At 41.1% G+C, this 57,671-nt stretch carries 46 protein-coding genes, 1 tRNA gene and 2 pseudogenes (1 of these 49 running past the window's edge); 29 read left to right on the top strand and 20 right to left on the bottom strand.

The window, feature by feature from the left end:
* Positions 1 to 104 carry the end of a CCA tRNA nucleotidyltransferase gene (locus tag ABF638_RS09660; RefSeq protein WP_435022324.1) on the top strand. The gene continues 1,186 nt to the left of window position 1, outside the view, so the window shows 104 of its 1,290 coding nt (coding positions 1,187-1,290); its start codon lies off the left edge, out of view; its stop codon occupies positions 102 to 104.
* Between the two features lie 446 nt (positions 105 to 550).
* On the top strand, positions 551 to 979 hold the full coding sequence (locus ABF638_RS09655) for a response regulator (RefSeq protein WP_435022322.1): 429 nt from the start codon (positions 551 to 553) through the stop codon (positions 977 to 979).
* Here the strand turns inward: ABF638_RS09655 and ABF638_RS09650 are convergent.
* The gene (locus tag ABF638_RS09650; protein ID WP_435022320.1) at positions 932 to 1,321 is read right to left on the bottom strand and encodes a DUF2294 domain-containing protein; all 390 of its coding nucleotides are present in this window, start codon (positions 1,319 to 1,321) and stop codon (positions 932 to 934) included. The genes ABF638_RS09655 and ABF638_RS09650 overlap by 48 nt on opposite strands.
* Before the next feature lie 251 nt (positions 1,322 to 1,572).
* Positions 1,573 to 2,208 carry a uracil phosphoribosyltransferase gene (upp, locus tag ABF638_RS09645; RefSeq protein WP_069074642.1) on the bottom strand — a complete coding sequence of 212 codons (636 nt, stop codon included), beginning with the start codon at positions 2,206 to 2,208 and terminating at the stop codon, positions 1,573 to 1,575.
* Positions 2,209 to 2,732: 524 nt separating this feature from the next.
* On the opposite strand from upp, the gene ABF638_RS09640 reads away from it, so the two are divergent.
* Entirely contained in the window at positions 2,733 to 3,374 is a 642-nt protein-coding gene (locus ABF638_RS09640; RefSeq protein ID WP_435022318.1) for a hypothetical protein, read from the top strand.
* 131 nt (positions 3,375 to 3,505) lie between these two features.
* Here the strand turns inward: ABF638_RS09640 and ABF638_RS09635 are convergent, their stop codons facing one another.
* Positions 3,506 to 4,723: a URC4/urg3 family protein gene (locus ABF638_RS09635; RefSeq protein ID WP_435022316.1), complete on the bottom strand. Its 1,218-nt coding sequence runs from the start codon at positions 4,721 to 4,723 to the stop codon at positions 3,506 to 3,508.
* An 85-nt stretch (positions 4,724 to 4,808) separates the two neighbouring features.
* Between ABF638_RS09635 and ABF638_RS09630 the strand changes: the two genes are divergently transcribed.
* Both ABF638_RS09630 and ABF638_RS09625 read left to right on the top strand, forming a co-directional pair.
* A complete protein-coding gene (locus ABF638_RS09630; RefSeq protein ID WP_435022314.1) occupies positions 4,809 to 5,063 on the top strand; it encodes a UPF0175 family protein in 255 nt (84 codons plus the stop codon).
* Positions 5,056 to 5,541 (top strand): DUF3368 domain-containing protein, encoded by a 486-nt coding sequence (locus ABF638_RS09625; RefSeq protein WP_435022312.1) that lies wholly within the window; start codon positions 5,056 to 5,058, stop codon positions 5,539 to 5,541. Before ABF638_RS09630 ends, ABF638_RS09625 begins: the two co-directional genes overlap by 8 nt.
* Before the next feature lie 189 nt (positions 5,542 to 5,730).
* On the opposite strand, the gene ABF638_RS09620 is transcribed toward ABF638_RS09625, so the two are convergent.
* Positions 5,731 to 6,990 (bottom strand): GTP cyclohydrolase II, encoded by a 1,260-nt coding sequence (locus ABF638_RS09620; RefSeq protein ID WP_435022310.1) that lies wholly within the window; start codon positions 6,988 to 6,990, stop codon positions 5,731 to 5,733.
* 255 nt (positions 6,991 to 7,245) lie between these two features.
* Between ABF638_RS09620 and ABF638_RS09615 the strand changes: the two genes are divergently transcribed.
* Entirely contained in the window at positions 7,246 to 7,728 is a 483-nt protein-coding gene (locus tag ABF638_RS09615; protein ID WP_435022308.1) for a tetratricopeptide repeat protein, read from the top strand.
* Between the two features lie 21 nt (positions 7,729 to 7,749).
* A complete protein-coding gene (locus ABF638_RS09610; RefSeq protein WP_435022306.1) occupies positions 7,750 to 8,247 on the top strand; it encodes an ABC transporter substrate-binding protein in 498 nt (165 codons plus the stop codon).
* A 71-nt stretch (positions 8,248 to 8,318) separates the two neighbouring features.
* Here the strand turns inward: ABF638_RS09610 and ABF638_RS09605 are convergent, their stop codons facing one another.
* The gene (locus ABF638_RS09605) at positions 8,319 to 9,539 is read right to left on the bottom strand and encodes an ABC transporter substrate-binding protein (RefSeq protein WP_435022304.1); all 1,221 of its coding nucleotides are present in this window, start codon (positions 9,537 to 9,539) and stop codon (positions 8,319 to 8,321) included.
* Between the two features lie 333 nt (positions 9,540 to 9,872).
* On the opposite strand from ABF638_RS09605, the gene ABF638_RS09600 reads away from it, so the two are divergent.
* The 5 genes from ABF638_RS09600 (at position 9,873) to ABF638_RS09580 (ending at position 15,808) form a co-directional block, all read left to right on the top strand.
* The gene (locus ABF638_RS09600; RefSeq protein WP_435022302.1) at positions 9,873 to 10,148 is read left to right on the top strand and encodes an ABC transporter permease subunit; all 276 of its coding nucleotides are present in this window, start codon (positions 9,873 to 9,875) and stop codon (positions 10,146 to 10,148) included.
* Between the two features lie 149 nt (positions 10,149 to 10,297).
* Entirely contained in the window at positions 10,298 to 11,644 is a 1,347-nt protein-coding gene (locus ABF638_RS09595) for an FAD-binding oxidoreductase (protein WP_435022300.1), read from the top strand.
* 237 nt (positions 11,645 to 11,881) lie between these two features.
* Positions 11,882 to 12,928 carry an RNA 3'-terminal phosphate cyclase gene (rtcA, locus tag ABF638_RS09590; RefSeq protein WP_435022298.1) on the top strand — a complete coding sequence of 349 codons (1,047 nt, stop codon included), beginning with the start codon at positions 11,882 to 11,884 and terminating at the stop codon, positions 12,926 to 12,928.
* A 525-nt stretch (positions 12,929 to 13,453) separates the two neighbouring features.
* Positions 13,454 to 15,061: an ATP-binding protein gene (locus tag ABF638_RS09585; protein ID WP_435022296.1), complete on the top strand. Its 1,608-nt coding sequence runs from the start codon at positions 13,454 to 13,456 to the stop codon at positions 15,059 to 15,061.
* Positions 15,062 to 15,430: 369 nt separating this feature from the next.
* Positions 15,431 to 15,808, top strand: a complete 378-nt coding sequence (locus ABF638_RS09580) for a hypothetical protein (RefSeq protein WP_435022294.1) — start codon at positions 15,431 to 15,433, stop codon at positions 15,806 to 15,808.
* A gap of 306 nt (positions 15,809 to 16,114) precedes the next feature.
* Here ABF638_RS09580 and ABF638_RS09575 read toward each other — a convergent pair whose 3' ends face one another.
* Positions 16,115 to 17,563, bottom strand: a complete 1,449-nt coding sequence (locus ABF638_RS09575; protein ID WP_435022292.1) for an AAA-like domain-containing protein — start codon at positions 17,561 to 17,563, stop codon at positions 16,115 to 16,117.
* A gap of 1,184 nt (positions 17,564 to 18,747) precedes the next feature.
* Positions 18,748 to 19,143 carry a hypothetical protein gene (locus tag ABF638_RS09570; protein ID WP_181930996.1) on the bottom strand — a complete coding sequence of 132 codons (396 nt, stop codon included), beginning with the start codon at positions 19,141 to 19,143 and terminating at the stop codon, positions 18,748 to 18,750.
* A 163-nt stretch (positions 19,144 to 19,306) separates the two neighbouring features.
* On the opposite strand from ABF638_RS09570, the gene ABF638_RS09565 reads away from it, so the two are divergent.
* Positions 19,307 to 19,906 (top strand): Coq4 family protein, encoded by a 600-nt coding sequence (locus tag ABF638_RS09565; protein WP_435022290.1) that lies wholly within the window; start codon positions 19,307 to 19,309, stop codon positions 19,904 to 19,906.
* Between the two features lie 499 nt (positions 19,907 to 20,405).
* Entirely contained in the window at positions 20,406 to 23,213 is a 2,808-nt protein-coding gene (locus tag ABF638_RS09560) for a zinc-dependent metalloprotease (RefSeq protein ID WP_435022288.1), read from the top strand.
* Positions 23,214 to 23,297: 84 nt separating this feature from the next.
* On the opposite strand, the gene ABF638_RS09555 is transcribed toward ABF638_RS09560, so the two are convergent.
* The 3 genes from ABF638_RS09555 to ABF638_RS09545 all read right to left on the bottom strand — a co-directional run bounded on the left by ABF638_RS09555 (position 23,298) and on the right by ABF638_RS09545 (position 25,724).
* The gene (locus tag ABF638_RS09555) at positions 23,298 to 24,185 is read right to left on the bottom strand and encodes an alpha/beta fold hydrolase (protein ID WP_435022286.1); all 888 of its coding nucleotides are present in this window, start codon (positions 24,183 to 24,185) and stop codon (positions 23,298 to 23,300) included.
* 216 nt (positions 24,186 to 24,401) lie between these two features.
* Positions 24,402 to 24,905, bottom strand: a complete 504-nt coding sequence (locus ABF638_RS09550; RefSeq protein WP_435022284.1) for a HugZ family protein — start codon at positions 24,903 to 24,905, stop codon at positions 24,402 to 24,404.
* Between the two features lie 162 nt (positions 24,906 to 25,067).
* Positions 25,068 to 25,724: a DUF3386 domain-containing protein gene (locus ABF638_RS09545; protein ID WP_435022282.1), complete on the bottom strand. Its 657-nt coding sequence runs from the start codon at positions 25,722 to 25,724 to the stop codon at positions 25,068 to 25,070.
* Between the two features lie 100 nt (positions 25,725 to 25,824).
* On the opposite strand from ABF638_RS09545, the gene ABF638_RS09540 reads away from it, so the two are divergent.
* The 3 genes and pseudogenes from ABF638_RS09540 to ABF638_RS09530 form a co-directional block, all read left to right on the top strand.
* Complete coding sequence (locus ABF638_RS09540) at positions 25,825 to 26,496, top strand: LuxR C-terminal-related transcriptional regulator (protein ID WP_435022280.1); 672 nt, start codon at positions 25,825 to 25,827, stop codon at positions 26,494 to 26,496.
* Positions 26,497 to 26,840: 344 nt separating this feature from the next.
* Positions 26,841 to 27,545, top strand: coding sequence for a hypothetical protein (locus ABF638_RS09535; RefSeq protein ID WP_435022278.1), 705 nt, complete (start codon positions 26,841 to 26,843; stop codon positions 27,543 to 27,545).
* 48 nt (positions 27,546 to 27,593) lie between these two features.
* Positions 27,594 to 27,704 (top strand): annotated as a pseudogene (locus ABF638_RS09530) (Uma2 family endonuclease); the annotation flags it as partial.
* Positions 27,705 to 27,730: 26 nt separating this feature from the next.
* Here the strand turns inward: ABF638_RS09530 and ABF638_RS09525 are convergent.
* Positions 27,731 to 28,011 (bottom strand): annotated as a pseudogene (locus ABF638_RS09525) (hypothetical protein); the annotation flags it as partial.
* Positions 28,012 to 28,174: 163 nt separating this feature from the next.
* Here ABF638_RS09525 and ABF638_RS09520 point away from each other — a divergent pair.
* Positions 28,175 to 28,516, top strand: a complete 342-nt coding sequence (locus ABF638_RS09520; RefSeq protein ID WP_435022276.1) for a hypothetical protein — start codon at positions 28,175 to 28,177, stop codon at positions 28,514 to 28,516.
* Positions 28,517 to 28,764: 248 nt separating this feature from the next.
* Here the strand turns inward: ABF638_RS09520 and ABF638_RS09515 are convergent.
* The 4 genes from ABF638_RS09515 to ruvC all read right to left on the bottom strand — a co-directional run bounded on the left by ABF638_RS09515 (position 28,765) and on the right by ruvC (position 31,681).
* Positions 28,765 to 28,834: transfer RNA gene (locus ABF638_RS09515), tRNA-Phe, on the bottom strand.
* Between the two features lie 32 nt (positions 28,835 to 28,866).
* Entirely contained in the window at positions 28,867 to 29,592 is a 726-nt protein-coding gene (locus tag ABF638_RS09510; RefSeq protein WP_435022274.1) for a hypothetical protein, read from the bottom strand.
* A 569-nt stretch (positions 29,593 to 30,161) separates the two neighbouring features.
* Complete coding sequence (locus ABF638_RS09505) at positions 30,162 to 30,440, bottom strand: hypothetical protein (RefSeq protein ID WP_181931005.1); 279 nt, start codon at positions 30,438 to 30,440, stop codon at positions 30,162 to 30,164.
* Between the two features lie 749 nt (positions 30,441 to 31,189).
* Entirely contained in the window at positions 31,190 to 31,681 is a 492-nt protein-coding gene (ruvC, locus tag ABF638_RS09500; RefSeq protein WP_435022272.1) for a crossover junction endodeoxyribonuclease RuvC, read from the bottom strand.
* A 175-nt stretch (positions 31,682 to 31,856) separates the two neighbouring features.
* Between ruvC and ABF638_RS09495 the strand changes: the two genes are divergently transcribed.
* The gene (locus tag ABF638_RS09495; protein WP_435022270.1) at positions 31,857 to 33,227 is read left to right on the top strand and encodes a gluconeogenesis factor YvcK family protein; all 1,371 of its coding nucleotides are present in this window, start codon (positions 31,857 to 31,859) and stop codon (positions 33,225 to 33,227) included.
* Positions 33,228 to 33,283: 56 nt separating this feature from the next.
* On the top strand, positions 33,284 to 33,739 hold the full coding sequence (tsaE, locus tag ABF638_RS09490) for a tRNA (adenosine(37)-N6)-threonylcarbamoyltransferase complex ATPase subunit type 1 TsaE (protein ID WP_181931013.1): 456 nt from the start codon (positions 33,284 to 33,286) through the stop codon (positions 33,737 to 33,739).
* Positions 33,740 to 34,569: 830 nt separating this feature from the next.
* Here the strand turns inward: tsaE and ABF638_RS09485 are convergent.
* Positions 34,570 to 35,745 (bottom strand): patatin-like phospholipase family protein, encoded by a 1,176-nt coding sequence (locus ABF638_RS09485; RefSeq protein ID WP_435022268.1) that lies wholly within the window; start codon positions 35,743 to 35,745, stop codon positions 34,570 to 34,572.
* A 265-nt stretch (positions 35,746 to 36,010) separates the two neighbouring features.
* Complete coding sequence (locus tag ABF638_RS09480) at positions 36,011 to 37,330, bottom strand: dihydroorotase (protein ID WP_435022266.1); 1,320 nt, start codon at positions 37,328 to 37,330, stop codon at positions 36,011 to 36,013.
* Between the two features lie 392 nt (positions 37,331 to 37,722).
* Between ABF638_RS09480 and lepB the strand changes: the two genes are divergently transcribed.
* From lepB to ABF638_RS09455, 5 genes are all read left to right on the top strand, one after another.
* Positions 37,723 to 38,364 carry a signal peptidase I gene (lepB, locus tag ABF638_RS09475; protein ID WP_181931016.1) on the top strand — a complete coding sequence of 214 codons (642 nt, stop codon included), beginning with the start codon at positions 37,723 to 37,725 and terminating at the stop codon, positions 38,362 to 38,364.
* 193 nt (positions 38,365 to 38,557) lie between these two features.
* A complete protein-coding gene (locus ABF638_RS09470) occupies positions 38,558 to 39,343 on the top strand; it encodes an MOSC domain-containing protein (protein ID WP_435022264.1) in 786 nt (261 codons plus the stop codon).
* Between the two features lie 539 nt (positions 39,344 to 39,882).
* A complete protein-coding gene (locus tag ABF638_RS09465) occupies positions 39,883 to 43,539 on the top strand; it encodes an ATP-binding protein (RefSeq protein ID WP_435022262.1) in 3,657 nt (1,218 codons plus the stop codon).
* A complete protein-coding gene (locus ABF638_RS09460) occupies positions 43,536 to 45,371 on the top strand; it encodes a GGDEF/EAL domain-containing response regulator (RefSeq protein WP_435022260.1) in 1,836 nt (611 codons plus the stop codon). The genes ABF638_RS09465 and ABF638_RS09460 overlap by 4 nt, the downstream gene beginning before the upstream one ends.
* Before the next feature lie 268 nt (positions 45,372 to 45,639).
* Positions 45,640 to 47,013 (top strand): hybrid sensor histidine kinase/response regulator, encoded by a 1,374-nt coding sequence (locus ABF638_RS09455; RefSeq protein WP_435022258.1) that lies wholly within the window; start codon positions 45,640 to 45,642, stop codon positions 47,011 to 47,013.
* A 132-nt stretch (positions 47,014 to 47,145) separates the two neighbouring features.
* Here the strand turns inward: ABF638_RS09455 and ABF638_RS09450 are convergent, their stop codons facing one another.
* A complete protein-coding gene (locus ABF638_RS09450; protein ID WP_420758913.1) occupies positions 47,146 to 47,820 on the bottom strand; it encodes a response regulator in 675 nt (224 codons plus the stop codon).
* Between the two features lie 215 nt (positions 47,821 to 48,035).
* Complete coding sequence (locus ABF638_RS09445) at positions 48,036 to 49,133, bottom strand: sensor histidine kinase (protein ID WP_435022342.1); 1,098 nt, start codon at positions 49,131 to 49,133, stop codon at positions 48,036 to 48,038.
* 464 nt (positions 49,134 to 49,597) lie between these two features.
* Between ABF638_RS09445 and kdpA the strand changes: the two genes are divergently transcribed.
* The 4 genes from kdpA to ABF638_RS09425 all read left to right on the top strand — a co-directional run bounded on the left by kdpA (position 49,598) and on the right by ABF638_RS09425 (position 56,068).
* Positions 49,598 to 51,283: a potassium-transporting ATPase subunit KdpA gene (gene kdpA / locus ABF638_RS09440; RefSeq protein ID WP_435022255.1), complete on the top strand. Its 1,686-nt coding sequence runs from the start codon at positions 49,598 to 49,600 to the stop codon at positions 51,281 to 51,283.
* A gap of 449 nt (positions 51,284 to 51,732) precedes the next feature.
* Positions 51,733 to 53,838: a potassium-transporting ATPase subunit KdpB gene (kdpB, locus tag ABF638_RS09435; RefSeq protein WP_435022340.1), complete on the top strand. Its 2,106-nt coding sequence runs from the start codon at positions 51,733 to 51,735 to the stop codon at positions 53,836 to 53,838.
* Between the two features lie 336 nt (positions 53,839 to 54,174).
* Positions 54,175 to 54,774, top strand: coding sequence for a K(+)-transporting ATPase subunit C (kdpC, locus tag ABF638_RS09430; protein ID WP_435022253.1), 600 nt, complete (start codon positions 54,175 to 54,177; stop codon positions 54,772 to 54,774).
* A gap of 145 nt (positions 54,775 to 54,919) precedes the next feature.
* A complete protein-coding gene (locus tag ABF638_RS09425; RefSeq protein ID WP_435022338.1) occupies positions 54,920 to 56,068 on the top strand; it encodes a universal stress protein in 1,149 nt (382 codons plus the stop codon).
* A gap of 4 nt (positions 56,069 to 56,072) precedes the next feature.
* On the opposite strand, the gene ABF638_RS09420 is transcribed toward ABF638_RS09425, so the two are convergent.
* Positions 56,073 to 57,572, bottom strand: a complete 1,500-nt coding sequence (locus ABF638_RS09420; RefSeq protein ID WP_435022251.1) for a carotenoid oxygenase family protein — start codon at positions 57,570 to 57,572, stop codon at positions 56,073 to 56,075.
* Positions 57,573 to 57,671 lie beyond the last annotated feature (99 nt).

Here is a 57,671-nt window from a genome sequence, read left to right as displayed (position 1 = left end):
TTATCGGTCAACTGCTGACAGAAATAGCCGTAGCACAAGCCGAGGGGAAAGTTTCAACACCAACAGAAGCGATCGCTCTTGCACGTCAGTTACTTGATGGTTAAATATACTTAAGTAATTTCTAATTATGCAACAGAGGCGATGCCTGTGGTGGGTAAGACTAGTAAAACATTGTAAGTACATACATCATATATGCTACTATTTGCTTGATATTATGACCACCTTGCAATGTTTTCTCTAAAATTCAGTCCAGATGGATAACTCAATGAATCATACACCATCTAGTTCATTTCATACCCTAGTTAGTCACCTGAAGACATATCCGTACATTAGACATCTTGCAAAAGTGACAAATGCCAAGATGTCGGGGAAAGGTCAAAGGTTAAAGGGTAAGGGGAAATTCCATCCCTTTCCCCTTTACCCCTTCCCCTTTCCCCCACTTCTGCAAGAAGTCTATTTATTTAAGCACTTACCATGAAAAAAGACCTCTAGGTTTTCCTGATGGGTGGAGTCTTTATGCCTAGCCTTTTTTGGACAAGATTAACTGCTTATGAATGGACAACCTTTAATTTTGGTTGTAGAACAGAATCTACATGATTTAGAGCTGCTTAATTCTCATCTAGGAATATTAAATTTTTCATGCATTTGTACTAAACAAGGAGTGAGAGCTGTGATGTTGGCACAAACTCATCAACCAGATTTAATCATGCTAGATATGATGCTATCTAATTTGAGTGCCAAACGAGTCATAGATCACCTCAAACACGACTCAAAAACTGCTACTATCCCGATCATTGCAGTAACACCTCTAACAACGGCACAAGATGATGACTCCACGATGCTCACAGGATTTGATGATTGCATTACTAAACCATTCGATTTTCATCAATTAGAAGTGGTAATCAATCGCCATATCAGTCAGCTAAATTCTTTACATTTCCCTTGTTGGAATAGATTCGGCATTCCGAACATCAGGTAATTGATTTAAAACCACAATAATCCCAGTACGACCTGTTGCTAAATTTGTGTTTGTCATCAGGTCGAGTATAGGCTTACCAATAAGTTCTTCAATCAAACTTTTCAATTCTGATTTAATTATTTTTTCTAAATATAATCGTACTTGTTCAGCTAAAGTATCATAACCTCCCTTCAATAGAGTTTGTTCAACTTGAGTAACAGAGTCTTCTAGAGAAATTACAATTTCAGTATCAAAAAAATGGCAAATGATTTGGCTAGGAGGCTTACCTAACCTATCATGATATAATTTTATGATGCGCTGTGATATTTCTATTTCTAATTGTCCAATATTAGCTTGTACCATTAGTAGTTACGATGTAATATTTATCGTTGAAGTATCGGCGGCGAAGTATCCAAGATTATAGTAGATGATCGGGAAATAGTCTGAGAAAATTAATCAATCTTGTATATGAAATTGATATATTAACCTGATGTATTTGCTATGGATTTGTCTCTGAAAAATTCCCCAATTTGACGAAGGTGAAAGTTGTTAATCAATGATTCGGATAATGTTGGAATCACTACATTGTTCATCATTTACTTATAGTAATCAGCCTATTTTGTGCCAAATAAGCGATCGCCTGCATCCCCCAATCCAGGAATAATATAGCCATGTTCATCCAAATGGTCATCAATGGCAGCGGTATACAGCGGCACATCAGGATGTACATGACAAAAACGCTCTATACCTTCCGGCGCAGCGAGTAAGCAGACAAACTTAATTGATAAGGGATTAGTTGATTTCAGTCGTTCCACAGCTGCCACAGCTGAATTACCAGTAGCTAGCATTGGATCTACCACGAGCATATCTCGCTGCTCAACATCATGGGGAACTTTGAAATAATACTCAACAGGAATCAGGGTTTTCGGGTCACGGTATAAACCAATATGCCCCACCCGTGCTGATGGCATTAACTCCAACATCCCATCCAAAATTCCCTGTCCTGCCCGCATCACAGAAACTAGCACCAACTTTTTCTCAGGAGCAAGCATTGGCGCACTCATCGGGGCTAGTGGTGTTTTAATCTGTTCATATTTCAGTGGTAAATCCCGTGTGACTTCATAAGCCAACAATAGGCTAATTTCTTTAAGGAGAGTACGGAATTTTGTTGTACTAGTTTCAGCTTTACGCATCAGCGTTAGTTTATGCTGAATCAATGGATGTTCAATTAGTGTTACTTGGTTATGCATATTTTAGGCAAAACTGGTTGAAATAAGAATTTTAGAAATCGTGTTGCATAAGACTTGGACTTACTCTTAATAGATGGTATACCTGTAATGAGATCATGGGTTTGGTAATGCACCTTATATAGGAATCCGCTTTGATTTCTGAACGAATTTGCGTAGGCAGGCAATAGGCAATAGGCAATAGGCAACAGTCAAGAAGGCTTCTTAGTTGTACTGAGTTTTTTCAGAAATCAAATATGAGTCCTATATTTGACTGCATTTTGGGAATAGATTCTCCAAAACGTGCAGCTTTTAGAGTTGTGTATTACATGGCAAGTGCAAACAGCTTAATCAGAACATGGGCTGGGGGATAGAACCCCACATCGGGCAATCATACTACACCAATAGTCATATATCAGAATATTCTCTAAACTTAGCGATCGCTAAGTTTTTGTAGTCTAAAAAGGGCGACGGCTAATCTCGGCTGGAAAAACAAATTGTAAGCTACAAAACCATCTTCAAGAATTAATTAATTCTGTGAAAAAATTATGGCAGCTTTTTTGTATCCAGTCTATACGATAGCCACTTTGGGGTTGGCAATCTGGGGAATTAGTTTATTTCAACAATCACACAGAATTACCACAATTCTGCTGATTGTCGTCCTATCTGGAATGTTCTACGACAATTTGATTGTTTCAGTGGGTAGCCTAATTAATGAGGGCACTTTATTGAAATTACTTAACCGCCTGCGCTTTCTATTCCACAATTTATTTGTGCCATTATTAGTGGTGATCGCTGTCAACCTAGCATACATTGCAGGTGTAGCATGGGCGAATAATCCAATTGTATACAAAGGTTGCTGGGCGATCGCTATAGGGCTGATTGTACTTGGCTTGGTAACTGACTTTCGACAACTAGAGCTAATACCGACAACTTTTGCTGGCACATTGCGTTACAAACCTAAAAGTTGTAGTGTGCCAGTTTTGACAATTTTCACAGCCTTGCTGGTAGCTGTGATAGGGTTCTACATCTGGTGCCAAACACAATGGCTGTGGATGTTTATGGGAACGTTGATCATGCTCTTTGGAAATGTTTTGCCAAAGAGTATTTTTGGTCCTCTGATTGGTTCAGCGGTTGATTGCGTATTTATTCTGGCTATGTTGACAACGGAGTTAATAATGCCAAACTAATTCGTAATTTTTGGGGAAATACTTGGTGGTCTAAAACGAGTTAGTAATTACAGGAGTTTGCTTTTTAAGTAAGGTATAAAATGCAGGAATTGAAATCAGAGATAAAGAGTTTCTGAATACTGCCTTCTGCCTTAAAATACTGTGCCATCACTATCTATTTGGATAGGGGATGTACCAGCTATTCTGAGTTCAGCAGCAATTTTACGCCCTGCTGTCCAGGTTCCCCCTTGGAGGATTTTTACTAGTGGCAGTTCTTCGGGACTCATACCCAACTTTTCGCGGACTGTGGCGGCAATTTTATCTAAGAGAATTACGGTCAAAGCACGCCATTCAACTATAACTTCTGATGCTACTGAGTGGGATGAATGTAAAATATCTGGATGTTTTGCATTAATAAGTCCCAAATCAATACACAATCCCCCATTACGATATTCTGGTAATCCGGTGAGGACATCTAAACCAGTAATTACTAAACCGAGTTCCTGTAGTGGTTCTAATAAGGAGTATGTCAACCACTGTGATAATTTGTGAAATGGCACTAAACCATCATCCCTAACAGATGGATGTTGCCAAACATCTCCCAAATTTATCCCAGCAACTTCTAATCGGCTAGGCCAAATTTCACTCAGTCCTTCCAGAACGGCACTGAAAACAGTTGCAGTTGCTAACTGCCCGTTTTGAGATTTGCCCAAAAGATAATTTACCAAATTCCCTGGACGGGGATTTTCATTGCCAAATAAATTAGGTGAAGAGACTAAAACTTGACCTAATTTTTGTAATAATCTCAACCGTCCAGAAATTCCCACCAAAGGATTTTCTGTATTTACCTGAAACCCAGTTTTGAGTTCTGCTTCTGTGAATTCTTGTAATCTTTGAGCATCTATTTGAGGCAACCTATGACTTGAAAAAGCCCCTTCACAAAACATTCGGAAACTGGCTACAGCCAACCCTTCCGATCGCACCAAATTTAACCCGGTTTCCTGCTCATTATAGCTCCAATTATTCCCTGCACCCGCATCTAACAAGACACTGACGATTGCCAAATCAAACTTAGCAGCAGCTTTTTCCAGAGGCGTTAGTCCCGCTAACTGGCTATCTAACTGGGCTAAACGCGGTACACCCCCAACCTCAAAATGTCGCCAACGACTGTGAAACGGAATTTCGAGATCCGGATACTCGCAGCGCATGACCTCAGCTACATAATCTGCTACTTTTGTCAACTGCGTTAAATCGCAAGTAAAATAATGCGACTGTCCTTCAGTTACCAATGTAAACAATTGCCGACATCGTTCCCGAATTGCGACTGGGGAGCGAAGATATGCAATCAATTCTCGTTTGTCATTAGTCATTAGTAATTTGGTATTTGTTATTAACCAAAGTTTCTATAGTAAACTAATGTTAGCCTAAGAATAACCTGTAAAACCAACTTAATTTATGACAATAAACATTAATATTGAACTTCCAAATGATGTTTTTTCAGCACTCCGTAGTAACCCAGAAACCTTTGTTCAAGAAATGCGTTTAGCAGCTGCTGTCAAATGGTATGAAGTCGGTATGGTTTCCCAATCTAAGGGTTCTGAAATCGCAGGAGTCAGTCGTCACCAATTTCTAGAAGCACTCAATCGTTATAATGTTTCACCTTTCCAGGTGACTCCAGAAGAATTAGCAGAGGAGTTAGGACGTGACTAGACGATGGGTTGTGAACGCTTCTCCATTGATTGTACTGACTAAGATTAATCAGGTTCATCTGCTTTTTGAACTTTGTGATGAAGTTATTATTCCTAGTGGTGTGGTTCGGGAAATCTCCGTTGCACCGGATGATGATCCTGCAAAGCTCTGGATTTTGAATGAAGGATCTAGCTATGTTCGAGATGTAGAACAAATTGATTCAATGATTGCAGCGTGGGATCTTGGTTTAGGAGAAAGTCAAGTTCTTACCTGGATACATAACAACCTAGGGTATGAAGCAATTTTGGATGATCGGGCGGCAAAAATCGCCGCACTTGCTTTAGGGATGCTTACCAGGGGAACTTTAGGTGTGATTTTACTAGCAAAACAAGAAGGTAAGATAGAAGCTGCTAAACCGATTTTTGCACAACTGATTCAGATTGGATTCAGAGTTAGTACACAAGTTTTGGAGTCAGCACTTGGACTTGTTGGTGAATAGTGCGATCTCGTAGCTTACCGCAAATATCGCTCTCATCAATCACATCCTGAAAGTGAGATCGCACTACTTCATTCATCAGGCTAAACCTTTCTTTTGCTGCCACATTGCGATCGTGCCATTCTCATAACCACTTACTAAAACTTCTCCATTACCATTGAGATTAAGGGGAATAATCATCCCCTCTATCCCCTACTCTACCAAGCCTCGTCCCTTCACCTCAGCCAAACCACCTGTATCTAGTACATCCCCTGTCGTGTAATATCCAGCAGCTTTTTTAGCCTCCATTTCTACCCGTGCATCTTGGGGAATCAAATCCTCTGGGATGGGTATTCTTTCCAAAATCTCAATTCCCGCCTGAATGATGGCGTTGTACTTCATATTACTCATCGACACCATCCGATCAATGCGAGTAATGCCCAACCAATGCAATACATCCGGCATTAATTCTTGAAACCGCATATCTTCGACTCCGGCGACACATTCTGTACGGGCAAAGTAGGCATCAGCGCGATCGCCTCCTTCTTGACGCTTCCGGGCATTGTAAACTAAGAATTTCGTCACCTCTCCTAAAGCGCGGCCTTCTTTGCGGCAATAGACAATTATGCCCACACCGCCTTCCTGCGCCGTTTGGACACACACTTCAATCCCATGTGCCAGATAGGGGCGACAGGTGCAAATATCTGAGCCAAACACGTCAGAACCGTTGCATTCATCATGAACCCGCACAGCTACCGGTTTATTGGGATCAGCGATCGCAGCCAAATCACCGATAATATACACCGTCACGCCCCCAATTGGCGGCAAAAATACCTCCAAATCCGATCGCGTCACCAATTCTGGAAACATCCCGCCAGTTTGTTCAAATAAAGCGCGACGCAACTGTGATTCGGCAATGCCAAAACGCTTGGCAATTCCTGGTAAATACCAAACAGGTTCAACTGCGGCTTTGGTGACAACCAAATCACCACCTGGTTTCATAATCTTGCCATCTACCTGCAAACGACCTTTGTCTATGGCATCTTGCAATTCTGGCATATTGATGTGAGCTTGAGTAATTGCGATCGTGGGACGAATATCATATCCCTGTTGGCAATAGGATGCGAACACTTCAGATGCGATCGCCCCGTAAGGGTCGAGAGATACTATCTTATCAGGGTCAGCCCAACTAGGATGAGGCCCAATATGCTCCACCGGGGATGTATTTGTCAGATCCGCCCGATGATCAGACTGCAAAGCACCGCTAGCCACAGCTAGAGCACGATAAATCGCATAACTGCCAGAGTGAGTGCCAATCACGTTGCGATGTGCTTGCTTAGTTAGCGTAGCAATAATCGGCCCGCGTTCCTTATGGTTGGCTGCTCCCCATTTAATGGGGATTGGTTTAGGGCCAAAGCTACTAGGATGAGAAGTAAGAACAATATGCCTGGAAACGTCGTTTTGCTTTGGCATAGTCATTATTTTTTAGGGATGTTTTTATCAGCTATTACTCACTAGGGATCTGTCAACTACCTCTAGTAAGTTTTTCTTTTTATGACTCTAAATGTCTAGTGTGGTATTAGTCGTATTGCTGAATCCAATAAATAACACAGAAAATTCATAATTAGCAATTAATCAGCGCAAATTTAAAGATGACTTTAAAAATGAATTAATAGATATATTTTGTGAGAAAGTTAATACAAAGGTATATTCACTGATCTCAAATTCATGGATTCTTTATTTATCAATTCCTTACTTGAAGAGTTGAAAAACCCCGATGCCACAGTCCGGGACAAGGCAACCAGAAAAATCTGGCGGATCTGGTTTCAGCAAAAGGGAATCTATGGGCTGGAAATAATTGACCGCAGTCAAAAGTTACTGGATGCAGGTGAAATTGCTGAAGCCGAAACAGCACTGACAGCACTTATAAAAGATCAGCCAGATTTTGCCGAAGCTTGGAATCGCCGGGCTTTCCTTTATTACAGTATTGGTGATTACCAAAAATCTCTGGCAGATTGTCAGATGGTTGTGCAGATAAATCCAATACATTTTGGGGCACTTCACGGTATGGGCTTATGCTATGCGGCACTAGGACAGTATGGACAAGCGATCCGAGCTTTTCAACGTGCTTTAGAAATTCAGCCCTATTCGCTAGTGAATCAAAAGTTGATTCTAGAATGTACATTTAGATTCAGCTACAACGGGAGATAGGAGAGAGCATCATACTGTTTTATGAATCCGTCATCACCCTCATCAAGAGCAATTCATCGCCTTAATCGCCGCAATTTTATTCAATACAGTTCTGTCTGGATTGGTAGCAGCATTCTTGCTGCTTGTACTAACAGCAACCAACCGTCAACTAGCAATTCTCGGTTAGATAAAGTTACCTTTGGTACAAACTGGATAGCACAAGCAGAACACGGCGGATTTTACCAGGCGATAGCCACTGATATTTACAAAGACTACGGTTTAGATGTAACCATCAAAATGGGTGGGCCGCAGGTTCCTAGTGGTACTCAATTGTTGATGGGGGATGCGGTAGATTTCTTTACGGGTTATGGCATGGATGCCGTAAATGCCATAGCACAAGATATTCCCAAAATCACAGTCGCAGCAATTTTCCAGAAAGACCCTTGGTGTCTCATTGCACATCCCAACCCAGCAATTAAAACCCTTGCCGACCTTAAAAGCAAACCAATTTATGTTTCTACTTCTGCTAACATTACCTAGTGCCTTTTACTCGAAGCAAAGTATGGTTTTGCCGAAGATCAAAAACGCCCCTACAACTTTAATTCTTGCAACTATTTTATGCTTAAAAAAGAAAATTTACCCTTGACACCGTTTGGTTCCATCTTGAGTTGTGCAACGTAAAACTCTTTTTGAATTACATCACCTACTGGTGTAAAAGCAATTTCACCGAGAGGAGTTTGAAACTTTTTTGTTAGTAACTCCTTATTCAATGCTGTACGCAATTGTGGCAATTTCAATTTATTAATGTTGCTTTTTTTATCTAAAGATTGAAGCGCTTCTACATATACCTGTAAAGCAGTAAAAGCTTGAGCACTTACTTGGGGTGGTTCTCTCTGATATTGTTCAAGGTAGGCTTTGCGAAATGCAGTGTTAATTTCACTGGTATATATAGGACTATAAGCTTGAGCCACAATCACGCCATCACAAAGCGCTCTGCACACAGAAAAGATATGGGATGTGTTAAAACCATTGCCACCAACAATTATTCCTTTATAACCAAGTTCTCGTAATTGTTTAACTAAATTACCTCCATCTACAGCCAACCCGGATATAATCACTAAATCTGGTTTTAAATTAATAGCATCGCTGGCTTGAGCTTGAAAGTCGGTATCTGTAGTTTGAAACTTTTGGACTGTGACTAAATCCAATCCTAAATTTGTAACTGTTTTCTGAAATATTTCTGTTTCCGACTTATTGAAAGCATCATTTTGAGCGTAGAATACAGCTACTCTTTTGATTTGAGGATTTTGTTTGAGCGCAGCTTTCACCGAATAAGGAGCGACAACAGCAACAGATGAAGAAACACGAGCCACATAATCACCAATTTCGGGAATACCTTTAGCAGTATTTGATGCTCCAATAACTGGGACTTGATTGCGTTCTGCTAGGGGATTAGCGCTAAAAGCTTGTTGTGATAGGGTAGGGCCAACAATGCCAACAACTTTATCTTTACTAATTAAAGTTTGAAAAGCATTAATGGCTCCAACTTCATCGCCACCAGTATCTTGATAGACTAATTTAATTGGTCTACCATTGATACCTCCTTTGTTATTAAAATATTTCTCAGCAATTTTTACTCCATCTGTTCCCTCTTGACCAAGTAATGCTACATTGCTTGTTTGTGCAAAGGCGATACCAATAGGAATAGCATTAGCTACATCTGTTGTCGCTGTTGGATTATTTGCATCATTACTGCCACTTCTAGCACAAGCTACCAGCAGCATAGAACATGTAAATAGTAAAGCAGTTTGATGTGTGAGCGCTTTTTTCATAGATGCGTGACCATGATGTTTGTTAGAATAATACTGGATTGTAGTTTATTACATCCAATAGTAATATCGCTGGATTTTAATATTTAACTATAATTTTATATGCTATTTCTCCGTCGCACTCAATCAGAAAAAACACTAAAGAAGTTTTTTTATGCTGACGTTTGGGCATCAATTATAGTTGGGATGACAGCATTATTCTTATGGAATATATTTGTGCTGATAACACATCTACCTGCTTATATCCTTCCCAGCCCTTTATTAGTATTTAAAACTTTAATTACTGATTGGAATGAGCTTTCCCATCACTATTAATTACACTACCAATCACAGTCTTTGCTTTTCTTGCTGCGGCTATTTCTGGTTTACTTATGGCGCATTTTGTTCACCCAAAGTAAATGGATTGAACGCAGGTTATTTCCCTATGCAGTCATTTTACAAACAACTCCCATATTTGCGATCGCACCCTTAATAATTCTCTGGCTAAAAAATAACACCTTCGCCGCTTTAGTAGTTTGTGCCTGGATTGTCGCCTTTTTCCCCATCGTATCTAACACTACACTCAGACTCAACAGCCTTGACCGGAATCTGCTCAACCTATTTCAACTTTAGTGCCCTATCTGACTTTATATTAAGTAAGTGGCATGAATAGTGCTGTGAAACATGAGAATTAAGATTTTACAACCCAGAGAGAGGAGCGCAGAGAATAAACTCCTCAGCGAACCTTGACGTTCCTCTGCGTTAAAAAAAGGATATAAGCTATGACAATAAAATTGGATGCCCTGATTAATTCTCTAGAAGGGATAGAAACCATCACCGATTCCGCCCAAGTCGCAAAATTATCCCAGGATTACCACACCTTTAGTCCAGTGCTAGTGCCGAAACTAGAGGGAAAAGTGGGGGATATCGTAGTGCGTCCCGCCAATGAAGCAGAGGTTTTAAAAGTCGCAGCCGCCTGCGCGAAACACCGTGTACCTGTAACTGTGCGGGGTGCGGGAACTGGGAATTATGGGCAATGTGTACCGTTGCATGGTGGCGTAATTTTAGACATGACGCGGATGCAAGAGATTCCTTGGGTAAAACCGGGGGTGGCGCGGGTAGAAGCTGGGGTGAAGTTGGCGGCTTTGGATAAAAAAACCAGAGAAATCGGCTGGGAAATCCGTATGGCCCCCTCCACGTACCGCACAGCGACAATTGGCGGGTTTATTGCTGGGGGAAGTGGGGGCATTGGCTCGATCCAATATGGGTTACTAGGCGATCGCGGTAATATCTTAGCATTGCGAGTAATAACTGTAGAAGATGAACCCCGTGCGATCGAATTACGCGGCGACGATGTGCAAAAGGTGAATCATGCTTGGGGAATTAACGGCATCATCACCGAAGTCGAAATCCCCTTAGCACCAGCTTATCCTTGGGCAGAAGTCATTGTGACATTTGACGAGTTTATGACAGCCGCAAAGTTTGGTCAGGCTCTTGGTAATGCTGATGGCATGATTAAAAAGTTGATTTCTGTCTTTGCATCTCAAATTCCCCAATATTTTCACGCCCTAAAAGAGTACATTCCTGAAGGGACTCACCCAGTATTTTTGATAATTTCCGAACCGAGTTTGGAATTTTTACCAGGTTTGGTGCAGCAATATGGCGGCAAAATCACATATAAAAAACCAGCCGAAGAAGCAGCCAAAGGTATACATTTAGCAGAATTTACTTGGAACCACACTACCTTACACGCTCGGAGTGTAGATACTGCAATTACCTACTTACAAAGTATGTTTCCTAGCGATCGCAGTTTAAAACTAGTAGAGCAGATGTATCATCACTTCGGCGATGAAGTCATGATGCATTTGGAATTTTTTCGGGTAAACGGTGCCGTAGTTCCTGGTGCTTTGCAACTTGTGCGCTACACCACCGAAGAACGCCTCAATGAAATTATCCACTATCACGAAGAACAGGGTGTGAGTATTGCCAATCCCCACACGTATATTATTGAAGAGGGAGGCAGAAAAGTAATTGCTCCTGAGCAATTAAAATTTAAAGAAATAGTTGATCCTTATGGGTTGATGAACCCCGGTAAAAGCAAGGTTCTTCAATTCAAAGTTCAAAATTAACGCCATCTGCAACTTTTACTCAAACCCAACCCCCTTTTATACTAGGGAATAGAAGTGAGGCTAAAATATTAAGTTGCACATCGCGTAAATTAGCAAACTACAGAAACATATATCAGAACTTTCTCTGTATATTTGTGTAACCTCCCTCCAAAAAGCTAGTTGTTGGGCGTTTATAATTTGTGGTTTGATTTTAAGAGCCGTGGGGAGAACCCAAAATCCAACATCCCAAAATCGCCCATGATTGAAATTGACGGTTCCTACGGAGAGGGAGGCGGACAAGTTCTTCGCACTTCCTTAAGTCTAGCCGCCATCACTGGCGAACCCATACGAATTACAGGCATTCGCGCTGGACGCAAAAAGCCAGGATTAGCAGCACAACACTTAACCGCAGTTCGGGCTGCGGGTAGAATTTGTAATGCCCAACTACGGGGTGATGCCTTGGGTTCAATGCTGCTGGAATTCATCCCAGGTAGTGCCGTGCAAGCTGGAATTTATACCTTTGATGTTAGTAAAGCACAACAAGGTGGTTCTGCGGGTGCGATCGCTCTAGTTTTACAGACAATTCTCTTACCTTTAGCACTAGCATCTGGTAATTCCCAGGTAACACTAAAGGGTGGAACTCACGTTAACTTTAGCCCGACAGTGACGTACATTGAGCAAGTTTATCTGCCCATACTGCAACGCATGGGAGTAGAAGCCCAAGTCAAGCTAGGCGCTTGGGGTTGGTATCCCCAAGGTGGGGGTGAGGTACAGTTGCAGGTTGATGGCGGTGGTAAACTCGGTGGGATCAACTTGTTGGAACGGGGAGAGTTACAACGGGTGCGAGGACTAGCAGTGGTGACAGAATTGCCCTCCCATATTCCCCAACGGATGGCAAATCGTGCCGAAAATTTGTTACGGGAAGCCAATTTGAAAGTTACTGTACAGACTTTGCGAGAAAGAGGTGTGGCACCAGGGGCAGGTATTTTCCTAACTGCTGAATATCAGAACAGCTTGACTGGCTTTGGTGGATTTGGGCGATTACGGTTGTCGGCAGAAACAGTTGCAGAGATTGCTTGTCATCAGCTGCTTGAGTTTCATCACACCGGCGCAGCAGTAGATGAACATTTAGCAGATCAGTTATTATTACCAGCTGCTTTAGCATCACAGGAAAGTCAGTATCGGGTGGCTGAGGTAAGTAGACATTTGACGACGAATGCAGCGGTAATTGAACAATTTGGGCTGGCACAAATCACGGTAGACGAAGCTGAGAAAATCGTGTCTGTGATGTCTTTAAATAGATGAAATGATGAAAACATTTTGCTTTCAGTTGACACCCATAAACAATTTTCTCTACAACAGATGTGGTTTACTATTGTAGTTTACCAACTTATACAACTTCCCCCAACTTAGTTGTTACCAATTTATACCAATTCAATTAATGATTGCAACACATCCTTGGGTAAAGACGCGATTCATCGCGTCTCTACAGATGGTCTATTTTTCGCATTCTTTTTTCAAAATCGCACCAACTTTAAATCACACTTTGCCATTCTAATATGCTCAGGTGTTTAGCTAGTTCATCCCGTAGAGTTTCGTCTTTGTGAGAGTAAGAAAAGAAAAGCTTTAACGATTCCTCTGGCATTTTTGGTCTAAGAGGTTGTTTGAAAAGTCCTCTTGTCGGTATCAAAAGTTTTAGATCCCCCTAAATCCCCCTTAAAAAGGGGGACTTTGACTCCAGTTCCCCCTTTTTTAAGGGGGGTTAGGGGGGATCAAAAGTGCCTAAAGTTACAGAGAGAAACTTTTCAAACATCCTCTAAGCCGTCCAAAATGTTGGATGATTTCTACAACATGTTGCGTAATCCTCAAAAAATTAATTACCCAATTTGTAACGCACAGGATGCACGGATTGAGACTTTAGATGGGAAGAAAATACTTGTAATCCGTGTCCCAGAAGCGCCACGTCAAGAACGCCCTGTCTATATCAATGGCAACCCATATAACGGTACTTATGTGAGACGCCACACTGGCGATCATCACTGCACTAAGCCAGAAGTAGACCGGATGATGCGTGAAGCGTCAGATGTCGGTGCAGACTCGGCAATTTTGCCCGGATTTAACTTAAATGATATAGACCAAGATGCATTAACACGATATAGGCGATTAGATCAAACCCTTCACCCTGGCGAACCGCGTAATACCTATGATGATCTCCACTTTCTGACAGCAATAGGCGGTTATGGTCGTGAAAGAGGAACTACAAAGGAGGGCTTGACTGTCGCAGGATTGCTCTTACTGGGAAAGAATGAAGGTATTCGGGAGTGGCGATCACGTCACCTTATCGACTATAGAATGGTACTAACTGAAGATGATCCCGATAAGCGCTGGGATGATCGCGTTCCGTGGGAAGGACATTTGTTTGGTGCTTTTGAGAATATTTATCTCCGGCTAACAACAGGTCTAGCTACGGCCTTTCAGTTGCAGGGAACAACACGAATTGAGGAAAGCCCTGTCCATATTGTGCTACGTGAGGCACTTGTAAACCTTCTTGTCCACGCTGATTATGCTGTACCAGAAGCATCACTTATTGTCCGCACGCCTAGCGGGTTTCTTTTTCGGAACCCTGGAAGTTCTCGTATTTCTGAATTTGATCTTCTTCATGGTGATCGTTCTGATCCGCGTAACCCTGAATTAGTCCGCATGTTTCGTCTAATTGGATTAGCAGAAGAGGCGGGAACTGGCATCCCAAAAATTATCCGAGCATGGCGTGAATTAGGGTTAGAAATGCCCAAAATTGATGCCGGAACAGAACGATATGAATTTACATTGCAGCTTCGTCAGGCTCACTTGCTTTCTGCTGAAGATCGTCGTTGGCTAAAGAATTTGAGTTCACGGTGGAATGAAGCAGAGCAATTAGCCTTGGTTCATGCCAAACACCACGGCTATGTTGATAATGCAACACTAACTAGATTAACTGGTCAGCATCCAGCTGACATTTCTAAGGTACTCGTTGGTCTTCGTAATCGACAGTTCTTACAAATGGTTAGCGGAGGGCGTTACGCTTGTTACGAGTTAAGTTCACAGGTGATATCTGGAACTCGAATACCTGCAAATACTATTATATTGCCTAGCAAACAAGAAACTATTCCAATAAATATTTGGAATGACCTGATGCAACTGGGTACAGTTATCCGGGATCATCCTCGAGTGAATCGCCTAACATTAGAAACAGTCATAGTACAAATATGTGCATTAGCTCCACTAGGAGTTAATGATCTTGAAACTCTTTTACAACGTAAAAAGCAATATCTTCTAAAAATAATTCGCGCCTTGATTGCGTCAGGTCGTATTAACTACTTCTATCCTCATCAGCCTAATCACCCACGCCAGAAGTATATTGCAACCGAGATAGTTAGTGAACATGCTATTCCACAGTAAACCTTTCTGGACTTCAAGTTAAAGTTGAAGGCTTTCAATTGGATTTGAAAAACCTGCAAGAGTTTGGAAGGCTGTGATTTTTATCAGCTGGTGTTAATCGTTGCTGTGGCGTGTGAAGCAATTATCTCATTCATTGCAACAGCAGAACAGCATAACTTTACCATCACCCTAAAATATCTGACTGTTCAATCTCTATTTTTCTAGATTGCGCTCGCCCATCAGAATTTATTTTTTAACTGTCTTCTTAACTGTCTTATCTGTCATTGCGTTTTCTTGCTGATGGCGAGAAAATACAAACGCGACAGTAAAAAACATTAGACAACAATGCAATTATCTCAATAGACTCTATTCTTCTTTGAGGAAAAAATCATGAGTTCACTCAATCAAAGGCAAAGCTATATGTTAACGCAAGGTCAAGACATTTATCTGTCTGGTAATCCCATTCAAACCGAAAAGTTCTCTATTAAAAAGACCCTACGGGATGGAGGAAAAATCCGTTTTAAAATTCGTTATTCGGCTGAACTACAGGGTTTCTGCCTGTTAGAAGTTTTTCTGATGAGAGCATATAACGGAACACAAACTGCTAGCATGACCATCCCTAATGGTGGTTCGACAGCTAATGTTCAAGAACAAGAGCAAGAATTTAGTATTTGGGAGCCAGGAGATTATTACTTCTTTTTCAAAATGTCTTCCAATAATGGAAAATTTCATATTGAGGATTATCAGCTTTATTGGTCAGCTAATTAATTGTTTTTCATTGGAAATACCAAAATCAGCAGCCCTAAACTAGAGAAAAATAAAGACGGAGATCGTCAGAATTTAGGATTAAAAAAGGCTTTTTATCTGGCTTATAGACCAAAACACTTCACCTCATCACTTAACAATCCGTTCTAAAAAGGTCACCCTCAAGAGAAGTCTGAGCGGAGGAAGTTGCCGCTCTAACTTCTCCTTCCCTTCTCTACGAAAAGCTGCGCTACGGAGACGCTCTTGCTAGCTTGCTTGTATTGTAGGAGTAAGGTGAGCGCGAGAAAAAGAGTATCTGTTAATTTTTTCTCAGGCACGTTTTTGCAATGATTTATATTCAAATTCAGTAACGCCTAGTTGTTTTTTAAAGTAAGCACGGTAGAGTTCGCAACGCGGTAGGATGCGATCGCCTTCATAAGTGATCAACCCTAAGCTTTCGAGCTTATGAGTGTCAATGGGATTCAGAGAAATGCTTTGCTTTGCGGCCACAACTTCAACATATGCCTTTACCAAACTGGGATTTTCTTGCAGAATTGCCCAATGTCGCCATAAATGATAACGATAGATACCACCGTTAGCGATCGCATCCTGTATCAGTTCTTCTAAAGTAATCCCTTGACAGCAGAGATAATACAAAGCAATCCGAATTAGGGCTGGATGTCCCCCCACGAGAGACATTAGTTGCTTAACTTCCTTGTTAGAAGTCCAGTCCAGCCCATGCCGATGAGCTAAATATTTTACTTGATACTCAGTAAATTCTGGTAGACGAATTGGTAATCCGATATTAAATGGGGAGCGGTTGATATCCAAAGAGACATATACTTCTGTAGAGTAAACCACCACTAACCTCAATTTCTGCAAGTTGTTATCTTGTCGTGCTTCCTCATACCAAGAGCGCAACAAACCAAAAAACTCTCGAGCAATTTCAGGATATTCAAAAAAGCGGTCAACCTCATTTAAGACTAAAACCACTGGACTTTTACTCTGGTTGAGCAAATAAGATTGCAAATATACACTGCAACTCAACTTACAGCCTATTTCCTCATCCCAGTTGTCATCTAACTTAGGATCAATGCCTAATTCTGTTGCAATTTGCCAGCAAAGAGAACGCAAAAGCTTGTTTAAGTCTGTCAGACAGCTTGAATCGATTTGGTTGCAATTCACATTCACCGGGCGATAACCTTGCATCTTGGCAAAGGCTAACAGCCTCAGCACTAGAGAAGTTTTACCCATCTCTCTTGGCGCTCGAATCCGGATCACACAGCCTGGTTGAATTATTTCTCGATAGACTAGTTCCTCAATGGGGGGGCGTTCGACATAGAAGGGCGAATCTAAAGCTACGGGGCCATCTGGGTATGACCAAAGATTTTCGAGTAGGTTATGGTGTTGAGTAACAAATGAATCTAAGGATAAAGACGGAGATAACTTTTGTTCTTCTGTGTCTAAACTCAGTGAGAGAGTTTGAGAGTTTTCAGTATGATTCGATTCACTCAGAATTGTATAGTCTTCCCTGCGTAATTCTAAGTTAAAGGCGCTAAAGCATAATTTTAGGGTTTTTTGATCCACGCCTGTATTCAATGACCATAATCGGTTTAGAGTCTTGGTAGAAACATTCATGCGATCGCCTAAATCTTCTAGCGTGAAGCGATGCCCATTATTTTGTACCTTTTCCATCGTCAGAATCGACGCCTGTAAACGCCTCAACCCAGCGATCGTTAGGATAAGTCCTCGTCTTCGCGTGCTCTTAGATTGCTTCATATCGCTAATTATCTATCTATTTTTTTTCTTTACCGTCTTAGCTATATCCTCATTGTTTCATGTTTTCAAACGCTTATTCAACAGTTACTTAACTGTTCCTAAATCACTGTTTAATAAGTAAAAAACTATACATGCCTGTTTCACTATAATTAGACGAGTGGGTATAAACAAACATAACTATAATTGATTGTCATTTTTCCTCCCTCTATGGAAATCCGCTGAGGCTGCTGCATCAAGAGTCTTTTACTACTAGCAAATAAAAAATCACAAGCCTTAATAATCTGATGCACTTTTAAGTTGCATAGTTTAATCGCTAGAAAGATACGGGAACGCAGCGACGCAAAGATGCAATTTGAATGGCAATTAACTTAGTTCACTTTATTTGTACCGATTTATTCAGTGTTACTGAAAGTTATTTCTTATCTGGTATTAATCTGGATTTTACAGTGTAGATGCATATAACAAGGTTGTGACCAAGCTTCTTCGGGGCGAGGGAACAGGAAACGGGGAACAGGAGAAGAATTAGCCCTGAAGATAAAGCTTACAGAGCAATTAAATTTATTTATGAAAAGAAATAAAAATATTTTTTAGAGACGCGTGGCTTGCTTCCCCGTAGGGGTTACGCTATCGGTGACGATTCTCAAGTAATTATCTTTTGTATTCAACACGCAGTAAGGGTGCATAGCTAGCTGTGCACCCTTACTAAAGACGTATATTTTATACAACTCAAAAACGCTACAATCTCTTATCGGGAAGGATAAGCGCGTTACTCAAGTATTAGAGGGGTTAGGTGGTTATACACCAGTGTGCCTACGTGTTACTCATTATTTGGCGAAAAGTTCTTATAGCGATTCTCGACAAGCGTGAAGTACAATTTTGACCTCTCTACTTTTGGGCTACGGTGTACACACAAGTCTTCTAGAGTTGCGGCACAGCCTTTTGATCCCCCCAACCCCCCTTAAAAAAGGGGGCACATAGCTACTCAAAGTCCCCCTTTTTAAGGGGGATTTAGGGGGATCAATACACATTTTGCACCCAGCAAAAAGATGTGTGTACACCGTAGCTCCTTTTAGGAGAGAGACTTTGAATTGTTCTCCCTTCCCGCTTCGGGAAGGGGATTAAGTCTATTTGCATACCTGTACTTCACCGGATTGAAAATGGCTATAGCACTCGCTGCCAATATTTTAGCGTCGAACTTGGTTAGAGATATCTTTGCCTGTTTCTGCTGCACTATCCCCTACATCACGAGCAGTTTTCTGAGCACCCTCTACGTACCCAGAGCCAAATTGTTTAAAGGCTTCTGCTGACTCTTCACCAATCTTCTGAAGTCGTTCACCAGGAGAACCTTCCGTTTCACGAGCTTCTTTATTCCACTCCCCGATTGTTCTCGGTCTTTGAGAATCATCTTGCTGTATCTGTTCACGAACTCTTTCCTTTAAGGCTGTGTTATTTTGCCCAGGAGCAGCATTCGTCGTTAGCATTAGAAAACCAACTAGGACAACAGCCAAAAAACCTTTTATCTGAAGTCCTTTAAGCAAGGTACTGATGTGACTAATCGTCCTAGAAATCAAATTTATCATGCCAAGTAGGTTGCTTTTTGGAGTACAAATAAAGATTAACTATAAAAAACTAATTATCCTTCTAACAAAAGACATATATCAGGAATGAAAAACAAAGGCTTCTTCAATCCTGGGGAAGAGACAACTTACTCTAGCAATCCTAAATCATTCGTGAGAAGTTGAGATGCTTAAAAAACTACAACAAATTAAAGTAATTCTGGCTTATAGAAACTCAGAAAATTTGGGTGATATTGCAATTCTTAAATCTGATTTTTTTGGTGCTAAAGTTTCTCCAACAGTCGCCTCCAAACTTCAACCAGTAGTAGGATACTATCCCACAATTGATTTGAACCAATTAAGCCAATATCCTCAAGGCTCCTTTGGACGAGAATATGCCAATCATCTGCGAGCAAATCAACTAAAACCATTAAATATCAGCCCAGAACTAGAAGACATTGCCAAAAGTAATCTATTTGCTCTGCGATATTTGGTCACCCACGATATTTTTCATGTTTTGCTTGATTTTGACACCACCTACGCCGGAGAAATTGGTGTACTTGCTTTTGCTGCTACACAAAACTACAGCAAATCACTTCACATCGGTTTGTGGTTGGCTAAATTGCTCTATCCTATCCTGGCTCCCCAACAAATAAAAGCGATTTTCGCCAATCTGGTGAAAGGGCGAGAACTAGGTAAGAAAGCTGATTTTCTATTGGGCTACCGCTTTGAAGACCATTGGGAAGAACCAATTGACGATGTGAGAAAACGCTTGAGATTACAATAAATTTCCACAATTAATCCGAAAAAAGGATTTATTTGCTTAATAATAGCGTTCTTAGAAAGCTAGCTCTTTGTTTATAAATCATGCTTGAGATTGCTCCGACTGCTAAATGTAGCACTAAATACATTTTTAATGCTACATTTGGTTTTTAATACAGATACAAGTAAAAAAAACATATATCTTTAGTTGTAAAACTTATCTATCTTCAGACATAGATGCTTGATAGATAGTTTCTAAAGAGCTACTAATAACAATCAATAGTCACACGACTTTTCGGCTAGTACACTGTGGCGGAAGTTTGCCTACCTTTAACAAGTTGCTTAAGCAATTTGTCTGGTTAATTAAAATGCTAGTTGTATATCTGCTGTGCTGTACTAGAGGCGTTGTTTATCTGAATGAGTGGATTTATATCGTAATCCCTAGATATTTGAAGGGCTTGCAGACGACAAACTAATCCACATTTTTCCTTAACACGAGAACTGTTCAGGTTGAAAGCCAAAGGATGAAATACTGGATAACGAAATTAGCAATCTGTATAGTATTACTGTATGGCTTGTTCCTATCAACTGATTATGCAGGAGCAAACCAACTTTCAAATCTTTCAAATATTGGTTTACAGCAACTAAATACACTTCCGGAAGATGAAAACTTAGCAACTGCTGATAATAATCTTGCCGAGATTCAAAAAGAAGATTTTTGCCAATTTAATGGAACTCTTAATAAGATAGATAAACTAGAAGGACTCTTCACACTTTATTGTAGTGAAGATTCGGGCAAGGTTTACTTAGAACTTAAACCAGAGCAACTAAATAAAGACTACCTAGCTATAGTGACATTGGAATCAGGGGTTGGAGAAAGTGGGATTTATAGTGGATTACCTCTTTCTGATTTTATCTTCTACTTCCGACGAGTAAATAATAGATTGCATTTTGTTGTACGTAATGTTAAATTCCGCACAGAAAGTAGAGCAGAACAGCGATCGCTTGCTCGTTCATTTAGCGATTCAGTTCTTTATTCACTCGAAATAGCTACTATTGATCCGAAAAGTAACAATATTTTAATCAACCTGAATGAACTGCTAATGCAGGATTTTCCGGGATTAAGTCCCCTATTGAAATATTCTTTGCAGGCTGATTACCGATTAGACCCACGCAAGTCATATTTTGGCGATGTTAACAGCTTCCCAGAAAACGTGGAGATTGATTCGATTTACGGTTTTTCATCATTAGAAGGATCAAATTTAGTCACCGTACCCGATAGTAGGGCACTCACTCTGAAGGTACACTACAGTTTTTCTCAGCTTAGAGAAAACAATGGTTATATTCCCAGACTTGCCGATGACAGAGTAGGATATTTTATTACTGCTTTCCAAGATTTCTCTAACAATAATCCTCATGAATCATTTGTACGTTACATCAATCGCTGGCATCTAGAACCATCTGACCCTAATGCCGCCTTATCTCCACCCAAAAAACCAATTGTGTATTGGATTGAAAATGCTGTGCCCCTAGAGTACCGCGATGCGATTCGTGAAGGCGTTTTGATGTGGAACAAAGCATTTGAAAAAGCCGGATTTCAAAATGCCATTGAAGTGCAGCAAATGCCAGATGATGCTGATTGGCAGCCAGCAGATGTACATTACAACACTATTCGCTGGTTCAATTCTTTGGATGCAGGTTTTGCCAGAGGGCCGATGCGCGTCAACCCATTCACGGGGGAAATATTGGATGCAGATATCATTGTGGATGCCAATATGGTGCGTTTAATTCAGCAAGAATATCACGCACTAATGGAAGCAAATTCATCACTGAAGACAAACCCATGTCAAGAAAAAGCAAGAGGACACGAGGACGTGGGGAAACTCCTGGATAGATTCTCCACTTTCTCTTCCCCTGCTTTCTTTTCCTCCTCTGAATTCTGCTATGGCATGGAATCCTCAGATCAAGCAGTTATGGGGGCGCTGGCGTTGTCAATTTTGCCCAACACTACGCCCAGTAGTGAAACGATGAAAGAATATGTGCATCAATATTTGCGTTCTCTCATCGCTCACGAAGTGGGACACACTCTGGGTTTGCGCCACAACTTTCATGGCAGCACCATGTTAGCGCCCGAAGAATTAAATAATACTGAAATCACTCACACTAAAGGTTTAGTTGGTTCGGTGATGGATTATCTACCTGTGAATATAGCACCACAGGGAGTAAAGCAAGGTGACTATTTCCCAGGAGTTGTTGGCCCTTATGACGAATGGGCAATTGAATATGGTTATAAAATATCTCCATCAACAACACTTGAGGCAATTATTCCAGAATCAGAAAAAAGTTTTTTAGAGCAGATTGCATTGGCGTCGCCTCAACCAGAATTATCTTACGCAACTGATGAAGATATCTGGGACATCAATCCTTTGGCAAATGTCTGGGACATGAGTAGTGATGTGCTACTTTATTCGCAGTGGCAAATGGATAATGCTCGTTTTATGTGGCAGCGCCTAGACAAGGGTTATCTATCGAAAGGAGAAAGCTATAGCAACCTGCGCCTGAAATTCAATAGAGTACTTAAATATTATTTTCGGAACGCCTCCTTGCTTTCTAAATACATTGGTGGACAATCGTTTCGGCGTCTCCATGCTAGTGATGATGCTGCTTGGGCATTTGTACCAGTTTCACTTTTAAAACAACGCCAAGCATTGACAAAATTACAAGAGTATGTGTTTGCAGAGGATGCTTTCAGCTTTTCACCAGAATTGCTTAATCAACTGGCACCGTCGCGTTGGGAACACTGGGGTAGTTCTGCACCTTATAACCGCCTTGATTATCCAATTCACGATCGCATTCTGAGTTTTCAAAGTGCCATACTGCGATCGCTATTAGACAGCGATCGCCTGAATCGTTTACAAGATATAGAATTAAAAACTCTGCCTGGGGAAGCACTTTCTCTTCCAGAACTGTTAGATACTCTGCAAACAGGCATCTGGGCAGAAGTTTTCGCCCCCGGAGAACCAAAGCCAATTTCTAGCATTCGTCGTTCATTGCAACGGGAATATCTAAATATTTTGCTACAAATGATGTTGGGTACTACTAATACACCCGAAGATGGTCGGACATTGGCTTGGTATGAATTGCGCCAACTGCAAAAAGTCATTGATGTCAGACTCAAACAACTTGGTGAGCAGCGCGTTGATGGGATTCCCACCCTTGGAGCGGCTGCAAACCCAGACGATCAAAGCCTTGATATTTACACCTTAGCTCACTTAGAAGCTTCTGGCGATCGCATTACTAAAGCATTAAACGCGCAGTTACTTTCTAGGTAGTCATTTGTCATTGGTCATTTGTCATTTGTCTCCCTCATTCCCCTCGTCTTCCCCAGTCCCCAGTCCCCAATCCCCAGTCCCCAGTTACCCAAGATACCGTTGCAATAGACCAATAAAAACTTCTGGTATTTCCAAATGAGGTAATATTCCGGCATCTGCGATCGCACAAAAATCTCGAATTGCTCTTGGATTTAAATTTGCCAAGCGTTTTCCTAATTTGATGTTGGTAAATTGTGCCTTTTCTCCCCAAAAAATTACCGTGGGAATTGTCAGTTGCTTAATATATAAACTCAGGTCAAAGTAAAGATCGCCCCGCAAAAATGCCAAGGCGGCAAATTTGGCATTAGGCTGTTGTGCTGAGGTTAAATAAGCCTGTACAGTCTCTTGAGATAGTCGTTGTGACTTAGCAAACAGAAAACTTTGTAAAAAATTTCGGACTGCAATTTCATTTTCAGCACCAAGGATGTAGATAAAACTGTCCAACAGAGGCGCATTAATTACCGAAAGCGGAAGTCTGCGTCCAGCACCCTGTCCAAAATCATCAAATCCAGAGGGGGACACCAAAAATAATCCTTTGAACAAATTGGGTTGAACGATCGCTAGGCGGATAGCAAAAGCGGCTGTGAGAGACGAAGCTACCACCGTCACTGGCTGGCGACAAGTTTGGATAATAAACTCTGCGATCGTGCTGAGATAATCCCTAATTTTATAATCCCGGACTGGATGAGCCGATTCTCCCCAGCCGATTAAATCGGGGGCTAAAATGCGGTAATTAGACGCAAAAGCCGGGTAAACTTTAGACCATTCATAAGCAGATGCTCCACCACCAAAGTTATGGAGAAATAGTAGTGGGGGTAAATCTTCAGTATCAGCGATAGTCCAAGGTGCATTCGTTTGGGTATAGTAAACCATTGCCCCCAAGGATGTATGGATGACTTTATGTCCAAAGCCAGGAGGTTGAAACTGAAGCATAAAATTAAAAAGTTTAGTTTAGTTTAATTTGCATACAGTCAAACTAATTCAGGAGTCAGAATACATCTGTCTGAATAGTTCAAGAATCAAGAGAACATTTGATGAATCAATATATAGCAGAATTCAGAAGTCAGAATTCAGAAGTCAGAATAGGCTAAACCTTAGCTATCCGCTAACAGGAGTCAGAATGGGCTACGCCTTATTCATAATTTACCCTTACTTTTTGTCGGCATCTCCTGTGATTTGAACAAGTTGATGGAGGTTATTACCACTGATTTGATAGGCTCCGCCAAAACCAACTACAAAACGGCCTTCACTCGGAGTTAGCTGGAAAATTCGAAAGTCAGACAAGCCGCGCAAAACCTCAATAATTTGACCAAACCGCCCTTGAAATTGCTCAACAATTTGATTCCACTTGTCAGTTTCACGCTCTATTAAAGTTGCTGTACAATCAAAACTCAAACGACGACGCGCAAAAATTAGATTACTCTTAGCTTCATCCTCAATAAACAAGACACTAACATGAGGATTCGCATAGATATTTTTGGTATGAGTCGAAAGACCGCTGACGTAAATGTAGATATTCTTGGAGTCATCCATTACAAAGGGAGCATAACTAGCATTGGGTATTGCTTGGGCGCTCACGGTGCTAATGATTACACTCTCAAATGCTTCAGGAAACTTTTCGTACTCAGCTTGAATGTTTTCAAGTTGACTCATAAGTAAATTATCGCTTGATTAGGAACACATAATTAAGTATCTTAACGTGATTGAGCGATGTCTATGATGAGCTACGCCTACGCATGGAATGCCCAAAAATAAAAGCGATCGCTTCTTTTGACTCAAGAGCGATCGCTAATTTTTCGATTTTTAGAATACAGCTTAAGCAGCAACAGGTTCCAACAATTTAATGTCAGAGAAGATAAATTCCTGAGTAGAAAATTGTCCTGCTGTCTCGGTGCGAATCTCCCGACGATTTAGGATGAAATAGTCACCAACTTTTTCATACTCATCAATAAATTCGCTTCTACCGCCCTTTTGTTCCCCAGTTTTGGGGTCATGGTAAACAGAGTCATAACGGTGGGACAGGTAGCCTTCCCCAGTGTCGTGACTGCTGAAGGTGTCAATAGTCACAAAAGTACCGTGGATTAGACGGTGAACATGACATACTTCATTATTGCGGACTTTGTATTTATCGCCCTCAGCCTTACCGCCCATTAAAAGCTCAACCGCACCAGTTTCGTCAGTTTTGCCATAGCTAAAGGTATTGGCGCTGTGAGTGTCTTCAAAGCTGCGGCGGACGCGGTGAATTGCTATCTCCCATGCTTGTCCATGAATTGCTTTCTGGGCTGCTTCGTCATCTACATCCAAAACTTCGGCTTTTAAATTGGCACTGATGATAACTTTGCCTGTAAACACTTTGTCATCATGCTTAAAAGTAATATTTGCGGTATAACCGGGGAAATTCTTGTCCCAAGTATAGCGGTTCTCATAAGCAGCCCGGAAAAGTTCCTGAGCAGAGAGTTGTGTAACTGTCATGTGCTTCTCCTAGTCGCTACTGTAATTAGCGTTTTAGTTTCCTTGGTATTAGCATAGAAGTAATTGTTGAGGCTTGGATAGTCCCCAACTGGGTACACTTATGGCTAATTCTCTCCACGTCGTATTTCATGCGATCGCCAATGTCCAGAATGAGCAAGAGTTAAGGCTAGCTCTCACGGATAAAATTAGCGAGCATTTTGGCGTGCAAAATTGGGGTATTTATCTTCTAGATGAGCAGCCAACCACTGAGATTAATATTCCAGGCATTCCGGCAGTATGCTTAGAGAGCAATCCAGTGGGACGCTACGTGGTTGAACGTCATGCTCCCGCTCATGAGCAGTTATTATTATCACCAGGAGATTGGAAGCATTTTTGCTCACGCTCGGATCACGAACATGTAATGACTGGGCCAATTGTTTACGATGGTCGTCTTGTGGGAACGCTTAACTTGGCTCGTGATCAGGGAAATCCCGCATTTAATGGCAACGATTTAGCTGATCTGAGTGCTTTATGCATTCATTTGTCAGCAAAAATGGCAACTCTACGGTCAAAACCCAAAATATCTAATTCGCTTTTAGTAAGTCCTTTAACAGCGCGTGAGTTAGAAATTGCCGAGTTGGTGGCGCAGGGGTTAACGAATGCGGAAATTGGGGAAAAACTTTGGATTACGCAAAATTCCGTCAAACAAGCTTTAAAGAGGATGTTTCGGAAATTGAAGGTTTCGGCACGTGCAGAAATGGTAGCAAAGTTACAAGATATACAAGTTTCTTGAAGGAGACAGGAAACAGAGGGCAGAAAGCAGAAGATAAGAATTATGAATGAAAACTTACTTTAATTCTGGAGTTTATACCCAGTTTAAAAGAATAATTGTATTGAGTAGAGTGCAGCGACATACAAAGCCTCCTGCCTTCTGCCTCCTGCCTTCTGTTATAAAGACTCTAACTGATGATAATCTAAGATTGTTGAACCAAATTAAATAAAAACTTTTGTTTTTGACAGTTTTCTTTTTTGGACAATAGTAATATAAATCGTAAATAAAGTCTTTAACAATTAAGACTTGGTTATGATTTAAGTAAGTTCTTAGAACTTAGTTAGTTTTTTAACAGGAGAAGTAGGGTGCTTAACAACCTTCATCAGTTATTATCTCCCCGTCAGTGGGGAATTTCCCTTGCGGGCTTAGGCTTACTTCTCGGTTTCGGCTGTATAGCCAAGCAGACTCAAGTAGTATCAGTTAAAGATTCTCCATTATCATCGGCTCAGATTCAGAAAAGCTCATCATCGGCTCAGATTCAGAAAACCTCTGAAAACTCTCTTTTGTCGCAGCTTAGAAAAGTTCGGGAGCAGAGAAGTCAACTGAATGCGGCTTCTGGAGGTGGAAAAACAGTACCTACAATCACAGCATTGGTTCCCGATACTCAAGGAACTACAAAAGGCGCAGGAGTTTTACCAAAAGCAAATTTTCCTGTACAAGATGGGATTTACCTCTATGGTCAATCCCCAAAAGCAAACCAGCTCGGTCAAGGTTATATCATTTTTCAAAAGCAGCAAGGCAAGGTAACAGGTGCTTTGTATATGCCCGAATCAGAATTTAATTGTTTTCAGGGTACAATCAACCCATCAGGAGAGTTGGCGATGACGGTTAATAGTTCGTCAAATGAAGCTAACTCTAATCAATCGAATCAGGTAGCTACAAGCAATAAACTGCCCAACGTGAGTGAGAATGAGTATAACTCTTATGATTACTCCGTGGCTCTGCAAGACTTTCATCGGTTAAATTCTATCACTGCTAGCGATCGCCGCACGTTGCAAATGTGCAAATAATCTCCAACATCTTGATGATGAATGATGAATTTTTGACAAAAACCTTAAATTGTACAGTTCCCTGCTAAAGCCCTGACTCTAAGTGAAGTCCTGGATCTGCCAGAGACAGAACCCGCCAGTGAATACATTGATGGGCGTATCATCCGAAAACAGATGCCATAAGGAGAACACAGCCCAATTCAGAGCAGTGAGTGTGCTAACCGCAGTCGTACTTGGGGAAAGTGTTGCAGATATTCCCCAATTTGGGGCAAGTCTGCTTCTTCCACAACCCTTGCTGTCTTCTCATCCACAGGCTGAAAGATGCTCCAACCTTCAAATTTACTAGGCTTTGGGCTGAAGGTGTAGATCATCCCAACTACCCATGTGCGAACTCGTCCACTTTGACGCAGGGCGCAAGGAATTGGGTGGTATATAACTGTGCTTCTGCGATCGCAATTTCGTTGATTAGCTTACGGATATCAGACATAATTATCTCTGTTTACGCATAATTACTCAAGATTATTGCCTGTTATTTAGTATATAAAAAAACATCTAATTTCAGTCAAGAACTATTTTTATTGGGTGAAACAATGTTTTTGCATTTTGCATATATTGGAATGTGCTTGTTATCGATTGTGATATCTTTCTATGTGAAAGCAAAAGTTGAGAACTTTCTAGAAAAAAATACAGCGATCGCAAATGAAAAATCGCTAGAAGATTATAAAAATCTCGTGCGTTTTAATATGTATGGAGCACTCGCTCAAATAGTTTTATTAATTGGTGCATTTGGTAGTGGTATTGCTTATATTCTTAATCAAGGTTCCACAGGAATATTTTCATTATTTCTCTTAGGGTTTGCTGTTAGTGTTATGAAACAGGTAAGCCAGGTTGAGGAGAAAGTACGTACTCTGACTTGTACAACTGCTGAATTAGAGCGTCAATACACAGAAATTTCCCATATTTGGAAGAAAAAAGCTTTTCCTGATTTCTAAATTTTATGACGGTATGAATGTAGCACAGTCGCTTTGGCTTTATTCCATGTTGCCATGAACAAGGCGAACGCCAAGTTTGACAGCTTTTTCAGATGGGTAGCCACGACGATGTTTACTCGATGGTTCAAAAGCAGAAATCGTCGGAATCTTCCGGCTCGATGTTGAAAGACTTAATCTTCTTCATCGTTCTCACCTCCATATTGAAATGAAATAAGATCACCTCGTGCAAGTCGAAAAAGCTGTTGATTCACACACAGGATTTGAACCTGTAATTGCTTGATCTTCAGTCAAATGCCTGTACCATTCGGCTAGTATGTAAGCTTGTCCAGTTAGGGCACGAAGTGAAAATTTTAGTTTTGAGAAAGTTGATTTAAAATAAATCGAATTTCCTTCTTGTTACATTGCTGTTTCGTGACAGCGTAAATTATTTGACCTCTATACATTGCGGCAGAACGATAAATTATACCTTTGACAACATCCATCACATAATGAGTTGGTGGTGGTGGAAAATCTTCAAAGGTAATTAAATACCAAATCTCGTTTATCTTCTGGTATTGATGATAATCATCAATGATGACAATATCAGTTTCTTTCTGCTTTTGCTGCTGTTTTCGAGGCACTTTTTCGGCTGCACAAAGAATTCCAGTTTCAGGATGAATATAGAAGCGATCGCGATGGTTTGAATCTAGCTGAATTCGATACCCTCGGTAAGGCTTGCTGTAAAAACCACCATCAATTATTTCTACATGCCGTTCAACATAGTCCCACACATGATCGATAACATGCTGTCCGGCCATTGTTTTGGGATCTAATCGTTGACACAGTTGGCTGTAAACGTCATTCCAAGGCTGTCCAACTTGCGATCGCAAAAACCGCCGCAAGGGGCCGAGATGATCTGAAAGATACTTGGATTTGTTTATTGGTTTAATCAGGTAGGAATTCAACAATCCATCCTGACTTGCTTCCTCGGTGAGTTTGTATAATTGCTTCTTAAAGCCAGTCACCTTTTTAAGACTGATTCTCCTCCCACCGCGAGGACGCTCAATCACAATCTCGCTCAAACGATGTTCGCTCATATCTCACGTTGTTTAAATGCAGTTGTACTAATTGAGTTGTGATTAAACATGAGTTGGCTAACATCATTGAACTCACCTCTTTATTAGGTAAAGGTTATAGACAAATACAATGTCACTTAACTTCAATCGAAGTAGATTATAGTGGAGCCGTCGGGAATTGAACCCGAATCCTGCAACCGTCCGTTTGTTGGTTTCAGAGCAGTCGAACACCAATCGCGGCCCCAAAAGTGGGCACTACCGAAAGAAGCTGCTAAACTAATCCCCAAAAAGTAGCATCTAGGCAATTATCAAGGCTGCGAGAGGTTTTAGTTTTGCCTTTTGAGGAGGCTTTTATCTTTATATTACATTTGTAGTGTATAGCTTACATAATGTCAAGTGGATACTACAAATTTTTTAGGCATATTTTATTTTGTAAAGGGAAGAAGAATCTCTTCCCCTTGCTCCTTATACCGTTTCTTTTTGAAGATGCGCCTAGAGGATTTACCCAAAACTCTGCTGTAGGGGCAATTCATGAATTGCCCCTACAAACCGTATTACCCACACCCTATTTCATGATCAATGATTGCGATCTACGCACTCGTTGAACTATTTTTACTCAAAGCTTCTGCTTTCATTTTTGCATTCACTTTGGGATATTTGCTTAGGACAGGAGTGCTTAAATCTTTATTTTCCGAAGATGATGTTGAAATCAACGAATTAGAGCTAATTTCTTCTGGTTGTGGATCTAAGAGTGTTTTTCCTTCCCACGAGTAATTGCATATTTTACTATGAAGTAGTGTGCCAAATATGACATTAATGACAAAGGCCAATGAATCTACAAAGATTATGTCTATAGCCCGATTAATCATGAGTCCCTCCTTGAGCTGATGAAAGCATCAAGTGATGTTGGAATTTGAATTTGACTACACAAGATGCAATGCTTGTTCCAGAAATCTCCCGAAATACTTGTAACTTAGCTTTGGTAGTCTGATTAGATATAAAAAAGGGAAAAGTGATGATTAGGGATTAGCTTCTGCTAATTATCTAGCACTTTTGGTTTAAAATCGAACTATTACTCTGATTTGATACGACTATTATATAAATTTGTTAAACAATATCTAATGAAAAAAGTCATGAATATGACCATGACTTTAGCCACATTTTCTGGATTTAGCTAGTTATTAGTGATTGGTAAACTCTGGAAAACTTTCATTACCCCATCTAATTAATATGATCTGCAAATTAACATATTTCTCCCATCATTGGCAGTAAAAAAAATTAACACTTCCTTCTTTACTCGGTAAATTCCAGATAGCTGGTTAATGAATAATTGGCTATTCCTAAACAGCTTTATTAGTCTAAAACCCAGGAATAGAGCTTTTTATAAGCCCGCTATTGCACCTGAATATTTAGCCACATTTTTGGTTGAAACACTTAAATCGACAGTTGTAGCCGTAGTCATACAGGTTAGGACAGTGTTGATTGCTCAAAGTCTTGAAAAAACTGGGTTTTTACTCAGTATTTAGCTTTAGCTATACATTCACTCCCACTATGAGTAAGGGTGGGTTCCTCCTGCCTTGTCTACGACACGCTCTTGCGTCCGACCTCCTGAAAACACCTACAACTGATAAGAAGCCGTCAAAGCCACCGCTAAAGCATCCGCAGCATCATCAGGCTTGGGAATCTCATCTAAATCCAACTCCCGCGCCACCGCTTCTTGCACTTCCGACTTATCGGCATTGCCATATCCCGTTAAAGCTTGTTTAATTTGAGCAGGAGTAAATTCTACATAGGGAAGACGACGCTGACCCAACACCAAAATGACTATACCCCGCGCCTGTGCAACCAGGATTGTACTTGACATACGATAGAAGAATAGTTTCTCGATCGCAACCAAATCCGGTTGAAATTCCTCCATCACAGTGTGTAAATCATCGAATAAGGTACATAGGCGCTGTCCCATTTCTACATCTGCCGATGTTTTAATTACTCCAAAATCCAGCATATTTACTGTAGTCTCTTGCACCTTTTTGGGATTTTGTATGCAGCTAATTGCCCCAAATCCTAAAATTGCTAGTCCTGGATCTAACCCTAAAATTCGTTTTTCCATCAAATTCACTTTTACCAAACCAGGCTATTGTTTAACTAGGAATGCTGGCAATCTTGACCACTTGCTCTTAAGTCTAATGGGATTGACAAATATAATAGTTTCACGCCTAGGGTTTTAAACCAAGTGGTGTACATTTTCTGTTAATTATTATTTGTAGCACTGCTCCGAATCAGGTATGTCAATTGGTTTTCTCAGACAAGCCCTCAACGCCCTGCAAAAGCAGTCGCGTTCTCGTACTTCCTATCGGGTTAACCAGTGGTTCAAATGGTTATCCCCTGGACTATCGGTAAAACGTTGGTTGTTGATCAGTGTTGGGGGTGTACTGCTGGCGAGTTTGGGGTTAGCGATTTGGATTAAGTTGACCCCAATTTTTTGGATGTTCGAGTTAGTTAGGGGTTTCCTGGGAGTAATCACCAATCTTTTACCCAACTATATCAGCGGCCCTTTAGTGCTGCTTGGCGGTTTGCTGTTAGTGCTTTGGGGGCAAACTCGCACCGTAGGCTCAATTACTAAGGTACTAAGAGCAGAAGGTGGCGAGGAACTCATTGATGTCTTGATGGCTCATCGTCGATTGTACCGAGGCCCGAAAATAGTAGTAATTGGTGGTGGAACAGGACTTTCTACATTATTGAGGGGACTGAAAACCTACAGCGCTAATATTACTGCGATTGTAACTGTAGCCGATGATGGTGGATCTTCTGGACGATTGCGGCAAGAATTTGGCGTCTTACCACCAGGGGATATTCGCAATTGTTTGGCTGCACTAGCAGATGAAGAAAAGTTATTAACAGAATTGTTTCAATACCGTTTTCGGGCTGGAGATGGGTTAACGGGTCACAGTTTTGGCAATTTGTTTTTAACGGCAATGAGTGATATTACTGGAGATTTAGAACAAGCAGTTGCAGCCAGTTCTAAAGTGCTAGCGGTGCGGGGACAAGTACTACCAGCTACTCTCAGTGATGTTCGCCTCTGGGCAGAATTAGCAGATGGTCGTCGTATTGACGGAGAGTCTAGCATTCCCAAAGCGGGCGGTAAAATTGTCAAAATTGGCTGCATTCCAGCTAATCCTCCGGCGGTGCCAGCAGCTATTAAGGCACTTAAAGAAGCTGATTACATTATCATTGGGCCAGGTAGCCTTTATACAAGCCTGATTCCTAATTTACTAGTACCAGAAATTGCCGATGCGATCGCTCAAACAGATGCCCCCCGTATTTATATCTGCAATATAATGACTCAACCAGGAGAAACTGAAGGCTACACTGTTGCCGATCACATTAGAGCAATTGATGCTGCTTGTGGAGAAAGGCGGCTATTCGATGCTGTACTAATACACAAAAAATCGCCCTCAGAGCAATCACTCATCCGCTACGCTCAACAAAACTCCCATCCTGTTTTCCTCGATAGAGAAGCCGTAATTCAGCTAGGGCGAAGAATTGTTCCAGCTAATGTTTTGTATGAAGATGAAACGGGTTTTGTACGTCACAATCCCCAGAAACTAGCACAAGTGTTATTGCGGTGGTACGGTAGAGGCCATCACGGAAAATGAAAATTAGTCAAATGACCAATGACTAATGACCAATGACTAATGACCAATGACTAATTATGAAAACTTTTCTTGCAGATACAGAGGCGACGCTACGCTTAGGTATTACTCTTGGTGAATCCCTGACCCCTGGCACTGTAATTCTACTAGAAGGTGATTTAGGCGCTGGTAAAACTACCCTAGTTCAAGGCATTGGCAAAGGTTTGGGAATTACTGAACCCATTGTTAGTCCAACTTTCACGCTAATTAATGAGTATACAGAAGGACGCCTCCCCCTTTACCACCTGGATTTATATCGTTTAGAACCACAAGAAGTTGCAGCCCTGAATTTAGAAATTTACTGGGAAGGTGTTGAAGTCATACCAGGAATTGTGGCAGTTGAATGGGCGGAACGATTGCCTTACAAGCCAGATAGTTATCTAAGCGTAAGTTTGACTTATGAGCATGGAGGCACTCGTCAAGTCGAACTAATACCATTCAATTGTGCCATTAGCAAAGTCATTGCCGCGATTTAATTTTTTGATCGCAACACTAAAAAATTTCTGCAAATAGTTGAGGGATAATTCCACACTCGTCCTATCTGCCACTACCACGCTCACCACTATAAGTCACTAACATTGTTATCTCAACCCAAAAATCTCAAATCGACTTTTCTTCAATCTAAAATTGGCAGTCAGCAAAGCCGACGCCGGTTACTATAAATTTGGGAAAGTTTGCAACGCACTGGCTCACTTTAAAAAGGGAGGCTATTTTCCCATTCACCCCCTTAAAAAGGGAGTCAATCCAGGGGGGAATCTTATCCGAATAGTATTGAACCTACAGCAATTCTTAACTAAACGGGATATATATTCAGGATTAGCATCTAGTAGCTTTCTTGCTGTAATAAGCAGTTAAAAACTGATTTAGATGATTGGTGTACGAATCAAGCAAGTGTAAATAAACTGTTGTTGGGTTAAATGAGAGTTTTTACAGAATTTAGTCAGCTTGGTTAAACCAGATTATTTCCCTACTGTCATTTGGAGAAGCAATCTGGATTATTTAGCAGCGAAAGCTAGCAGAAAAAAGTGAAACAATAATCAATTCTGTATAAGTCCTCTAACTTACCTTACACTTAGTATTCCCAAGTTAGGTTGACAATCTATACAAAAAATAAACTAGTTTATAAATCTGTAAAACTAATTTTAATAATTTTAACTAGCAACAAATTTTTATATTCACATCTGTAATTAGCACTGATGTTAAGAACATATCAACTAAAACATCTCGTATTTTTACGATAATTTCTGTAAAAATACGAGATGTTTTCTTCTAAATTAATTAACGTTAATATGCCTACGTGGATGCACTAGTTATCTCTAATGAAAGAGGCAATCGCTTTTTTGATCGGAGAACCAGAATCGTCTCTGGTATAGTACGTAAGACCTTGATCAATAAATGCAGAGGTAGTATCTATTAACTGCTGAAGAATTTCGGAATTAGTGTTATCTATTTCTTCACTGACTTTTTCTCCTGTAAATCGATTTTTTCGATCTTCTGGAGGTAATACAATGCGAGGATCTTTATAAGTCTCTTTTGGCTTGGGTTTAAATGTCTCATTTAAGTCAAACTGAAGACGTAAATAACGTTTAGAATCATATCCACCCATGATTTGTCGGCAAATCGTACTATCAATCTCAGATGTAGGTTCCATAAAGATGTTAGTCAGATTTTTTACCCAGTCTAAGCCTCTCCATTTGCTTATTTGGTTATATTGATATGGTTCACCAGTTTGACCTGTACCAATAGAAAGGATAGAAATATCTTCCAATCGCAGATTATCTAGCTTATATTTTTGCTTAATTGTTGGAGAGACTGAAGACTGACTAATCCTCATAACTAGACTCAAAGCTGCGAGAGCCGGGTTATTAGCAGAAATCCCTCCATCAATATGTGGGAATTCCCAATCACCAAATTTTTGTTTATCTACAGGCTCTAATTTATATGGTGGAAAAAAAGTGGGCGCTGAGGCAGAAGCGGTACATATTTCCCATAAACAACAGTCGTCGTACCATCTATCTCCTAAATCGGGATGACAATTTGTAAAAAAGGTTGTGTTCCGATATAGCGTATCGTAAGCAAGAATCAAAATAATGGGGTTTTCAATATCCTTTATTCTTGTAGATTTGTAGGCATCTTTGAGGACATTAGTAATTCCATCATGAGAATATTTAGATTCGGAAAATACATCAATAATTGATTTGATGATGGACGGAAAGTTTTTGTAGCGATCTTTTCTATCCGGTGGAAATATATCTTTACCCCGATCTCTATAAAGTTTAATTAGCTCATCACTCCCCTTTCCGACAGCAATCCCTCCGGCTAATATTGAACCGGTAGAAGTGCCAGAAATCAGGTCAAAGTATTCGTGTAAGAAGTTTCCTTTCCCCTGATTTCTAATTTCTTGTTCTACTTGTTGAAGTATTCGTGCTGCAACGATTCCACGAATACCGCCACCGTCTAAAGCCAAAATTTTGAAGGACATAGCAATTCTCCTTGATTATTGAAGATTTGACTTGAGACACTTATAAATAAATTCAGGGTTTCAAGTTGCAATTTTTGATACAGCGACAAGTCAATACCCTTTGGTTAAAAGGGTAAAGGAGGAAAACACAAGGATTTTCATCTTTTAGCTTTAACCAAACCGCATTGGTCTAGTCTTGACTCTGGATAGATGAAAATCTTGCCCGTTCAAGTATGGCTTTGATGTATATTTCTTTGTCTACTACGTAAGCTTAAATAAATATTTGCTACAAGAAAGTTAAAGCTTGACCCCGCACTTGCGTATTTACCTGGCCTTTGTCATAAACAATCTCACCGCCGACTATGGTGGTTTTAGCCCAGCCAGTGAGGTTCCAGCCTTCAAAGGGACTCCAATGGCATTTGGTTAAAAGTTCTTCACGCTGGACTGGGCGATATGTGTTTAAATCTACAAGCACTAAATCGGCGTCGTAACCAGGTGCGATCGCTCCCTTATTGGGAATACCATAAGCTACAGCCACATTCTTAGACATCCAGTTCACAACTTGAGCAACAGTACACTTACCCTCCATCGCCGCAGTTAACATCAACGCGAGGGAAGTTTCCACCCCAGGCATTCCCGAAGGACTGTTGGGGTATTCTTGAGCTTTTTCTTCTAAGGTGTGGGGGGCGTGATCTGTAGCGATGAAATCAATCACGCCATCGCGCAAAGCTTGCCAGAGAACTTCGTTATCGTGGGGCGATCGCAAAGGTGGATTCATCTGTGCTAAGGTACCAATCTGCTGATATGCACTGGTATTTAACAACAAATGCTGTGGCGTTACCTCTGCTGTTACCCAACTAGGTTTTTGCTGACGCAGTAACTCTGCTTCTTCGGCAGTTGACATGTGCAGAATATGCAACCGACGTTGATATTTTTGAGAAAGTTTCAATGCTAGTTGAGTTGCCAACAGCGCCGCTTGATTATCTTGAATTTGGGAGTGAATGGCTGGATCGTGAATGTTGGCAAATTCTTGGCGGCGTTGGTTAATTCTAGCTTGGTCTTCGGCATGAACGGCAATCAAGCGATCGCCTTTGGCAAATATCGCAGAGAGTGCTATTTCACCATCAACTAGCAATTGACCATGCATCGACCCCATGAAAATCTTAATTCCTGGTGTTGGCTTTGCTAAAAGCAAATCTGGGAGATTCTCTGGTGTTGCCCCAATAAAAAACCCATAATTAACCAAGCACTTTTGTGAGGCACGTTCTAGCTTGTCATCTAAAGCCTGCTGTGTCGTTGTCAGGGGACGTGTATTGGGCATTTCCAAAAAGGAAGTGACTCCCCCTTTAGCACAAGCACAACTGGCGGTGAATAAATCTTCCTTGTATTCTAGTCCAGGTTCCCGGAAATGTACCTGCGGATCAATAACTCCTGGCAACAAAGTTAACCCTTCTGCGTCAACTTCAGTGGCTAGTGATATTTCGGAGATTTCTGGCGCAACTTCGACTATTTGGCGATCGCGCGTCAACACGTCCCCAATCATCAGTTCACCATTGGGTAAGATTATGCGAGCGCGGCGAATCAGTAAACTTTTTGGAGATGACATAGGATTAATAAAGTTTAAACAGGGAGCTATGTATTACAGAGAACTATGCTTTTAGGTTAAACTTATTCGCGATCGGAGTAACCAATTTTTGCCGCACGTTAAAAAAAAGTTTATTTTTAATTTATGAAGAACCCCGTCAATCAATTTTGGATTTTGGATTGACCGTATCCTGGAAAGGATGAGGCTTGAGTATTTTACATTGGTTTCGCCCACCAGAGGCGAGTCATGACCTAGAAAAAACACTCTAATCCCAAATCTAAAATCCCCAATCTAAAATTGGTAGTCAAGATGCAAACATGAATAGGAAATTAAAATTTTCCCGTTAAGATTAACAGATAAAGTTTCACTAGGCGAGTTAATTACCTACATTTTTCGTTCAGTTCAGTAATTTCATGCAAAATCAAGTGTCTGATAACAACTCTAGTCAACAACCCGATAATTCCTGGATCGCAGAGCTAGGTAGAACAATTGTCTTGAGCATTGTTCTAGCTCTGGGAATTCGTACCTTTGTTGCGGAAGCACGCTGGATTCCTTCTGGATCGATGGAACCAACTCTGCATGGTACGCCAAACCAGTGGGAGGCAGACAAAATTATTGTCGATAAGTTGAAGTATAAATTTGCTGACCCGCAACGGGGGGATATCGTAGTATTTTCACCTACGGCAGAACTCCAAAAAGAACAATACCACGATGCTTTTATTAAACGTATAATCGCCTTACCTGGAGAAAAAATCCAACTTAGGAATGGCAAAGTCTATATCAACGACAAACCCCTCCCAGAAGCAAATTACCTCAGTTCTGGCCAAAGCACAGTCATTGATGTTTGCCAATCAGGGCCGCAGCCACCTTTTTTAGCAAAACCCCAGACCATACCAGCAGATTCATATTTAGTACTAGGTGATAATCGTAACAGTAGTTACGATAGCCGCTGCTGGGGTGTTGTCCCCCGCCAGAATATTATTGGACGTGCTGTAGTTCGCTTCTGGCCTCTAAATCATGTTGGAGGGATAGATAAATCGCCAGTATATCCATAATTAGCAAATGGATATAGCGGTTCTCACTCGCATAAGATACAAAAAAACTCTTAATCTAGTAATAGCTTTCGTTCCTGAGTAAGAAACGCTATAAGTAACAAAAAAATTTTAGATTTTAGATTGGGGACTACTAAATCACCAATCTTTAATCCAAAATCCAAGTTGCGCTTACGACCCAAAATCCCAAATTGCTATGACGCCTTACCTAGCAAAGATTTTAGTGTATCCAGTTAAGTCACTGGATGGTGTTGAAGTTGAGAACGCTAGAGTTCTTGCCAGTGGCGCACTACATCATGACCGCGAGTTTGCCATTTTTGACGAACAGGGTAGATTTGTCAATGGCAAGCGTCATGCTAAAATCCATTTACTAAGGGCGCAATTTGCACTTTTAAATAGAACTATCTCGTTGCAAATCCCAGGCGGCGACTCACAACAAATTTTTCATCTGGATGAGGAACGGCAAGCATTAGAAGCAACTTTGAGTAATTTTTTTGAGTTTGCTGTCACCTTGAGACAAAACTCTCAGATGGGTTTTCCTGACGATACATACTCATTAGGCCCAACGGTAATTAGTACAGCAACCTTGGCAGCAGTAGCTTCTTGGTTTCCCGGTTTAAGTGTAGATGAAATGCGCCGTCGAATGCGTGCCAATATTGAGATTGGTGGTGTACCAGCATTTTGGGAAGATCAGCTATTTGGTGAACAAGGTAATTTCGTCTCCTTTCGAGTGGGAGATGTTCACCTTCTTGGGGTTAACCCATGTCAGCGTTGTATAGTCCCAACACGCGATTCTTACTTAGGAGAAGCTTACCCAAACTTTCAAAAAATCTTCGCAACCCAGCGACAAGCAACTCTGCCAAATTGGGTTGCTTCATCGCCTTTTAATCATTTTTACAGATTGAGTGTCAATACCCAATTACCCCCATCATCAACTGGAAAAATTTTACAAATCGGCGATGAGATTGACATACTTCCATAACAAAGTTAACATTTCTTCATAATAAAAAATACAAAGTAAATTTTCTTGGATTTTTTTTGTTTATAGTGTGCATTTGCATGAAAATTTTAAAATTGTTGTAGTTAAGTATAAGTTTTTGTACGGGTCCAGAGGTTTTGAGACCGGGAAATCAAAACACCAGCAATTAAAAATTAAATTTAGGATTGGGTGCTAATGGCGACCTGAATTTTAGAATGGCATACTGTAGCTTATCGGTTAAATTTCAGTTCATCCGAGAAAATCTGTTGACACATTGCCAGATAAAACTGAGCAAATTCAGGTGCGATGGCGTATCCGCCCAACTTAGTCGATGTCTACGATGGGCTATGCCTACGCAAAGTTTAAAAATTAGGCGTTGGAGGTACTTAGCCAGTTCAAGAAGTATTTTAGTGCTTTTTTATGCTATAGAGTGCGAAAATGTCATCGCGAAAGCGAAGATATGCCGTAATTATGCTGAGTTGAAAATGTAGCTGATATGGCAAAAATGCCCCTAGTGTATGTTGGGGAAGAATTAAACAACAATGTTATCCAAACTTCAGCCAGTCAAATCTATTAATCGCTTAGTTGGCAAAGTTTATGCCAAGATGCCTCTGAGGTATGTTCTGATTGTGCCCTTTATATTGCAAATTTTTGGGGCGGTAGGACTTGTGGGCTATCTTTCGTATCAAAACGGTCAAAAAGCGGTAAAAGAGCTTGCTACTCAATTAGAAAATGAAATCTGCGATCGCATTGAACAACATCTTGATAGTTATTTAATAACTCCGAAACAAATAAATCAAATTAACTTAGATGCGGTTGAGCTAGGTTTGCTTAACCTTTCTGATTTTGAAACCACCGGAAATTACTTTTGGAAACAAATGCAGGTTTTTAATGTTGGCTACAACAATTTTGCCAACCCCAAAGGTGAATTTATCGGTATTGAACGTTTAGATAATGGCACGTTCTTAATTAATGAAGTTACCGAAAAGAATGGCATCGGGAAACTTTATATTTACAATTCAGACCGGAAAGGGAATCGCCGCCAGCTTCAGCAAGTCAAAAATTATGATCCTCGTGTAGAAGCGTGGTATGCCGATGCAGTAAAGAGTGGCAAACCCGTCTGGAGTAAAATTTATCAATGGGAAGATAAACCAGAAATTTTATCAATATCTTCCAGCTATCCTGTTTACGATAAAACTAACCAACTTATTGGGGTGATTGGTGCCGATTTAATATTATCACAAATCGGCAACTTTTTAGCCAAATTAAATGCTAATCGATCAGGTAGAACTTTTATTTTAGAGCGTTCTGGGTTAATAGTGGCTTCTTCTACTAGTGAGCCACCATATACCATCATTAATGGTGAAGTAAAACGTCGATCAGCATTAGATAGTCAAAATTCTTTAATTAGACTCACAACACAATCTTTGATCAAACGCTTTGACAGCCTTGGGTTCGTTGTGGGGAAACAACAGCTAACCTTTAGCGCCGATGGAATGCATTATTTTGTGCAGGTAAAAAGCTGGAAGGACGAGCTAGGTTTAGATTGGCTAATCGTGGTGGTGATTCCTGAAGGCGAATTTATGGAACAAATTAACGCCAACACCCGAATCACTATTTTGCTATGCATAGTTGCTTTTTTAGTAGCTACAAGAATTGGAATTTTGACTGCTCGCTGGGTGATTAAACCGATTTTGCAATTAAACACATCAGCGAAGAAAATTGCTAAAGGTGAATGGGAGCAAACACCAGAAATTCAGCGTTCCGATGAACTTGGGGAACTAGCCAAGTCATTTGAAACTATGGCAAAGCAACTCCAAGCATCCTTTAGTACTTTGGAAGCCAAGAATGCCCAAATGCAAGTCTTAAATGAGGCGTTATCTCAAAGTCAGAGTCGGCTGACTCAGTTTTTAGAAGCCATGCCGGTTGGTGTATTTATCATAGATGCTGAAGGGGAACCTTATTATACAAATCAAATTGGGCAGCAAATTCTTGGCCAAGGAGCGATCGCAGAAGTTAGTACCGAAAAATTATCAGAGGTATATCAAGCTTACCTTGTCGGGACAGATCAACTTTATCCCAGCGATCGTATGCCCGTTTTGAGAGCATTGCTTGGGGAAAGCACCAGAGTTGATGATATGGAAATTCGCTGTTGTGACAAGATTATTCCCATTGAAGTTTTGGGAAAACCCATCTATGATGAATCGGGAAATCTGGCTTTTGCGATCGCTACATTTTTTGATATCACCCAACGCAAACAAACAGAAAAGTTATTAGCAGAATACAATCGCACCTTAGAGGCTCAAGTAAAAAAACGTACTGAAGAGTTTCAGCAAGTTATTGAGCAACTGCAAACTACCCAAGAAGAACTGATTCAATCGCAAGAAATAGCTGCACAGGAACAACAAGCAGCCGTTCGGGAAGCGGCTCGAAGCGCTGCTGCAAACCTTGCCAAAAGCGAATTTCTGGCTAACATGAGCCACGAACTGCGTACTCCACTCAACGCCATTCTTGGTTTCACCCAAGTCATGAGCCGAGATTATTCGCTATCTGGCGAACATCAAGAAAACTTGGCAATTATTAATCGTGCTGGCGAACACCTACTCAACTTAATTAACGACATTCTAGAAATGTCCAAAATCGAAGCTGGCAGAATCACATTAAATCGCAGCAGCTTTGACTTAATTCATCTGTTGAAGAATTTAGAAGAGTTGTTTCACTTGCGTGCTGCATCTAAAAATTTAGAATTACAGTTTGAATATACACAAGATATTCCTAAGTACATAGAAACAGACGAAAATAAACTGTGTCAAGTCTTGATCAACCTCTTGGGAAATGCCATCAAATTTACTGATATAGGGACGGTGATACTACGGGTGAAACTGGGGGCTGGGGACTGGGGGCTGGGGACTGGGGACTGGGGACTAGGGACTGGGGACTGGGGACTAGGGGAAATTATTGAAGAAGTCTCTTCCCAATCCCTAATCCCTAATCCCCAATCCCTAATCTTCGAGGTACAAGACACTGGCTGTGGTATTACCCCGCAAGAAATTGACTTGCTGTTCGAGGCTTTTGAGCAAACCGAAATCGGCAAAAAATCACAGCAAGGGACAGGACTGGGTTTAGCAATTAGCCGCAAATACGTGCAACTGATGGGAGGTGATATTACTGTCAGCAGTATGCCTGGTATCGGTAGTACATTTGCCTTTGATATTCAGATTGCTCTAACTTGCCCTAGAGAAATTCCGACAAACCACATTAAATCGAGAATTCTAGCTTTAGCATCTACTGAAAAAGCATACCGGATCTTAGTAGTTGACGACTCCAAAGAAAGCCGTCTGTTGCTAGTTAAAATTCTCACATCTTTGGGCTTTGAAGTTAAAGAAGCTACAAATGGGAGTGAAGCGATCGCTAATTGGGAATCTTGGCAACCACACTTGATTTTTATGGATATGCGAATGCCGGTCATGGACGGTTACGAAGCGACAAGAATGATTAAAGCTAAACAAATAGGGCATGGGCCAGCCAGTAAGTTGCGGAAGTTCCCAAAATTGAAACAACTGGCGTCATCGGGGAGCCAGGGACTTGCGGGAGGATTAACTGATTCAGGCGACTGCGAGATTCTTCAAGTTGTACGCAAAGCGTCTCACACAGAAGAAGCTACTGGTGTTATGGGAAATGATGCTTCTGGTATGTCCAATTTGCGATCGTGGACACCAACAGCCTTGGCTTCCCCTTGCGACTTCTCTGGAGGAATGCAGGGTTTCTCCAATACAGATACGATTATTATTGCCCTAACTGCTAGCGCCTTTGAGGAAGAACGCCAGAAAATTTTGTCCATTGGTTGCGATGATTTTATTCGCAAGCCATTCACACAGGAAGTATTATTGGAAAAACTGAGCCAACATTTAGGTTTAAAGTATACCAACCAAATAGAAACTACAAACACAGCAGCTGCCGATCAAGCTACACAGATGTTTGTCAGTGTTGCCGAACTCCTGAGCCATTTATCACAAATGCCGCCTGAGTGGCTTCAACAGATTCACTATGCCGCAGCCAGCTGTAGCGATGAACTGATTTTAGAGTTACTCAAGCAAATTCCATCAGATAATGGTCAAGTTTTCCAAGTTCTTAAGGATTTAGCAAATAACTACCAGTTTGAGAAAATCATGGAATTGACTAGAACAAACGTAGAATGAATTACGAGCATTTAGACCCTGATAAAAAAGATATTTTGATCATTGACGATATGGCGGATAACCTCCGGGTTTTATCCTCAATATTGACAAGGGAAGGGTATAACGTTCGTAAAGCCTTGAATTGGCAAATGGCACTGACAGCAACTCAAACACTATTACCGGATTTGATTCTACTCGATATTATGATGCCAGAAGTAGATGGCTATGAAATTTGTCAGACCTTTAAAGCTTGGGATCTAACAGCAGATATTCCGGTAATTTTTATTAGTGCTTTAGATGATGTTTTTGATAAAGTTAAAGCCTTTAAAGTAGGTGGTGTAGACTACATCACCAAACCTTTTGAGTTTCAAGAAGTTTTAGTGCGCGTGCAAAATCAACTGGCATTGAGGTCGGCGCGATTAGAAATATTGAAACTAAATGTCGAACTGGAACATCGGGTAAAACAGCGGACTGGAGAGCTAGAAAAAACTCTACAAAAACTCCAGCAAGAAATAAATTCCCGGCAAAAATTGCAAAGTCAACTGTTAGATATAGCGCTGCATGATTCGCTGACTGGCTTACCAAACCGAGTTTTATTTATCAGGCGACTAGAAAATGCCCTCAATCGAGCCAAGCAAGAATCTAATTATCAGTTTGCGGTACTTTTTTTGGACTGCGATCGCTTCAAAGTTGTCAACGATTCCCTTGGTCATCTGGTGGGAGATGAATTGCTGATTGCCATCGCTCGTCGCCTGCAAGCATGTCTGATACCTATTGATACTTTAGCACGATTGGGCGGGGACGAATTTGGAATTCTCCTAGAAAATATCACAGATATCAACATAGCAATCCAAGTTGCGGAACGGATTATGCAACAGCTATCACTTGCTTTTAATCTGTCAAGATATGAAGTATTTATGAATGCCAGTATTGGTATTAGTTGGGGCAATAAAGATTATGATCGCCCAGAGTATTTGCTGCGAGATGCTGATACGGCAATGTATCGGGCTAAGGCTCAAGGAAGAGCAAAATATCACGTTTTTAATCCAGCGATGCATCAGGAAGCTATTCAGCTTTTAGAGTTAGAAAATGACCTGCGAAGGGCTGTTGAAAGACAAGAATTTCTTGTTTACTATCAACCAATTATTTCTCTAACTACAGGCAGAATCTCTGGATTTGAAGCTTTGGTACGCTGGCAACATCCGATTCGTGGTCTGATTTCTCCCACAGAATTTATTCCTGTGGCAGAAGAAACAGGTTTAATTAATGCCATCAATACTTGGGTATTACAGTCAGCTTGTCATCAATTAAGCATCTGGCAACATCATCCAGTGACACCAGAACCCCTAACTATGAGTGTCAATTTGAGTGCGCGGTTATTTTTACAGCCCAATTTAGTAGAACAAATTGACCGAATAATTTATGAAAATAAAATAAATCCGGCATATTTAGAATTAGAAATTACCGAAAGTGTAATTATGGAAAATACTAATGCTATTAAAATAATTCTTAAGCAACTAAAGCAACGAAAAATCAAGTTGATTATGGATGATTTTGGTACAGGATATTCCTCTTTGAGTTACCTGCACAGCTTTCCTTTAAATGCACTAAAAATTGATAAATCTTTCGTCAAACGTATGCAGGAGAACAAAGAGAATATGGGGTTAGTACCAGCAATGATTGGCATTGCCAACTCAATGGGGATGAGTGCGATCGCTGAAGGTGTCGAAACAGAAGAACAGTTAACCCAATTGAGAAGTTTAAACTGCAATTTTGCTCAAGGATATCTGTTTTCTGAACCCATAGAGCAACAATTGGTTCTTAAGTTTATTGCCTCAGCACCTCAATGGTAGCTATCAAGTAACACCTGAGAAAAAGTTCATTGTTGACGCTCGTTTAGATAATCTGCGCCTCCTATCTACTATACTTCTCTAAGCAGATTATTCGGTTCACAACGCTCTCTAATTAGAGAATAGCTTTGATAGTCTGTAAAACTCTCCAGACACCGTGGGAGTTAAACTATAAATATAAGTATTTCGGTGAAATTGGTCAACAAACTTCAGGTGACTTCAAAGAAGCATTTACTAAGCTCAATAATAATACGCCTAGCTTTTGATAATAATGCATTTTAATCAAACTAACCATAATAAAAGAAATATTTTGGTGGTCGATGATACCCCAGATAATTTGCGGCTTTTATCGGCAATGTTGACTGCACAAGGCTTTGAAGTTCGCAAAGCCTTAAACGGTAAAATGGCATTGACTGCGTGTCAAATGGTTTTGCCTGATGTGATTTTGCTGGATATCAATATGCCAGATATGGATGGCTATCAAGTTTGTCAACAGTTGAAAGCTGATGATAAAACTTGTGAAGTTCCAGTAATTTTTATTAGTGCCTTGGATGATGTTGTAGATAAGGTAAAAGCCTTTGATGTTGGTGGTGTAGATTATATTGCAAAACCTTTTCATGGGGCAGAGGTGGTATTGCGAATTGAAAATCAGATTAATTTACGTTTGCTCCAAGTTAAACTACAAGAAAAAAACTTTTTACTCCAACAGGCCCTTGACGACTTGAAAGCCTCTCAAGTTCAACAAATTCAGAACGAAAAGATGGTGGCCCTGGGACAGTTAGTGGCTGGGCTGGCTCATGAGATTAATAACCCGATCAGTTTTATTTATGGGAATCTCCAATATGCTGGTCAATATGTGCAAGACCTAGTGAATATTATTGAGATTTATCAACAGGAATATCCCAAACCCACACCAAAAATTCAGCAAATAGCCAAAGACGTAGACCTGAATTTTATGATTAAGGATCTGCAAAGCCTGATAGGTGCAATGTATAGGGGTTCTGATCGCATTCGGGAAATTGTATTGGCGCTACAACACTTCTCTCGACATGATGAAGCAGAGATGAAGCGGGTAAATATCCATGAAGACATCGAAAATACTTTGGTGATGTTACAACATCGGCTCAGGGAAGTAGCTGAACGTCCGGCAATTATCGTAGTAAAAGATTATGGTAACTTACCCCTAGTCACTTGTTATGCAAGTGAACTAAACCAAGTATTTATGCATCTGTTGAATAATGCTATTGATGCAATAGAAGAGGGAATGGGGAATGGGGAGTGGGGAATGGGGAATCAATCTTCTACTCCCTACTCACTACTCACTACTCCCCAAATTCGGATTCATACAGAGGTGACAGACTTGAATATGGTCAAAATTGCGATCGCTGATAATGGTCTTGGTATAGAAGAGTCGTTGCGATCGCGTTTATTTGACCCATTTTTTACAACAAAACCAGTGGGTAAAGGTAGTGGACTAGGATTATCCATTAGCTATCAGATTATCGTGCAAAAACACCGAGGAAATATTACTTGTACCTCAGATGTTGGCAAAGGAGCAGAGTTTGCGATCGAAATTCCCATAGAGCAACCTGATATCTCATCGCAATTTTCAAAATCGGAAAATGGATTGGGGATTGGGGATTAGGGAGATGGAGAGCAGGGGAGCAGGGGAGAATAATAATGCCCAATGACCAATGACCAATGACCAATGACAAATGACCAATGACAAATGACCAATGACAAATGACAAATGACAAATGACAAATGACAAATAAATCTAATTAATCAACAATTCTGGTGCTACCAATCCTTTTTGGATAGCTAAGACTGCGGCTTGAGTGCGATCGCGTACTTCTAGTTTCTGTAAAATAGCATGGACATGAACCCGCACTGTACCAGGAGCAATGTAGAGGATCTCAGCAATTTCTTGATTGCTTTTGCCAGCTGCTACCAGTGCCAAAATTTCTTGTTCCCGCTTCGTTAAGGGATTTTCTAAGGCTTCGTCAGTTTTTGTGGACTGCACCGCCAGAGAATTGCCCTCAAAAGCGGCTCTAATTTCTGTTGTTGCTGTTTGATCCCACCAAGAAGCGCCCGCCGCAACCGATCGCACAGCCAATATTAAAGACTCAGCAGGAATACCTTTAAGGCAGTAACCTTGGGCCCCGGCGGCAATTAACCGCGAAATCAGGGGTTTTTCAGAACGAGACGTTAAAACGAGAATTGGTAAATTTGGGTGCTTCTGCTTGATTTGGCGACAAGCCTCAATCCCGCCAATTCCCGGTAAACCTATATCCAGCAAGACCAAATCCAGAGGATAGCGATTTGCTAATTCTACAGCTTGTTCCCCATCTTCTGCTTCTGCGACAATCTCCAAACTGGTTTCTTGTTGCAACCGCATCCGCAGACCAAGCCGAAATAATTCATCATCTTCAACTAGTAAGATTTTTGTCATTTGTTATTGGTCATTGGTCATTGGTTATTGGTCATTGGTCATTTGTCATTTGTCATTTGTCATTTGTCATTTGTCATTTGTTATTGGTCATTTGTCATTTGTCATTTGTCATTTGTTATTGGGCATTGGACATTGGGCATTATTATTCTCCCCCTGCTCCCCTGCTCCCTCTGCTCCCCTGCTCCCTCTGCTCCCCTGCCTCCCCTGCTCACTCCTCAACTCCCCGGTGGTGGACAAGCTGGGAGTCGGAAACCAAACAGTGCGCCTCGTGGTGAGCGATTCTCTGCCCAAATTGTACCCCCATGAGCAGTAATAATTTGTCTGGTCAAATAAAGCCCTAGCCCAGATCCAGAAACGTGGCGATCGCTATTTCCTTGATAAAACCTCTCAAATAAGTGGGGTAACTCTTTTTCGGTAATGCCGGAACCAGTATCGAGTATTTTTACCACTTGATCGCTAGAATAACCTTCAAATACTACTTCCACTTTACCGCCACGAGGGGTATGGTTAATGCCATTACTCAGGAGATTGGTGAAGACTCGCCCAAGTTGCAAAGAATCGCCATTTACCCAAAGAAAGCTCCGAAAATCTGATTCGCCATAGTGCAGAGAAATATAAACTTGACGTGTTCTCGCTAGTTCAGTCAGGGTAGCGATGATTTCCTCCGCCACAGTCACCAAGTTAACTGGTGATATCTGTAGTTTCAGCCCTTCAGTATCATTGCGGTATACATCTAAAAGTGTTTGGACTAATTGCAGTGTACTCCGATGGCTACGAGCCATTGTTTGCAAGACTTTTGCTTGCATTGGCGTAATTTCACCAAATTGCTCATTTTGAAAATATTTCAGCGTTTCAATTGCTCCTAATAGAGGTGTTTTCAAATCATGCGTTAGGGTAGAAACAAAATCTTCACGCATGGTAGCTAGTTGTTCTTGGGAGCGTAATTGTGCTTGGGTATAAGCGATCGCTTCCTCATTGCGGTGGTTGCGGTCACTTAACCAACCTGTTACCATCAACGCCAATACTGCAATCAGCCGATTTGCCAACGTTGGGGGATCAATTATTTCTCCTCCGGGGATAAACAAATTCAACAATGTTAATCCTGTAGCAGCAAGAGTGATCCCCAATACTGCTTTCCGATTCAATCGAGAATCTGCTAACAAAATTGTCCCTGTGTAGAGGTAGCCAAATACGTACTCAGGTGGTGTTAAATATTCCAAGACTATAACGATCGCAAAGGCGATCGCTATTAGCCCATATATCTCCCTACGTTCATTTATAGGTTCTTTCATAGTCAATAATCGACTTAACATCGTCATTTATGATTTACTAAAAAATCGTGACTATACAATCTGCATAACTATTTAATTCACCAATTATGATCTATCTGTAATCTATATCTGCAAATGCCAACTTTGAGAATTAACCCGAAAATTACGATTATCCAGATGCAGGAAAGGTGACTGAGAACTGGGGACTGGGTATTTGCCCACAAGGGGCGGGGTATATACCACAATCTTCCTAATCCCTACTCCCATTAAGAAAATCCTCTGGGATATTTATATTCTTTGAAAGTAGCAAACTTTGAAAATGTATTGTATAAACAAATAATCCTAACTAGTTGAGATAGATGAATTAAGAGTAAAAATTAAATATTCTTAACAAAAACTTTAACAAGTATCTGGAAAATAGTAATAACTGAAAATAGTAAATACTTCAATCTGTTATTTCTAAGAATTGGCTTGCTAGCACTTAAATTTAATTTAGCGCAAGATATATGGGACAAGGTTTTTTGCAAATTAGCTTAACGCTGTGTATTGTGATAGCAATCACTCCACTATTCGGAAAATACATAGCGCGTGTCTTCTTGGGAGAAAGAACACTGCTTGATTTTTTAATGAACCCCATAGAGCGAAGTATGTTCGTACTTGCGGGTGTTCGGAGGAAGGATGATATGACAGGTTCGCAGTATATCCGGGCTGTACTGTTTACCAACCTCATTATGGGAATTTCAGTATATTTTCTAATATATTTTCAGAGACTCTTACCCTGGAATCCAAACGGCTTTGGTGCGCCCAACTGGGATGTATTGCTGCACACAACGATTTCATTTGTTACCAATACCGATCAACAACATTATGCTGGTGAAACAACCTTGAGCTATTTTAGCCAGGTAGCGGCTTTAGGCTTTTTGATGTTCACCTCCGCAGCCACCGGTTTAGCCGTGGGAATTGCCTTTATTCGTGGGTTGACGGGTAGAAGACTGGGAAACTTTTACGTCGATCTCGTGCGTGGAATTACGCGAATATTGCTGCCGATTTCGATCATTGGAGCGATCGCTTTGCTTGTCGCAGGTGTGCCACAAACATTAGCCAAGACTATGGATGTGACAACCTTAGAAGGCGGGACGCAATATCTTGCCAGAGGCCCGGTGGCGTCCTTTGAAATGATCAAACTTTTGGGCGAGAACGGCGGAGGTTTTTTTGGCGTAAACTCAGCTCACCCCTTTGAAAATCCTAATGGCGCTTCTAACTTGATAGAAATGATCGCCATGATTTCTATACCCGCAGCCTTGATTTACACCTACGGTATATTTGCTAACAACATCAAACAAGCTTGGCTGCTTTTCTGGATGGTGTTTGTAATTTTTGTAGTTTTGGTGGGAGTGACAGCCGTGGGAGAACTGCAAGGTAATCCCCTAGTTAATAACGCCTTTGGATTAGAACAGCCCAATTTAGAGGGTAAAGAAGTTCGATTTGGCTGGGTACAAACGTCATTTTGGGCAGTGATGACTACCGCTACTATGTCTGGTGCGGTGAATGGGATGCATGATTCTTTGATGCCACCAGGATTATTTTCGACCCTCTTCAACTTGTTTATCCAGGTTATCTGGGGCGGTCAGGGAACGGGAACAGCTTACCTATTTATTTACTTAATTCTCACAGTGTTCCTAACTGGACTAATGGCAGGACGCACCCCAGAGTTTTTAGGACGCAAAATTGAAAAGCGGGAAATCGTCCTTGCCAGCGTAGTGCTGTTGATTCACCCAATTCTAGTTTTGATTCCCAGTGCGATCGCCTTGGCTTATCCCATCTCCCTATCTGGAATTAGCAACCCTGGCTATCACGGCATTTCCCAAGTAGTTTATGAATACGCCTCAGCAGCAGCAAATAATGGCTCCGGCTTAGAGGGGTTGGGAGATAACACCCTATGGTGGAACTTGAGTACTTTAGTTAGCTTAATAGGAGGACGCTACATTCCGATAATTGCCATTCTACTCTTAGCTGATGGCATGTCTCGCAAACAACCAGTCCCCGAAACCCCTGCTACCCTAAGAACAGATTCTCTGGTATTTACCGGTATCACGGCTGGAGTGACACTGGTTTTAGGAGTGTTAACTTTCTTTCCCGTTCTAGCTTTAGGCCCCATAGCAGAGGGTTTAAAACTAGCATCTGGCAGTTAGAAAATTTATGAGTTATGAGTTATTAGTTTGCAATTAAGAGAATACCAAAAAATAAATTATCCGGTTTCGTAGGAGAGCCAGCGCGTTGCGGTGTTAGCGATAACGTCATGCACCTTCATCAGATGGTGCATTAGGCATTCTACAGGTTGGATCTTTTTTCATTGGAAGTTCCTAATAACTCCTAACTCTAAGCATGTCAAGGTAATGTGTAGCTTGAATTTCATATTCATTCAAACAAAATTTTCACTTGTTCTTTTAGAATTTTGAAAATTCCGACTTCAGAAGCTCAACTTCCAAGTTCTGAGCTAGTAATGAATACAAGACTCACCTTGGCAGCACTACTCCTAACCTCCCACACCTCCCACACCCTCCACACTATGAGTGAGAAATCCGGGCTAACCCCTAACCCCTAACTCCTAACTCCTAACTTCTAACTCCTAACTTTATTTATTAATCCAGTGGCAACTAACTCCAAAGCTAGACGCCCAAATTCTCGTTCTGGCGATCGCCGCCAAGAACGTAAAAAGGCCAGGGCAAGTAATAAGTGGCTGTACTTAAGGGCAATTAGAGATGCTTTTGTCAAGCTCAACCCTAAGTATGCAATTAAAAATCCAGTGATGTTTGTGGTTTGGGTGGGGACAATCATCACCCTATTGCTGACAATCGATCCCAACCTATTTGGCCCAGCCCTGCAAAAGAACCCACAACTTTTCAACGGTTTATTGTCGGGGATTTTATTCTTTACAGTTTGGTTTGCCAATTTTGCCGAAGCATTGGCAGAAGGACGGGGTAAAGCCCAAGCCGATGCCTTGCGGTTAACGAAATCAGAAACGATCGCTAAAAAACTTGCTCCCGACGGCACAATTAGTGAAGTTTCATCCACCAGCCTCAAACAGGGCGATACCATCTACGTTGTTGCTGGCGATATCATCCCCGCTGATGGCGAAGTAGTTATGGGTGTCGCCTCAGTAGATGAATCGGCAATTACTGGGGAATCTGCACCAGTATTAAAAGAATCAGGCTCGGACGTTTCTAGTTCTATCACTGGCGGGACGCGGATTATCTCAGATGAACTAATTATCCGCATTACATCTGACCCAGGCAAAGGCTTTATTGACCGGATGATTGCCTTGGTGGAAGGGGCAGAACGGAGTAAAACACCCAATGAAATTGCCCTGACAGTATTGCTGGCAGTTCTGAGCTTAGTATTTTTATTAGTCGTGGTAACCTTGCCCGCACTTGCATACTATGTCAACAGTCCAGTCAGCGTGCCAATTTTGATTGCCCTATTAGTGGCATTGATTCCTACAACCATTGGCGGCTTGCTAAGTACCATCGGCATTGCTGGTATGGATCGAGTTGCTCAATTTAACGTCATTGCGACTTCCGGACGAGCAGTCGAAGCATGTGGTGATGTCAACACTTTAGTTCTCGACAAGACGGGTACAATTACCATCGGCAACCGTTTAGCGGAAGAATTTATTCCTATCAACGGTCATTCAATGTCGGAAATTGCTAATGTTGCCTGGGCGGCTAGTGTCTTTGACAATACACCAGAAGGTAAATCCATTGTCCGACTGGCAGAAAAGTTAGTAGCACGGTTTGATTTCGACTCCAGTCAGGCAGAAGCAGTCGATTTTTCTGCCAAAACACGCATGAGTGGTACTAACTTACGTGGTGGGTATGAGGCGAGGAAGGGAGCAGTAGAAGCCATTAAAGGATTTGTCCGTTCCCGCAACGGACGCGATACGCCAGAATTAGATGCTGCCTATGAACGAGTTTCTCGCCTGGGAGGTACACCTTTAGCAGTTAGCCTCGATAACGAAATCTATGGAATTATTTATCTCAAAGATATAGTTAAACCTGGTATCCGCGATCGCTTTGAGCAACTGCGACGGATGGGAGTGAGTACCATCATGCTAACTGGCGATAACCGAATTACTGCTTCTGTCATTGCCAGAGAAGCTGGCGTTGATGACTTCATTGCCGAAGCCACACCAGAAGACAAAATCAGCGTCATTAAAAAGGAACAAGCAGCAGGTAAACTGGTTGCCATGACGGGAGATGGGACTAACGATGCTCCCGCATTAGCCCAAGCTAACGTCGGTGTTGCTATGAATACAGGAACGCAAGCTGCCAAAGAAGCCGCCAACATGGTCGATTTAGACTCCGATCCCACAAAGCTGATCGATATCATTAATATTGGCAAACAATTGTTGATTACTCGTGGAGCATTAACGACATTTTCTATCGCTAATGATATTGCTAAATACTTTGCAATTATCCCAGTGATATTTGTCGCTGCTAACCTGCAAAGCTTGAATATTATGAATTTGACTAGCCCTAAATCTGCTGTACTATCAGCGCTAATTTATAATGCTTTGATTATTCCTGCTTTGATTCCCTTGGCATTAAAGGGTGTGCGATTTAGACCGCTGACAGCTAATCAGCTACTCCAACGCAATATCTTAATTTACGGCTTAGGTGGGGTGATTGCACCGTTTATTGCCATTAAGCTGATCGATATACTGATTACAGTTGTAGGCTTGGCTTAAGGACAGCAAAAGTAAAGACGCTGTGAAACTAACACATCTTGAACAAAGTAAAATAATAAACATTTTTACTTTTACCTGTTGAGAGGGAGAACAAGAAGAATATGAATAAACATCGTTTTCACTCAGCACTGCTTCGGCTATGTCCTTTGTTTGGTCGCAATGGCATAAACAACACCTACCACTCGCTATTTTTATCCTGCTGTGCTTGAATGTGGTAACTGCCCCAGTTGTTTATGCTGTTGCTAACAGCACCCTGAAACGTTCTACTGCGTGGGCAAAAGAATTAAAAAATTAAAAATTAAAAATTAAATTCTAGGAGCAATTGGAAAACTTTTTATGGCTATTATTCGAGAAACCATCAGAGCAATTTTTATAACTCTAATGCTTTGGTTGTTGACTGCAATCATCTATCCTCTGGTAATCCTTGTAGTGGGTCAAGTCTTTTTGCCCTATCAAGCTAATGGCAGCATCATGCTGAATCTAAATAATGAACCCATTGGTTCGGCTTTAATTGGTCAGCTGTTCACATCTGAGCGATATTTCCATCCTCGTCCCAGTACTGTTCGATATAGCCAAGGCAAAAGAGCCAGGCCAACTGGCATATCTGGAGCTAGCAATCTCGCTGCTAGCAATCCAGAGCTACTAAAGCGGATTCTAGAACAGTCAAATCAATTGCGAGACGAAAATCTTCAACCGATCGCCGATATAATTTATACCTCTGCTTCCGGTTTAGATCCACATATTTCCTTCAGAGCAGCACGGCAACAATTGACACGGGTTGCTGGTGCGCGGGGAATAAAAGAAGATGAGATTCTACCTTTAATTAATAAGTATACTGATGGCAGATTTTTATGGATTTTTGGTGAGCCAGGGGTCAATGTTCTGCGATTGAATTATGCTCTTGACTTGCAAGATATTAATCGTCAGCAAAATTAGTAAATGGGCATTGGGCATGGGTAAAGCGCTGTTTTCGTTTCCGATGAAGTAGGAGTACTAAGTAAGTGGGCCGGAATAAACCAAATTATGCTACGAAACGAAAATAGGCTTAAAATCCTTACAAATGACCAATGACAAAGGACAAATGACCAATACTGGTTCGGCTGGCACTGCACCTTTAAATTCTGGAAGTTACTCGCTTTATCCGGCACGACGACGGGGAAAGCATAAAATATTTATTGGCATGGCTCCTGGGGTAGGTAAAACTTACCGAATGCTGGAAGAGGGACATGCACTCAAGCAGGAAGGAATTGATGTCGTTGTTGGGCTTTTGGAAACCCACGGACGGAAAGAGACGGCTGAAAAAGCAGAGGGACTGGAGATTTTACCCCGTAAGCAATATCCTCGTGGTGAGTTGACGCTAACGGATATGGATACAGATGCTATTTTAAAGCGATCGCCTCAATTAGTCTTAATCGATGAACTTGCCCATACTAACGTCCCTGGTTCTCCACGTGAAAAACGCTACGAAGATGTAGAAGTAGTTTTAGCAGCAGGTATTGATGTCTACTCCACAATGAATGTCCAGCATTTGGAAAGTCTTAATGACTTAGTAGCTAGAATTACAAGTGTGATAGTCCGTGAGCGTGTTCCTGACAGGATTCTGGATGATGCAGATGAGATAGTAGTAGTGGATGTAACACCGGAAACACTGCAAGAACGGTTGTTAGAAGGAAAGATTTATGAACCGCAAAAAATCCAACAATCCCTCGATAACTTTTTCCAACGCCGTAACCTGATTGCTTTGCGGGAGTTGGCTTTGCGGGAAGTAGCAGACAACGTGGAAGAAAATGCGATTGCCTCTACTCCCAACGGACAATTTTGTAATATTCACGAGCGAGTTTTGGTATGTGTATCCACCTATCCCAACTCAGTGCAACTGTTACGCCGGGGTGCGAGGCTGGCTAACTATATGAACGCGCCACTTTATACCTTATTCGTTGCCGATCCAGAACGCTTCCTTAGCAAAGAGGAAAGCTTACATATCCACACATGTGAGAAACTTTGTAAAGAATTTGAAGGTACTTTCATTCGTGTTACCAACAGTAACGTAGCTAATGCGATCGCAGAAGTTGCCGAAAAATATCGGATTACCCAAATTGTAATTGGAGAGAGTCAGCGATCGCGCTGGCAAATGCTCATAAAAGGATCTTTGACGCAAAAATTAGTGCGCTTGCTCAAAAATATCGATTTGCATATTATTGCCAGCGAAAAAATGGTTTCACCCAAATAGGGAATCAAATTTCCCCAAAAACCTCAGAAGTAAAGCTCCCATGCAGACCATAGGGGATATGATGTTTCAAATGTAGTCGCGCTATTACTCCTTTAGAGAAATCACTAGCATCCAAAATTACCAAATCTGAGCGGTGATGGGTAGCATCATAAACCAAAGCTAATACCCAACCATCATCTTCCTTTTCGGAACCTGGGCGCGGGACAAAAATCGGTTCACCCACAAAACCACGGGGTGCAGCACTCCATATTTGTCTTTCTCCAGACTCTAAATCAATTTTCAGCAATGCTTGTAAGGGAGCATTACCAGTCTCAGCATGAGCCGCACCTATATATAGATATCGATAAGAGCGTCCCACATTCGCCGGATGTATGCTAGGAAATTCACAGCAGCGGCTATCAATCAATTCTCGTCGGACTATCCCATTCTTTAAATTCAGATGAAATCGCCAGAGTTGCCCAGGTGAATTCGCCTCAAAATCAGTTTGTCGAAAATCACTTTTGGGTTCCACTTCTGGTAAATCTTGGTAGCAAATGGAGTCAATCAAAACTTCCTCTCCCACCTCAAAAGCATTAACGTGGTGGAAGACGAAACCCGACTGAGTTTCCAGAATTTTCATCTCTTCTTGCCCTTCTTTAGGGAAGCGGGGAATAATTAGAATTTGAGTTGGCTGATTTGGCTGAAATTTAATACATTCTCCTGCTGCACGTATTCCCAAGGCGAAAGGTATGGGATTGAAGGTAACAGGATTTTGAAAGAAGATACAGTAATTGGGAGTAATTACGAAATCGTGAATAAAACAGAAACCTGAAACTTTATGAGCGTGGCTTCTGATAATTTCACCCGTTGGGTTTAGTTCAAAAATATTAATCGTGGTGGATAATCCTGGCTTAATCGAGAAATTTACCAGGCAAGATGCACCTCCATCTTGATCGCAATTTTTTTCCAAACGGGGATGTGCAGCGAAAGCGTCACCTGGTGATAAAACACCATTAAAATATTCATTCCCCAAGGTTTCAAGAGTGTAGGGATCGAGGCGATGTGCTTCAGATCCTTCCCAGAGTGCTAGCAGTTTACCACCCCAATAGATAACATTTGTATTAGCAATATTTTTGAGTTTGAAGTCAAAGATATTAGCTAGCCAACCACCGGGTTTTTGAGTACCAAAAGTACCACGATAGAGAATTTTTCCCGCCTTTTGCTCTGCCAAATACCCAGTTGTGCGGACAAAGCGGTTGCGAAAATGGGCACGACCGTTAGTAAAGGTAATTTTGCTAATCATTCCATCCCCATCAAATGGGTGATGAAGAGATTGCCCATTCACATCCAGTAAACCAGGGCCATTTCTAAACAGCGTACCTTGTAATTCTGTAGGAATTTGCCCTTCTATATCATCAATCCAATAATCAAATTCTTGGGTGAGAGATTGATATCCTCCTTGCCAGTCTGCACGAGTGTAGGATTTTTCTGTAACTAAGCTCTCTTGACTTTTAAAACTCTGCATATACTTGGTTTATTATTGTTAACTTGAACAAAAAGATGTAGCTGCTATAGGACTCATATTTGATTTCTGAAAAAACTCAGTACAACTAAGAAGCCTTCT

This window comes from Nostoc sp. CALU 1950, assembly GCF_051172895.1.
GTDB classification, from domain to species: Bacteria; Cyanobacteriota; Cyanobacteriia; order Cyanobacteriales; family Nostocaceae; genus Nostoc; species Nostoc edaphicum_A.
Note: the sequence above shows the minus strand (reverse complement) of the source record. Positions and strands in the feature narration are given on the sequence as shown.

What these genes read in the sequence shown, in the direction of transcription:
- ABF638_RS09615 (WP_435022308.1), top strand. Translation starts at nt 7,246, where the DNA reads ATGGATTCTTTATTTATCAATTCCTTACTTGAAGAGTTGAAAAACCCC.
- ABF638_RS09485 (WP_435022268.1), bottom strand. Translation starts at nt 35,745, where the DNA reads ATGTCCTTCAAAATTTTGGCTTTAGACGGTGGCGGTATTCGTGGAATC.
- ruvC (WP_435022272.1), bottom strand. Translation starts at nt 31,681, where the DNA reads ATGGAAAAACGAATTTTAGGGTTAGATCCAGGACTAGCAATTTTAGGA.
- ABF638_RS09560 (WP_435022288.1), top strand. Translation starts at nt 20,406, where the DNA reads ATGAAATACTGGATAACGAAATTAGCAATCTGTATAGTATTACTGTAT.
- ABF638_RS09610 (WP_435022306.1), top strand. Translation starts at nt 7,750, where the DNA reads ATGAATCCGTCATCACCCTCATCAAGAGCAATTCATCGCCTTAATCGC.
- ABF638_RS09655 (WP_435022322.1), top strand. Translation starts at nt 551, where the DNA reads ATGAATGGACAACCTTTAATTTTGGTTGTAGAACAGAATCTACATGAT.
- ABF638_RS09570 (WP_181930996.1), bottom strand. Translation starts at nt 19,143, where the DNA reads ATGATAAATTTGATTTCTAGGACGATTAGTCACATCAGTACCTTGCTT.
- ABF638_RS09495 (WP_435022270.1), top strand. Translation starts at nt 31,857, where the DNA reads ATGTCAATTGGTTTTCTCAGACAAGCCCTCAACGCCCTGCAAAAGCAG.
- ABF638_RS09555 (WP_435022286.1), bottom strand. Translation starts at nt 24,185, where the DNA reads ATGCTTCAGTTTCAACCTCCTGGCTTTGGACATAAAGTCATCCATACA.
- kdpC (WP_435022253.1), top strand. Translation starts at nt 54,175, where the DNA reads ATGGCTATTATTCGAGAAACCATCAGAGCAATTTTTATAACTCTAATG.
- upp (WP_069074642.1), bottom strand. Translation starts at nt 2,208, where the DNA reads ATGCATAACCAAGTAACACTAATTGAACATCCATTGATTCAGCATAAA.
- ABF638_RS09620 (WP_435022310.1), bottom strand. Translation starts at nt 6,990, where the DNA reads ATGCCAAAGCAAAACGACGTTTCCAGGCATATTGTTCTTACTTCTCAT.
- ABF638_RS09550 (WP_435022284.1), bottom strand. Translation starts at nt 24,905, where the DNA reads ATGAGTCAACTTGAAAACATTCAAGCTGAGTACGAAAAGTTTCCTGAA.
- ABF638_RS09450 (WP_420758913.1), bottom strand. Translation starts at nt 47,820, where the DNA reads ATGACAAAAATCTTACTAGTTGAAGATGATGAATTATTTCGGCTTGGT.
- ABF638_RS09510 (WP_435022274.1), bottom strand. Translation starts at nt 29,592, where the DNA reads ATGAGCGAACATCGTTTGAGCGAGATTGTGATTGAGCGTCCTCGCGGT.
- ABF638_RS09540 (WP_435022280.1), top strand. Translation starts at nt 25,825, where the DNA reads ATGGCTAATTCTCTCCACGTCGTATTTCATGCGATCGCCAATGTCCAG.
- ABF638_RS09455 (WP_435022258.1), top strand. Translation starts at nt 45,640, where the DNA reads ATGCATTTTAATCAAACTAACCATAATAAAAGAAATATTTTGGTGGTC.
- ABF638_RS09630 (WP_435022314.1), top strand. Translation starts at nt 4,809, where the DNA reads ATGACAATAAACATTAATATTGAACTTCCAAATGATGTTTTTTCAGCA.
- ABF638_RS09445 (WP_435022342.1), bottom strand. Translation starts at nt 49,133, where the DNA reads ATGTTAAGTCGATTATTGACTATGAAAGAACCTATAAATGAACGTAGG.
- ABF638_RS09425 (WP_435022338.1), top strand. Translation starts at nt 54,920, where the DNA reads ATGACCAATACTGGTTCGGCTGGCACTGCACCTTTAAATTCTGGAAGT.
- ABF638_RS09565 (WP_435022290.1), top strand. Translation starts at nt 19,307, where the DNA reads ATGCTTAAAAAACTACAACAAATTAAAGTAATTCTGGCTTATAGAAAC.
- ABF638_RS09585 (WP_435022296.1), top strand. Translation starts at nt 13,454, where the DNA reads ATGTTGGATGATTTCTACAACATGTTGCGTAATCCTCAAAAAATTAAT.
- ABF638_RS09580 (WP_435022294.1), top strand. Translation starts at nt 15,431, where the DNA reads ATGAGTTCACTCAATCAAAGGCAAAGCTATATGTTAACGCAAGGTCAA.
- ABF638_RS09545 (WP_435022282.1), bottom strand. Translation starts at nt 25,724, where the DNA reads ATGACAGTTACACAACTCTCTGCTCAGGAACTTTTCCGGGCTGCTTAT.
- ABF638_RS09635 (WP_435022316.1), bottom strand. Translation starts at nt 4,723, where the DNA reads ATGACTAATGACAAACGAGAATTGATTGCATATCTTCGCTCCCCAGTC.
- rtcA (WP_435022298.1), top strand. Translation starts at nt 11,882, where the DNA reads ATGATTGAAATTGACGGTTCCTACGGAGAGGGAGGCGGACAAGTTCTT.
- ABF638_RS09465 (WP_435022262.1), top strand. Translation starts at nt 39,883, where the DNA reads ATGTTATCCAAACTTCAGCCAGTCAAATCTATTAATCGCTTAGTTGGC.
- ABF638_RS09420 (WP_435022251.1), bottom strand. Translation starts at nt 57,572, where the DNA reads ATGCAGAGTTTTAAAAGTCAAGAGAGCTTAGTTACAGAAAAATCCTAC.
- lepB (WP_181931016.1), top strand. Translation starts at nt 37,723, where the DNA reads ATGCAAAATCAAGTGTCTGATAACAACTCTAGTCAACAACCCGATAAT.
- ABF638_RS09575 (WP_435022292.1), bottom strand. Translation starts at nt 17,563, where the DNA reads ATGAAGCAATCTAAGAGCACGCGAAGACGAGGACTTATCCTAACGATC.
- ABF638_RS09480 (WP_435022266.1), bottom strand. Translation starts at nt 37,330, where the DNA reads ATGTCATCTCCAAAAAGTTTACTGATTCGCCGCGCTCGCATAATCTTA.
- tsaE (WP_181931013.1), top strand. Translation starts at nt 33,284, where the DNA reads ATGAAAACTTTTCTTGCAGATACAGAGGCGACGCTACGCTTAGGTATT.
- ABF638_RS09650 (WP_435022320.1), bottom strand. Translation starts at nt 1,321, where the DNA reads ATGGTACAAGCTAATATTGGACAATTAGAAATAGAAATATCACAGCGC.
- ABF638_RS09460 (WP_435022260.1), top strand. Translation starts at nt 43,536, where the DNA reads ATGAATTACGAGCATTTAGACCCTGATAAAAAAGATATTTTGATCATT.
- kdpA (WP_435022255.1), top strand. Translation starts at nt 49,598, where the DNA reads ATGGGACAAGGTTTTTTGCAAATTAGCTTAACGCTGTGTATTGTGATA.
- ABF638_RS09640 (WP_435022318.1), top strand. Translation starts at nt 2,733, where the DNA reads ATGGCAGCTTTTTTGTATCCAGTCTATACGATAGCCACTTTGGGGTTG.
- ABF638_RS09470 (WP_435022264.1), top strand. Translation starts at nt 38,558, where the DNA reads ATGACGCCTTACCTAGCAAAGATTTTAGTGTATCCAGTTAAGTCACTG.
- ABF638_RS09595 (WP_435022300.1), top strand. Translation starts at nt 10,298, where the DNA reads ATGACAATAAAATTGGATGCCCTGATTAATTCTCTAGAAGGGATAGAA.
- ABF638_RS09605 (WP_435022304.1), bottom strand. Translation starts at nt 9,539, where the DNA reads ATGAAAAAAGCGCTCACACATCAAACTGCTTTACTATTTACATGTTCT.
- ABF638_RS09505 (WP_181931005.1), bottom strand. Translation starts at nt 30,440, where the DNA reads ATGATTAATCGGGCTATAGACATAATCTTTGTAGATTCATTGGCCTTT.